Origin of the sequence: Conexibacter sp. CPCC 205762, assembly GCF_030646155.1 — a bacterium.
Classification (GTDB): domain Bacteria; phylum Actinomycetota; class Thermoleophilia; order Solirubrobacterales; family Solirubrobacteraceae; genus Conexibacter.
On record NZ_JAUTDN010000034.1, the window covers coordinates 1 to 54,074 of the forward strand.

A 54,074-nucleotide genomic window follows, 5' to 3' on the forward strand; every position below is an offset into this window, starting at 1 on the left:
CCGCGCGGCGCCTTCGCCGCCGCCAGCATGGCCGCGGCCTGGGGGAGCGGGCGCGCGCGCCGCGCCGCCGCCCGCCCGCGCCGCCGCCTGCTCGCCGGCCTCGCACTGCTCGTCGCCGGCAGCGCCCTCGCGCTCGTCGCCGCCGCTGGCGCCGCGCCACGCGCGGACGCGCTGCTCGCCGCCGCGCGCAACGCCGTGCACACTGGTTCGATTCCGGTCGCCGCACTGGTGCTCCCGGCCGGCGCCGGCTACGGCCTCCTGTCCGTCGCCCTGCTGGAGCTGCTCGACGACGCGGCGCCGCCCCACCGGCAGGTCGAGGCGTTCACGTGGCTGACGAGCGCGCAGGCGCTGGGCCTGGCGCTCGGCAGCCTCAGTGCTGGTGCGCTGGCATGAGCGGGCTGCGATCGGCCAGGTACGGGGCGAGGTGGCGGGCGGCGATCTTGTGCGGCGGCCACCAGGGGCAGTCGCGCGAGGCGCTGGAGGCGCCGCCGGAGGCGAGCGTCGCCGTCAGGTAGAGCGGGTCGGCGCCGGTCATCAGCATCGCGCGCAGCGTCGGCGGCGCCGCGTCGACCGGGCGGAAGCTGCCCGGCCCGCGCGCGATCGCGGCCGCGACCGCGTCGGCCTGCTGGGTCGCGAGGCCGCCCTGCTTGATCGGCGAGGTGGTCGCGTCGCCGACCGCCCAGACGCCCGGCAGCCCCGGCACGCGGCTGTGCTCGTCGATGCGGATGAAGCCGTCGGCGTCGCAGGGGACGCCGGCCAGCGCCGGCCCGCGCAGCCGCGGCAGCGCGACGACGCGGTCGGCCTGCAGCCGCCGGTCCCCAGGCGTCAGCACGACCTCCTCGCCGTCGTAGTCGCGGCCGTAGCTGCCGCTGATCAGCTCGATCCCGGCGCCCGCGAGCAGCCTCCCGACGGCGCGGCTGCCGGTGCCGCGGAAGACCGCCAGCGGCCCCTCCTCCGGCGTCACCAGCGTCAGCCGCACGTCGCTGGCGCCGACCGCCCACGCGCGCCGCGACATCTGCAGCGCCAGCTCGTAGAGCGGCAGCGGCCAGCCGGCGCCGGGCGGGACGACGAAGGCGATCGTCCGCAGCAGCCCCTCCTCCAGCTCGCGCACGATCCACTGGACGCCGTCGGATTCGGCGTCGCCGAAGGTGGCGGCGTGCGGCAGCGCGACCTCGCTGCGCGCGCCGGTCGCCAGCACGAGCGCGTCGTAGGGCAGGCTCGCGCCGTCGCCGCCGAGCGCGCGGCGGTCGGCGGCGACACCGGTCAGCGCCTCGGGCACGAGCGTCGCGCCGAGGTCGGCGCAGATCGCACGCAGGTCGTAGCGGCGCGTCAGCGGCCGGCCGAACGGCTCGGCGACGGCGAGCGGCCGGTAGACCAGCTCGGATCCGGGCGCGATCACGGCGATCTCGAGGAGATGGCCGCCGGGTGCCGCGCGCAGCGCCAGCAGCGTCTCGACCGCCGCGACGCCGCCGCCTGCGATCACGACCCGGCGCGGTTGGGTGCTCGTCAGCTGCAACATGGCTCGACGGTACGCCCGCGCCGCCGCGACTCCATCGGTGCGGGCTGCGAGGCCGTCAGCGGGGAACTACGGACCGCGGCGCGCGGTCGCGGCGGATGCGGCCGACCGCGCACGCGCGGGAGGATCCCTCCCATGCCTTACCGCCATGCCGACACCCCGCCGCCCTCCTGCCGCCGCACGCGCACCTCCGCGCTCGTCGCCGGCGTCGCGGCGCTCGCCACGCTGCTGCTGCTCGCCCGCCGTCGCATGCGCAGGTGGGGCGCGACGGCCGACGAGGTGCTGGCGAGGCTGCCCGGCGACGAGCTGATCCCCGACCCGGTCGGCCAGACGACCTTCGCGACGACGCTGCCGGCGCCGCCCGAGCGGGTCTGGCCGTGGCTGATCCAGATGGGCGCCGACCGCGGCGGCTTCTACAGCTGGGACAGGCTCGACAACGCCGGCCATGCGAGCGCGACGGCGATCGAGCCGAGCTGGCAGGACCTGCGCGAGGGCGACCGGATCCTCTCCCGCCCGGACGGCTCCTCCTGGTTCGAGGTGGCGCTGCTGGAGCAGGCCACAACGCTCGTGCTGCGGGCGCGGCTGGACGCGAAGGGCCGCCCGACGACCGCGCCGGAGGGCGACCTGCGCTTCGTCGGCGACTCGATCTGGAGCTTCCACCTGCAGCCGGTGCCGGAGGGCACGCGGCTGCTGGTGCGCGGGCGCGGCGGCGGCAAGCCGCGCCACCTGCACGCGCTCGGCAACGCGGTCTTCTGGGACCCCGCCCACTGGATCATGCAGACGAAGCAGTTCCGCGAGCTGCGGCGGCGGGTGGCGAGCGCCTGACGCGCCGGCGCTAGAAGCGCTCCTCCGGCTCCAGCACCGACTCGTGCGCGACGCCGGAGTCGATCGCCGCCTGCTTGACGGCCTGCGCGACGGCGTCGTGGACGGCCGGGTCGAGCACGTCGGGGACCAGCTCCGACTCGACCGTCAGGCCGGCCAGCGCCCACGCCGCGGCGCGCTTCATCTCCAGGTTGATCGCGCTCGCGCCTGCCAGCAGCGCGCCGTGGAAGATGCCCGGGTAGCCGAGCACGTTGTTGACGGAGGTGCCGTCGGCGGCGAAGGCGGCGCCGGCCGCCAGCGCGGCCTCGGGCGATATCTCCGGCACCGGGTTGGTCAGCGCCAGCACGACCTGGCCGGGACGCACCAGCTCGGGCGTGATCAGGTCGGGCCGGCCGCTGGTGGCGATCACGACGTCGGCCTCGCGCATGACGGTCTGCAGCTCGTGGATCTCGATCCCTCTCGCGGCCGCCTGCGCCTGCGCGGCCGGGTTGGGGTCGGCGGCGAGCACGCGGTGGACGCCGGCGTCGTGGATCAGCGTCGCGATGCCGTAGCCGGCGGCGCCGAGGCCGATCTGGCCGACGACCGCCTGGTCCAGCCGCTTGCCGACGCGGCGGCAGGCGGCGATCGCGGCGGCGAAGGCGATCACGGCGGTGCCGTGGACGTCGTCGTGCATAACCGGCTGCGGCAGTGCCTCGATCAGCCGCCGCTCGATCTCGAAGCAGCCCGGCGCCGCGATGTCCTCCAGGTGGATGCCGCCGAAGCCGGGCGCGATGCGGACGACCGTCTCGACGAACTCGTCGACGTCCTTCGTGTCGACCAGGATCGGCACCGCGCTGATGCCGACGAGCTGGCTGTAGAAGAGCGCCTTGCCCTCCATCACCGGCATCGCCGCCACGGGTCCGATGTCGCCGAGGCCGAGCACGCGCGTGCCGTTGGTGACGATCGCGACGCTGCGCCCGATCATCGTGAACTTTCTCGCCAGCTCCGGGTGCTCGTGGATCGCGGTCGAGACACGCGCGACGCCGGGCGTGTAGACGTCGCGGACGTCCTGGTTGGACTCGATCTGGCGCAGCCCGCGGACCTCGAGCTTGCCGTTCTCGTGCGCGAGGAAGGCGCGGTCGTGGTACCAGCTGACGTGCACGTCCGGCAGCGCGTCGAGGCCCGCCGCCAGCTCGTCCGCGTGCGCCTTGTCGCGTACCTCGATCGTGATCTCGCGCAGCGCCTCGTGGCGCGCGACCGAGATCGTCGAGATGTCGCCGATCACGCCGCCGTGCTCGGCGATGCGCGAGGTCACCGTCGCCAACTGGCCGACGCGGTGCGGGATGCGGAGTCGGTACGTGCAGTCGAGGGCCATGGCGGGGATCGTACGACGATGTGACGAGGCCCGCCGTGCGCCCCGCGCGCGTCGCTGATACAACCGCGGCCGTGCGCCTCGTCACCGACTCCGAGCGCCGCGCGCGGCTGGCGCTGCGCCAGCGGCTCGCGCCCGGCGCGAAGGCGCCCGACGCGCTGACCGCCGCCGACGCCGTCGTCTGCCTGCACGCGACCGACCCGGCGACGATCGCGCTGTCGGCGTGGGCGCGCGTCGACGGCTTCCGCACCGAGGATCTCGACGACGCGCTCTACCAGCGGCGCAGCCTCGTCAAGCACCTGTCGATGCGGCGGACGCTGTTCGTCTTCCCGCGCGCGACGCTGCCGGCCGCGCAGGCGGCCGCCTCCGAGCGCGTCGCCGCGACCGAGCGCAAGCGGCTGATCGGCGACGTCGAGAGAGCCGGCCTGCACGCCGACGGCGCCGCCTGGCTCGAGCGGGCCTGCGACGCGGTCCGCGCCGAGCTCGCCGGCGGCCGCACCGCGATGATGGCCGAGCTGCGCAGAGACCTGCCGCTGCTGGAGGGCGGGATAGCGTACGGCGAGGGCAGGTCGTGGGGCGCGACGGTGCCGGTCGGCCCGCGCGTGCTGACGGTCCTCTCCGCGGGCGGCGAGATCGTGCGCGCGACCAACGCCGGCGGCTGGTCGGTCTCGCGGCCGCGCTGGGCGGCGATGCAGCAGTGGCTCGGCGAGCCGATCGAGCGGCTGTCGCTCGCGGACGGGACGGCCGCGCTGGTGCGGCGCTGGCTGCACGCCTTCGGCCCCGGGACCGAGAGAGACGTGAAGTGGTGGCTCGGCTCGACGCTGAGAGCGGTCCGCACCGCCTTGAGCGACCTGGAGGCGGTCGCCGTGGAGCTGGAGGGCGGCGGCCGCGGCTGGCTGCTGCCCGACGACCTCGACCCGATCGAGCCGCCCGCGCCGTGGGCCGCGCTGCTGCCGCCGCTGGACCCGACGACGATGGGCTGGCAGGAGCGCGCCTTCTACCTCGGCGACTACAGACCGCAGCTGTTCGACACGGCCGGCAACGGCGGCGCGACCGCCTGGTGGGACGGCCGCATCGTCGGCGGCTGGCGCCAGCGCGACGACGGCTCGGTCGAGCTGCAGTACCTGGAGGACCCGGGCGCCGCCGGCCGCGCCGCGCTCGCCGCCGAGGCCGAGCGCCTGAGCGACTGGTTCGGCGGCGTGCGCGTGCTCGGCCGCTTCCCCTCGCCGCTGTCGAGACAGCTCGCGAACGCCGGCTGAGCCGCGCGACGCGCCGCATACCGGCGCGCCCGACGCACCCGAACGGCGATGATCGACTCGTGGCGAGCAGAAGAGCTTCCAGCGGCGGACAGGAGCGAATGAACGTGCTCATCGCCGGCGCTGTCGCGATCGTCGTGGCGCTGATCGGCGGCGGATTCGCGCTGCTCTCCGGCGGCGGAGGTCCCTCCTTCACCGCGACCGGGGGCCAGGTCACAAGCGGCGACGGCTGCATCGGCAGCGGCAACGTGCTCCAGGGATCGACCGTCGACTGCTCACGCACGACGCCGCCGGCGAGACCGACTGTGACGACGCCCGCTCCCACGACCGCCGACGCCGGCTGCGGCACCATCGAAGGGAACCCGGCGAGAACGGCCTTCCGCATGCGCGTCGTGATGTGGTGCGCGCCGATCGCCGTCCGCGGCCAGTACCAGTACAAGCTCAAGGTCTCCGTCCGCAACACCGGCAGAGCGAAACTGGACATCAGGCGCGAACGATTCGTGCTGCTGTGGCGCGTGCTCGATCCGAGCCGCTGGTCCCCGCCGAGCGGCGGCGAGCCCGCACCACCGGCGCGCGTGCGCTATGCGGAGCGGGAGTACTGGGCGATCTCGGCCAACCTCGACGGTGTCGGCGAAGATGTCCCCGATCGCCCCGGCGCGACCTTCGCGACCCACTGGGGCTATAGCTGGCTCGACCCGGGCGAGCTGTCGCTGCGCCCGCGGCGGCCGGCGGCGAAGGTGTCCTACCTCGACCGCGATGGGCAGCTCAGAACGATCCGTTTCAACTTCCACGAGGACGACCTCGTCTTCTACGTGCCGGCCGGCGCCGTCGACCGCGATCGCAACTTCCTCGGCCTCGGCTATTACGACGGCCGCCGGATCGTCGCGGTCTGCCCGCAGGGTGCTTGGGGCCCGAGAGTCCCCGCGAACGCGTTCTGAGCGGCGCCCGCTCAGGCCGCCAGCGGCAGCGCGACCGCCGGCACCGCGCCGCGCAGCGCGTGCAGCACCCGCGCGCGCAGGTGCGGGGCGACCGTGCTCAGCATTGCGACGCCGATCTCGCGCACGACGCGCGCGCCGGCCAGCGGGCGCACGACGACGTCGTCGCGCAGCGGATTGAGCGCCAGCCTCGGCAGCAGCGAGATGCCGAGGCCCGCGGCGACGAGGCCCTGCGTCATCTGGAAGCTGTCGATGCGGCTGGCGAAGACCGGCTGGAAGCCCTCGTTGCGACAGGCGTCGAGCAGCGTCACGTAGGAGGGGTCGTCGTCCTCGGGGGCGGCGATCCAGCGCTCGCCGCGCAGGTCGGAGAGCGCGACGCGCGGGTTGGCGGCGGCGCGGTGGCCGGCCGGCAGCAGCACGAGGTGGTCGTCGTCGACGAGCCGCTCCTGGATCACCCCGTCGAGGACCGGCCACGGGTCGGCCGGGTTGCGGAAGATGACGGCGGCGTGGACGGTGCGGGCGGCGAGCGCCTCCAGCTGCTGCGGCACCTCGGCCTCGTTCAGCACGACGTGCAGGCCGGAGGCGGTCAGCTCGGCGACGGCGCGCGCGACGAGGTCGGCGCCGGCGCTCGGGAAGGTGCCGAGCCGCAGCGTCGAGACGCCGTATTCGACGTGGCGGGCGACGTCGGCCTCTGCCCGCTCCAGCCGCGCGAGCACGTCGCGGGCGTGCTCGCGGACGAGCAGGCCGAGCTCGGTGAGCTGCGCGCCGCGCGGGCCGCGGTCGACGAGCCGGGCGCCCATTCGCAGCTCCAGCGCGGCGAGATGCTCGGAGGCGGTGGGCTGACTGACATGGAGCATGCGCGCGGCGGCGGCGAGCGAGCCGCCAGAGGCGATCGCGTCGATCAGCCGCAGGTCGCGCGCGTCAAGCGGACGAGACATCGGCACATCCTATAACCGGGCGTCAAATTCACCGACCGTCACTGGTGTCGCCGATCTTTATCGTGCCGCCTCATGCATGTCGCCGCGCATCTCACGGCCGCCCCTGCGCGCGAGGCCTCGACCTCCGCCTCAGCGTCGCCGGCCCAGCACCGCGCCCCCTACCTGGAGGCGCTCGCCGCGCACGGCCAGCGCAAACCGGGTCGCATGCACGTCCCCGGCCACGGCGGCGGCAGCGGCGCCGACCCGGCGCTGCTGGCGCTGCTCGGCGACGCCCCCTTCCGCGTCGACCTGCCGCGCGACCTCTCCGGCGTCGACGCCGGCCCCTCACCGACGCCGTACGACCAGGCCGAGGAGCTGGCGGCGGCCGCCCACGGCGCCGGCCGCACCTGGTTCCTCACCAACGGCGCGACGCAGGGCAACCACGCGATCTGCCTCGCGCTCGCCGGCGACGGCGCGCGCGTGCTGGTGCAGCGCAACTGCCACGGCAGCGTCGTCGACGGGCTCGTGCTGAGCGGTGCCGAGCCGGCCTACGCGCTGCCGGAGTACGACGCGCGGCTCGGGATCGCCGGCCCGGTCACGCCCGCGACGCTGCGCGCCGCGCTCGCGGAGGACCGCCGCATCGCCGTCGTCGTGCTCGTCTCGCCGACCTACTACGGCGAGGTCGCCGACGTCGCCGCCTGCGCGCAGGTCGCCCACGAGGCCGGCGCGGTGCTCGTCGTCGACGGCGCCTGGGGCCCGCACTTCGGCTTCCACCCGGCGCTGCCGCAGTGCCCGCTGCGGCTCGGCGCCGACGTGCTGCTGACCTCGACCCACAAGCACGCCGGCTCGTTGACCCAGAGCGCGATGCTGCACGTCGCGCCCGGCCGCGAGGCGATCCAGGCGCGGCTGGAGCGGAGCGTGCGGATGCTGCGCTCGACCTCCCCCAGCTCGCTGCTGCTGGCCTCGCTCGACGCCTCCCGGCGCCAGCTCGCGCTGCGCGGCGGGCGCGTGCTCGGCGACGCGATCGCGGTCGCGGCGCGGCTGCGCGAGCGGCTCGCGGCGCTGCCCGGCTGCGCGGTCCGCGACGCGGCCGACCCGCTGCGCGTCGCAGTCGACATCCGCGGCACCGGCGCCGCCGCCGAGGCGCTGGCGGAGGCGCTGCGCGACGGCCACGACGTCCATCCGGAGCTGGTGACGCCGACCTGCCTGCTGTTCGTCGTCCCGCTCGGGCTGACGCCCGACGGCGCCGACGACGTCGCCGACGCGCTCGCGGCGGCGATAGCGGAGACGGCGTCGGTCACCGACCGCCTCTACCCCGTCGTCGGCGCGCCCGCGCTGCCGGCGGTCGCGATCTCGCCGCGCGCCGCCTTCCTCGGCGCGACCGAGGTCGTCCCGCGCACGGCGGCGGTCGGGCGGATCTGCGCCGAGGCGATCAGCGCCTACCCGCCGGGGATCCCGCTGCTGCTGCCGGGCGAGCGGATCGCCGCCGTCGACGTCGACGCGCTGCTGGCGATGCGCGCCGCCGGCGCGCGCCTGCACGGCGCCGCCGACCCGCAGCTGAGCACGCTGACGGTCGTGGCCGAGTAGCGCGGCGGCTCAGCCCAGCACCGCGAGCGCCCGCGCCTGCGCCGCGTCGGACTCCGGGTGGGTCCAGAAGGCGAGGTGGGTGCCGCGGTCGAGCGTCAGCAGCTCCGCGCCGGGGACCTTCGCCGCGGCGAAGGCGCTGTGCTCGGGCACGACGTCGCTGTCGGCCGAGCCCTGCACGAGCAGCGTCGGCACGCTCACCCGCTCCAGCTCCAGGTCCGCGATCGCCCCGAACTGGGCCCAGTCGTTGTCGAGCCCGGCCTGGCGGTCGCGGTGGATCACGGTCCCGCCGAGGTCGACGACGAACGCCCGCTTGACGGGGTCGGCGAAGACCTCCGCGGTGCGCGCGCTCAGCTCCTCCTTGGTGAGATCGCCCTCGGAGCCGAGCGTCGCCGAGATCAGCCGCTCGGGCGCGTGCTGCTGGAGCAGGCGCAGCAGCCACGCGCCGGGGCGCGTCGAGAACATCAGCTTGTCCGAGAGCGGCTCCTGCGGCTCCTCGATCGCGTGGCTGACGCCGGCGCAGACGACGAGGCCGCTGACGCGCTGCGGGTGCCGGACCGCGAGCCGGTAGCTCGACGGCCCGCCGCCCGACCAGGCGAGCACGCCGGCGCGCTCGATCGCGAGCGCGTCGAGCAGCGCGGCGAGCAGGTCGGCCTGCTGGTCGATCGTCGTGCGATCGCCCAGCTCGCTGCCGAGGTAGCCGGGGCGCGAGAGCAGGATCGCCTTGCGGCCGGCGGCGACGAGGAAGCGGGCCATGATCTCGGCCGCGTCGATGCCGCCGGGGCTGCCGTGCACGACGAGCACCGGCGGCCCGTCACCGAGGACCGCGTGCTCGACCGGCCCGAGCGCGGTCTCGATCAGCGTGCTGTTCAGCGCTTCCGTATCGCTCATGCGCGCCACCCTAGCGCGGCGTCACGCGCCGCCGACCAGCTCCTGCGGCGCTCTGCCGGCGGCCGCGCGGGCCAGCTCCTGCGGCAGCCGCTCGACGACGTACTGGAGGCTGAGCGGGGTCATGAAGTACATCGCGCCGGCGAGCGTCCCGTCGCTGTAGACGGCGTGGTCGCCCTGCACCGCTCTCAGCGCTCTGAAGGTCGGCACCTTCAGCAGCGCGGCGACGTCTCTCGCTCTCTCGGTCGCGAACAGGGCGATGTCGGAGTCGAGCACGTCGAGCCGCTCGGCGGAGATCGGGACCTGCTCGCCGCGTCTGCCGGCGAGCGCCGTCACTCTCGGCTCGATCCGCAGGCCGAGGTAGGTGAGGAACTCGGTGTTGAGGCCGTCGGGATAGGAGTAGATGAGGCCGTCGTAGAAGCCGTTCTGGCTGAAGCTGATCGTCTTGCCCTTCAGCTCCGGGTGCGCGGCGGCGGCGTCGGCGAACTGCCGTCTGACGTCGGCGACCAGTCTGCTGCCGCCGGCCGGCTCGCCGAGCGCCTGCGCGATCAGCTCGACCTGCTCGTCCCACGGCGAGAAGTAGTCGGTGCTGCCCGCGCCGGCGGCGATCGTCGGCGCGAGCGCGGACAGCTTGTCGTAGTCGGCCTGTCTCATGCCGGAGTTGGTGCCGACGATCAGGTCGGGCTTGAGCGCGGCGATCCGCTCGAACTCGAAGCCGTCGGCGTTGTGCAGGATCTCGGGTCTCGCGTCGCCCATCGCCGCGCGCGCCCACGGCCAGACGCCGTCCGGCTGGTCGCCGTACCACTCGGTGATCGCGATCGGTCTGGCGCCGAGCGCGAGCAGCGTGTCGTGCTCGGTCAGCCCGACGCTGACGATCCGCTGCGGCGCGGCGGGGACGGTCGTGGTGCCGAACTTGTGTCTGACGGTGGCGGGGAAGGCGCCGGCGGTCGTGCCCGTGGCGGTGGTGACGGCGGCCTCCTTCTCGGAATCGCCACACGCGGCGAGCAGGCCGGTCGTGAGGATGAGCAGGATCAGCGCGAGCGCGCGCGAGACGGAAACGAACATAAGGGCACCCTAACAACGCATGTCGGGCTTAGACGTCACTCTCAAGATCTCGCCCCTCCGACCGTTCACTGCGTGCAGATGACCAACCGTTCTCTGAAGCCCCTCGCGCGCGGCGCCGGCGCCGCGCTGCTGAGCCTCGCGCTCGCGCCCGCCGCCGCCGGTGCGGCCAGCGGCGGCCCTTCCGCACCGTCGATCATCGGCGGCCACGACGCCGCCGCCGGCACGTGGCCGGCGCTGGTCGCGCTGGTGAGCCACGACAACCCGTCCGCCTATGCCGGCCAGTTCTGCGGCGGCACGCTGATCGCGCCCCAGTGGGTGCTGACGGCCTCGCACTGCACCGCTGACAACGAGGCGGCGGACATCGACGTGCTCGCCGGTACGCACACGCTCAGCAGCGGCGGCACGCGCGTGCCGGTCGCCGAGATCCACCAGCACCCGTCCTACACGCCCGGTCCGGAGCTGAACGACGTCGCGCTGCTGAAGCTGTCGAGCCCGCTGACGCAGCCGACGATGGCGATCGCCGGGCCGGGCCTGGAGCCGTTCTGGACACCCGGCACGCCGGCGCACGCGGCCGGCTGGGGCAACCAGTCGACCTCGCCGAGACCGGAGCAGGCGATCTGGCCCGACCGGCTGAGCGAGGTCGACATCCCGCTCGTCTCCGACGCGGCCTGCGGTCAGGCGTGGGCGCCCGACTTCGACGGGTCGCTGATGGTCTGCGCCGCGGGCGCCGGCGTCGACACCTGCCAGGGCGACAGCGGCGGACCGCTGACGGTCAGCGACGTCGCCGGCCGGCCGGTGCTGATCGGCGACACCAGCTTCGGCGCCGCCTGCGCCGACCCCGACGCGCCCGGCGTCTACGCCGAGACGTTCGCCTTCCGCTCCTGGATCGACGCGACGATCGGCTGGTCGCGCGCGCTGACGGCGGACAGATCGCCGGTCGCGCTGCCGCGACCCGCTGCCGGCTCGGTGTCCGCGCCCGCCTTCGTCACGCTGACGGCGTCGGGCTCGGCGCCGTTGGCGATCTCCGGCGTGAGACTGGGCGGCGCGAGCGCCGGCCAGTTCGCGCTCGGGGCGCAGGACTGCAGCGGCGGCGGGCTGGCGATCGGCGCCTCCTGCACGGTCGAGCTGCGCGCGACCCCGTCGGCCGACGCCGACGCCGCCGCGTGGCTGGTCGTCGCCAGCGACGTGCCCGGCGGCACGACCGCGATCCCCGTCACCTCCGGCATCGCCCCGCCCGACCCGGGCCCGGTCGAGCCGCCCGCGCCCGCGCCGATCCCCGACCCGCTGCCGGCGCCGCCGGCCCCGGTCCAGCCGGCGCCGCAGACGCCGCCGACGATCGTCGTCAAGCAGGCGCCGAAGGCGACGCTCGCGAGCGCCCGCCGCAAGGGCGCGACGCGGCGCCTGTCGGTCAGGCTGGCCGGCGCCGGGAGCGTGACGATCACGGTCAAGAGCCGTGGCCGCCGCCCGCTGACGGTCGCGACCGCGTCCGCGCGGTTCGCGAAGGCCGGCACGAAGGTCGTCGCGCTGCGCCTGACGCCGAAGGGCCGCGCGCTGCTGCGCGCTGACGGCCGCATCGCCGCCACCGCCACCGCGCGCGTCGCGGTCGCCGGCGCGACCACGACGACGGCGAGCCTGAAGCTGACGCTGCGCTGAGCGACGACCGGCTGGGCGCGCGCCGCTCTCGGGCGGCGCCGCGCGGCTCGGCGTCCAACGAGCGGCCAGAAAAAGTAGGCGCGTCTACGGTATGTGGCGAAAGCGGCCGATCCTGCCCGGGATGTCGCATTCGATCCTTGTCGCCTACGCCAGCAGAAACGGGTCGACCCGCGAGGTCGCCGAGACCGTCAAGCGCGTCCTCGACGCCGGCGGCGAGCCCGCTGCGATGCGGCCGGTGCTGGAGGCGAAGGACCTATCGGGCTTCAGAGGCGTCGTGCTCGGCGGCTCGATCTACCGCGCGGCGCTGCAGCAGGAGGCGATGCTGTTCCTCAAACGGCATCACGAGACGCTGACGCAGCTGCCGCTGGCGATCTTCGCGCTCGGGCCGATCAAGAACGACCCGGACGAGTGGGCCCGCTCGCGCAGACAGCTCGACGCCTCGCTCGCCGAGCTGCCCGGCCTGCGCGTGCGCTCGATCGCGGTCTTCGGCGGCGTGATCGTCCCGCACCGGCTGCCCCATCCGATGAACCAGCTGCCGCCGTCCGACAACCGCGACTGGTCGGCGATCAAGGCATGGGCGCGCGAGGCCCGCGTCGCGTTGATGCAGCCGTGAGCGCGAGGGCGTGCGGCCCGCCGCAGGGGCGGAAGCCGCCGCGCCGCTAGGCTCGGTCGCATGTCCGTCTCGGCGCGCCCGCTGTTCAGCTTCGACGACTCCTTCGTGCGCGAGCTCGAAGGGCTCTATCTCCCGTGGCAGGCCGCCCCGGCCTCCGCGCCCCGGCTGCTGGCGCTGAACGCCTCGCTCGCGCGCGAGCTGGGCGCCGACCCGGTCGCGCTCGCGACGGACGCCGGCATCGGCCTGCTGACCGGCACCGCGGTCCCCGCCGAGACGACGCCGGTCGCGCAGGCCTACGCCGGCCACCAGTTCGGCGGCTACTCGCCGCGACTCGGCGACGGCCGCGCGCTGCTGATCGGCGAGCTGGTCGACGCCGACGGCAGACGGCGCGACCTGCACCTGAAGGGATCGGGCCGGACGCCGTTCGCCCGCGGCGGCGACGGCAGGGCGGCCGTGGGGCCGATGCTGCGCGAGTACCTCGTCAGCGAGGCGATGCACGCGCTCGGGATCCCGACCACGCGCGCGCTCGCCGTCGTCGCGACCGGCGACACCGTCGTGCGCGAGACGCCGCTGCCCGGCGCCGTGCTCGCGCGCGTCGCGGCCAGCCACCTGCGCGTCGGCACCTTCCAGTACGCGGCGGCGACCGGTGACGAGGCGCTGCTGCGCCGCCTCGCCGACTACGCGATCGCCCGCCACCACCCGCACGCGGCCGCGGCGGAGAACCCGTACCGCGCGCTGCTCGAGGCCGTCGTCGAGGTGCAGGCGGCGCTGATCGCGCGGTGGATGCTCGTCGGCTTCGTCCACGGCGTGATGAACACCGACAACATGACGATCTCCGGCGAGACGATCGACTACGGCCCCTGCGCCTTCCTCGACGGGCTCGATCGCGCGACCGTCTTCAGCTCGATCGACCACGGCGGTCGGTACGCCTACGGCAACCAGCCGCAGATCGCGCTGTGGAACCTGACGCGGCTGGCCGAGACGCTGCTGCGCCTGCTCGCCGACGAGCCGGAGCCGGCGCGCGAGGCCGCCACCGCGGTTCTGAGCGGCTTCGGGGCCCGCTACCACGCGCACTTCGAGCGCGGCCTGCGCGCGAAGGTCGGCCTGCCCGCGGAGGGCGCGCTCGACGACGAGGCGCTCGGCGAGGACCTGATCGTCCTGATGGAGCAGCAGCGGGTCGACTTCAGCGCGTTCTTCCGCGCGCTGTCCGCAGCGGCGCGCGGCGACGCGGAGCCCGCGCGAGCGCAGTTCCCCGACGCCGCCCCGCTCGACGCCTGGCTCGTCCGCTGGCAGGCGCAGCTCGGCTGGTCGGGCCGCGATCCGCACGCGGCCGCCGCCGCGATGGACCGCGTCAACCCCGTCTGCATCCCGCGCAACCACCTCGTCGAGGAGGCGCTGGACGCGGCGACCGCCGGCGAGCTGGAGCCGTTCGAGCGGCTGCTCGGCGCCGTCACGCGGCCGTTCGACGCACAGCCCGGACTCGAGCGCTACGCCGCGCCGGCGCCGCCCGGCTTCAGCGACTCCTTCCAGACCTTCTGCGGCACGTAGGCGCGCATCCGCTCGGCGCCGAGCGGGTACGACGCGGCGCATGCGCGTCGCCGTGACCCTCCCCCTCGCCCTCCTCGCCCTCGCCGCCGCGGCCGCCCCGCCGGCCGCGACCGCGGCGCAGCCGAAGCCCGGCCTCTGGATGGGCCAGAAGGGGGCGGTCAAGATCTCCTTCGTCGTGCGCGCGCAGGGCAGCCGGCGGACGATCGGCAACGTCGTCGTCTTCTGCGGCAGACGCGGCACCGAGCCGTTCTACAAGAGCCCGTTCGCGATCGAGCCGGACGGCAGCTTCACGAGATGGAGCCGCACGCCGCGCCGCTCGCGCCTCGGCGCCACCAGCGGCGTCGTCGACTCGCCGCTCAGCATCAGCAGCACCGACGCCGCCGGCAGAAAGGTCAGCTGCGACCAGCGCGCGTTCACGGGGATCGCGGTCAAGCAGGGGCCGCTGCGGCCGATCCAGGACGGGACCTATGCCGGCAGACAGCTGCCGGGGTACAGCTTCAGCTTCAAGGTCCGCGGCGGAGGGGTGCTGCTGACCGACTGGAGCGGAATCGTCTCCGTCCCCGGCCTCGGCTCGCTGACCGGCTACTGCGGCTCCGGCGGCGACCTCGGCGACGGCACGCGGATCGCCGCCGACGGCAGCTTCGCCTTCGAGGACCTGTCGCCCGGGCAGCGGATCGCGTTCGACGGCAGCGTCGGCGCCACGTCGGCGGGCGGCAGCTACAGCGTCAGCTTCGACAGAGGCTGCGACAACCGGCCGCTCTCCGGCAGCGCGGCCTGGAGCGCGACGCTGACGGAGAAGGATCCCGCCGGCCCGCCGGTCGGCGGCGGGGACGGCGGCGACCCCGACGCCCCGCGGCCGCTGCCGCCCGGCCCCGAGGGCGCGCCCGACGCACCCGATCCGAAGCCCGCGCGCGGCAACGGCTACGGCGGGCCGCCGGCGCGGTCGAGAGCTGCCGGCTGCTCGGCGACCGTCAGCGCCGGCCCGGTCAGCGCGATCTCCGCCTGCTTCCGAACGCGCGGCACGCGCGCCGAGTCGACCAGCCGCGTCCGGCTCAACGGCCTCGACCTGACGCCCGCGCGCAAGGGCGTCACGGTCGCGATCGACCGCCGCTCGCACGCGGTCACCGCCGACGGGCCGGTCGAGCTGCGCGTCGGCTCGCTGTCGCTGACGCGCTCGGAGCTGAACTGGCGCCGGCCGGAGGCGGTCTTCGAGATCTCCGGCAGATCCGGCAGGCGCGACCCCGGCGCCCGCTTCACGACCGGCGGCCAGGCGCTCTTCGGGATGCCGGTGAAGGGCTCGGCGAAGCTGCGGCTCGCCGGCGGCCGCACCGCGCTCACCGTCTCGCTGACGATCCCGAAGGACGACGGTGCGGTCAGCCTGCTGTCCGGCTACTCGGGCGAGCTGACCGCGGCCGCCGACAACGCGCGCGGCCTCGTGCTCGACGGCGCCTCGATCGCCTTCCCCGGGATGCGCGCCGGCTTCGTCGAGATCCAGTCGGCGAAGCTCGCCGTCTCGCAGCCCGGCGGCAGCTACCGCTTCGACGGCCGCGCGACCGTCTTCCCCTTCCGCATGAGCGGGATCGGGATCGCCGGCCAGCTCGGCTTCGGCTTGGGCGACGGCTACTTCAAGCTCGGCGCCGCCGCCGAGAACCTCAACCGCGCGCTCGTCTACGGCTTCTTCCTGCAGCGGATCGGCTTCAGCGTGCAGGTCAACCCGTTCGGGCTCGGCGGCGAGGCGGCGGTCACCTTCGGGCCGCAGTTCCGCCTCGACGGCGGCCTCGTCTCGGCGGCGCGGCTGGACGGCTCGCTCTCCTACCTCGCCGGCCGCGGCGGCGACCCGGCGGCGCTGACGATCGCCGGTGCGCTCGAGCTGGCCGAGGCGAAGGCGGCCGACGGACGCGTGACCGTCGCCGGCGACGGCGGCGTGACGGCGAAGGGCAGCTTCGGTCTGACCGTCGGCGGCTACGGCCTGAAGGGCGGCCTCGACGGCTGGTTCGACGGCGTGCGCGCCTTCAACGTGGAGGGGCGGGCGCAGCTGTCGCTGCCGGGGCCCGACGCGAGCGGCGAGGCGATCCTCTCCAGCGTCGGCGCCGGCGCCTGCCGCACCGGCCCCGGTCCCGACGTCGGCTTCGGCTACCGCTGGGGCAAGGGCGTCGACGGGCTCACCTTCGCCGCCGGCTCGTGCAGCCTGGGCGAGTGGCGGGCGCAGCGCGGGGCGCGGGCGGCGGCGGCGGCCGGCGGGCACGCGGTCACCGTCGCGCGCGGGCAGAAGCGGCTGGCGCTGCAGATCCGCGGCGCGGGCGGAGCGCCGACGGTCGCGATCGTCGCGCCGGGCAACCGCCGGATCGACCCCTCCGCCGCGCCCGACGGCGAGGTCTCCGACGCGCGCACGCTGTTCGTCCGCGACCCCGACACGCGCGCCACCTACCTGATCGTCGACCGCCCGGCGGCCGGCCGCTGGCGCGTCGAGACGCTGCCCGGGAGCGTCGGCGTCGCCGGCCTCTCGACGGCCCGCGCGCTGCCCCGGGTCGCCGTCCGCGCACGCGTGAGCGGTCGCGCGCGACGCCTGCTGAGCTTCCGCTTCCGCGGCCTCGCGGGGCGCAGAGTCCAGCTCGTCGAGCGGGCGCGCGGGGCCGCCCAGGTGCTGCCGGCGCGCGGCCGCGCGAGCGGAAGTGTGCGCTTCACCCCGCTGCCGGCCGGCGGCCGTCACACCGTCACCGCCGTCATGCTCTCGCGTGCGGGAGTGCCGACCGGAGAGCGGCTGCGCGTCGCGACCTTCCGCAGCGGCAGCGCGCGGCCGCCGGCGCCGCGTCGCGTGCGCGTGCTGAAGCGCGGCTCGACACGGCGCGTCACCTGGCGCGGCCCGGCGCGGCTGCGCTACGAGGTCGCGGTGCGGATCTCCGACGGCCGCCGGATGCTGCTGCTGCCGCGTGGCAGAGCCCGCGTAGTGACCGTCCCGACGGTCGCGCGCAGAACGGTCGTGCGCGTGACGGTCCGCGCCCGCGATGCGGCCGGCCGCGCGAGCCGGCCGGTGCGCGCGAAGGGATGACATGTCAGCTCGGCCCCACGCGCCCACCCGCCTGCCGCGCGACCACCTCGCGCGGGCGTTCGGCTGCCCGTCCGCTACCGCAGCGCGGCGCCGGTGGAGGGGTCGAAGAAGTGCACGTCGCCGGGGTCGATCGCGAGCGTGAGGCGGTCACCGGCCCGCGGCGGCCGGCCGGCGCCGAGGCGGGCGACGCACTCGACCGACGGCTCGACCGCGGCATCCGCGCCGGGGCCGCTCAGCTCGTCGACCGCCCGCACGAGACCCGGCAGCGCCGGCCGCAGGCCCGGAACGGCGAAGAAGACGTGCACGTCGGTGCCCATGTCCTCCACGAGGTCGACGTCGGCCGCGAGCGCCGCGTCGTCCGCGGGCGCCGCGTGGCGGAACGCCGACGGGCGCAGGCCGACGACGACGCGCGGCTCCGCCAACCGCGCCCGCACCTGCGGGGGGACCGCGATCGCGGCGGCGCCGAGCCGCGCCCGCTCGCCCTCGACGGGCGCCTCGACCAGGTTCATCGGCGGCAGGCCGATGAACGCCGCGACGAACGCGTTCGCGGGGCGCTCGAACAGGTCGCGCGGGCTGCCGCACTGCTCGATGCGGCCGTCGCGCATCAGCGCCACCCGGTCGCCGAGCGTCATCGCCTCGACCTGGTCGTGGGTCACGTAGACCGTCGTCGTCGAGACCGCCCGGTGCAGCTTGATCAGCTCCGCGCGCATCGTCACGCGCAGCTTCGCGTCGAGGTTGGAGAGCGGCTCGTCCATCAGGAACGCCTGCGGCTCGCGCACGATCGCCCGCCCCATCGCGACCCGCTGCCGCTGACCGCCTGAGAGCGCGCGCGGCCGGCGGTCGAGCAGGTCGGAGATCTCCAGCATGCCGGCGACGGCGGCGACCCGCCGCTCGACCTCCTCCGCGCGCTGTCTGCGGATCGCGAACGCCATGTTCCTGCGCACCGTCATGTGCGGGTACAGCGCGTAGTCCTGGAAGACCATCGCGACGTCGCGGCGCGCCGGGGGCTCGCGCGTCATGTCGCGTCCGCCGATCGTGACGCGCCCGCCGGAGGCGCCCTCCAGGCCCGCGATCACCCGCAGCAGCGTCGACTTGCCGCAGCCCGACGGGCCGACGAGCACCAGCAGCTCGCCGTCGGCGACCGACAGGCTGACGTCGTCGAGCACGCGCGCGCCCTCGTCGAAGACCTTCGCCACGCGGTCGAGCACGATCTCTGCCATGTGATCACTAACCCTTGATGGCCCCGCCGAGCATGCCTCTGATGAAGCGCCGGTGCAGGAACAGATAGAGGACGAAGACGGGCAGCGCCACCATCAGCGACGCCGCCGCCGCGCCGGGCACGTCGGCCCCGAAGCGGCTCTGGAAGTTGGCCAGCCCCAGCGGCGCGGTGCGATGCGCCTCGGAGGCGTCGACCATCACGAGCGCGAGCAGGAACTCGTTCCAGGAGAACATGAACAGCAGCACCATCAGCGTGCTGAGCGCGGGCCATCCGAGCGGCACGAGGATCCGCCACAGGACCGTCCAGCTCGACGCGCCGTCGACGCGCGCCGCTTCGATCAGCTGCCGCGGCACCGCTCTGAAGAAGGCGCGCATCCAGAAGGTCCCGAACGACAGCGACAGCCCGGCCTGAGGCAGGATCAGCGCCCAGTAGGTCTCGGTCAGCCCCTGCTCGCGCAGGTCGTAGTAGAGCGGGATCACCATCGCCTCGAACGGCACCATCAGGCCGATCAGGAAGACGTAGGAGAGCAGCTCCGCGCCGCGGAACCGCATCGTCGCCAGCGCGTAGCCGGCGAGCGTCGAGAGCAGCGTCGCGATCGCGACGACCGCGACCGTGACGATCACGCTCGAGCGCATGTACGTCGAGAAGTGACCGGTCACCCACGCCTGGCGGAACGTCTCCAGGCTGAAGGAGCTGGGCAGGCTGAAGCCGCTCGTGAGCGCCCCGGGCGGGTGCAGCGCCGTGACGACGATCACCAGCATCGGCACGATCACGAGCGCCGAGAAGACGATCAGCACGGCATGGGTCGTGAGGCGCTCCGCGCGCGAGGTGCTCATCGCTCGCGCTCCTCGACGAGACGGCGCACGATCACGGTCACGAGCAGGATCAGGACGGTCAGCACGACCGCGGTCGCGCACGCGAGGCCGACCTGGTTCTGCCGGAACGCGTCCTGGAAGATCGCCAGCGACGGCACGAGCGTGCTGTCCCCCGGGCCGCCCGACGTCGTCACGTAGACGAGGTCGAACGTCCGCAGCCCGAGGATGATCGTGATCACGAGCACGACCGACAGCTCGCCGCGCAGGCCCGGCAGCGTCACGGTGAAGAACTCCTTCACCGGCCCGCAGCCGTCGACCCGCGCGGCGTCGTAGAGCGTCTGCGGGATCCGCTGCATGCCGGCGAGGAACAGCACCATGCAGAGGCCGGTCGTGATCCACGTGCCGATCACGCCGACGGCCGGCAGGGCGAACGTCATGCTGCCCAGCCACGGCTGCTGCAGGGCGCCGAGCCCGACGATCCCGAGCAGCCCGTTGAGCGGGCCCTCCGGCGCGTAGATCCACTGCCACCCGACGGCGATCGCGACCGTCGCGATCACCTGCGGCATGAAGATGATCGCGCGGTAGGCGGTCGCCGCGCGGCCGGTCAGCCGCGCCACGAGCGCGGCCAGCACCATCCCCAGCACGACCGGCAGCAGCGAGTAGAACGCGAGCAGCTCGAGCGCGTGCAGGAACGCCGACCGCAGCTGCTCGGAGGCGAAGATCTCACGGTAGTTGTCGAGCCCGACGAACGTTCCGGCCGTGACGCCGTCCCAGTCGAACAGCGACAACCAGCCGTTGTGCGCCAGCGGCGCCAGCACGAAGACGGTGTAGAGCAGCAGCGCCGGCGCGACGTAGAGGTAGCCGACGCGGCGGGGCTCGCCGGGGGCGTCCGCCGGCTTCGGCGCCGTCGTCGCCGTCGCGGAGGCGGGCGGCGGCGCGCCGGTCGGTCTGGCCGTTGCCGTCATCGCCGCTCACTTCCCCGAGCCGTGGGCTCTGGTCCAGTCGTCCTGGATGCTCTCGGCGAACGCCTCGGGCGACATGCTGCCGGCCATCAGCTGCTGCACCCCGCCGGTCAGCGTGTCGTACATCGTCGTCGTCGCCGAGTCGAGGTAGGGCACGAGCCGGCCGCCGGTGGACTGCTCGCCCCACGTCTTCACGATCGACTCCAGCGACGAGCCCGGCTCGACTCTGGGGTCTCTGACCGGGTACGCCGGGACGTCACCGTGCGCGAGGATCGTTTCGGCCCCCTCCTCGCTGGCGAGCAGGTTCAGCCACGCGGCGGCGACGTCCGGGTGCTCGCTGCGCGAGCTGACGTGCATCCCCGGCGACAGCGACCCGGTCGCGTAGACCTCGGCGCCCGCTCGCGCGGACGGCATCGCGACGAAGCCGAGGTCGTCGTCGAGCCCGTCCGCCAGCCCGCCGTTGAGGATCGAGACGCCGATCATGAAGACCGCCTGGCCGCTGGCGAAGCGCGCCTGCGCCTCCGCGTCCTTGACGCCGAGGAAGCCGTTCTGGAAGTAGCCGGCCTCGGCCCAGTCGCGCAGCTTGCCGGCGGCGGCGACCATGCCGGCGTCGTCGACCGTCGCGCCCGCTCTGCCGAAGACCCAGTCGCGCAGGCTCGCCGGATCGGCGTAGGCGTTGGCGAGCGCCATCAGCGCGTGGCCGCCGGGGTAGCGATCCTGCTCGCCGATCATCAGCGGGGTCTCGCCGGCTCTCTTGGCCGCGGCGAGGATCGTGTCGAGCTCGGCGACCGTTCTGGGCGGGTCGAAGCCGAGCTCGGCGAGCTTGGCCTTGTTGTAGAAGAGGCCGACCAGCTCGCCGCGCGGCGAGATGCCCCACAGCGTGCCCGAGCCGAACACGACGCCGTCGTCGCCGTACATGTTCGTCGCCTGCGTGGCGGCGGGCCAGATCGCGTCCCAGCCGTAGGCGCTCGGCGCGGCCCAGCCGGTCAGCGGGCGGATCAGGCCGCCTCTCACGAGCGCGCCGTCGACCTGCGGCCCGGGGTTGCCCTCCGAGACGTCCGGCGCCTCGTCGGAGGAGAGCCGCAGCTTGATGCTGGAGAGGAGGCTGGAGAACGGCTGGACGGTGCGTCTGACCGTCACGTTCGGGTGCTGGCGCTCGAACTGCTCGATCAGCGCCTTGTACTCCGCATCGGGGCCGGGGTCGACGCCGGTGTCGAGGATCGTCAGCGCCACGTCGTCTCTCGTGATCGTCGTGCTCACGGCCTCGGTGGTGGAGGCGGCGGGCGGCTTGCTCTCGCCCGGGGTGCCGCCGCAGGCGGCGAGCGTCGTCGCGGCGGCCGCGAGCGCCAGGCCGGTCGCGAGGCCGCGACGGGTCGTCTCGAGCGCGCTCATGACGCGCTCGCCCCGGTCGCGTCGCGCGGAGCGCTGAGACTCGGATACGGCGGGTCGTGGTCCTCCATCCACGGCAGGCCGCGCTCGGCGTCACGCCAGACGACCGCGCGCAGGACCTCGACCGAGCGCGCGAGCGCCTCCTCGACGGGGGCCAGCTCGTCCTCGTGCTCGACGCACAGCGCACCGTCGAAGCCGAGTGTGCGCAGCTCGTTGACGAACGCGCGCCAGAAGCCGAGGTCGTGCCCGTGGCCCAGCGTCGTGAACTGCCACGGCTTGCGGGCCGACGGCGGCAGCCCCGCCGCCAGCACGCCGGTGCGGGCGATCTCCGGCCGGTCGAGGTAGGTGTCCTTGGCGTGGGTGTTGAAGAGCGCGCCCGCCTCGCCGACCGCGCGCACCGCGACCAGCGGGTCCATCCCCTGCCACCACAGGTGGCTGGGATCGAAGTTCGCGCCGATCTGCTCGCCGCAGGCCTCCCGCAGGCGCAGCAGCGTCTCCACGTTGAAGACCACGTTGCCGGGGTGCATCTCCAGCGCGATTCTCACGCCGCGGGTCGCGGCGTAGTCGTTCGCCTCGCTCCAATAGGGGATCACGCGCTCGCGCCACTGCCAGTCGAGCAGGTCGCCGAAGTAATCCGGCCAGGTCGTGCAGACCCAGTTCGGCATGCTGCCGGCGTCGGGCCCGCCGGGGCAGCCGGAGAACGCGTTGACCGCGCCGACGCCCAGCTCGGCGGCGACGTCGACGGTCTGCCGGAAGACGCGATCGGCGCGCTCGGCGTAGGCGGGGTCGGGGTGCAGCGGATTGCCGTGGCAGCTGAGCGCAGCGAGCGTGACGCCGGCGGCGTCGAGATCGGCGCGCAGCTCCTCGACGGCCTTCGGCTCGGCCGCGAGCCGCGGCAGGTCGGCGTGGTAATCCGTCGTGAACTCGCCCGTGCCCAGCTCGACGGCGTCGAAGCCGAGCCGCTTGGCGTCGAGGAACGCCGTGCGGCGATCGCGATCGCCGAGCGGTCCCGTGAGCAAACCGATCTGCATCCATCCTCCTTGGGGCTGTGCCGGGAGCTCCGTGTCTCCTGACGGCGGCAACGGTACGCCTCTCAATTGCGCATGCCCAACGAACTTTTGTCTTCTTTTGACTGATGTCGGCACATAAATAGCCAATGGTGATTGGAGTCAGCCATATGTACGATGCGAATCGCATGGCGTCTCAAGCACTCGTCCTCTCGCCCCAGCACCGCAAGATCGTCGGCGCGGTCGCCGGCGCCGGCGCGCTCTCGCGCGCCGACGTCGCGCGCGCCCTCGGCCTCAGCCGCTCGCGGCTCTCCCCCGAGATCGCGAGCCTGCTGGAGTCGGGCGTGCTCACGACCGAGACGTTCGGCCCCTCGACCGGCGGGCGCCCAGGTGCCCTGCTCAGCGTCGGCGGGCCCGAGGTAGCGGTCCTCGCCGGCGTCGACGTCGACGCCGACCGCGTCTCGGTCGCGCTCACGACGCTGGCCAACCGGCCGGTCGCCGACCACCAGCTCGAGATGCCGGCCGCGACCGACCCCAAGGGCACGCTCGACGCCGCCGCCGAGCTGCTGGAGCGGTCGCTGGCTCCGGGCCACGGGCCGCTGGTCGGGATCGGGGTCTCGATCGCAGCCGACATCGACCCGGCGACGACGCGGCCGATGACGCCGCAGACGATGCCCGCCTGGTCGGGCCTGCCGGTCGCCGAGTTCTTCGCCGACCGCTTCGACGCCCGCACGTTCATCGACAACGACGTCAACGTGCTCGCGCTCGCGGAGGCCGCCGCCCCGGGCGCCGACGCGCGTCTGGGCCGCTCCTTCCTGATGCTCAAGCTCAGCAGCGGCCTCGGCTGCGGGATCGTCGTCGAGGGGGCCGTCTTCCGCGGCAGCGACGGCTTCGCCGGCGACATCGGCCACATCTGCGTCGACCCCGACGACGACACCCGCTGCGCCTGCGGCAACCGCGGCTGCCTCGACGCGATCGCCGGCGAGCCGGCGATCGTGCGCGACGCGCAGGCGATCGTCGACGCCGGCGACAGCCCGCTGCTGGCCGAGCTGCTGGCGAGCGAAGGGCGGCTGAGCCTGGAGCTGATCGGCCGCGCCTCGGAGCTGGGCGACCCCGCGATCGGCTCACTGCTGCGCGAGACCGGCAACCGCATCGGCTACGTCCTCGCGGGCGTCGTCTCGTTCTTCAACCCGTCGAGCGTCGTCGTCAGCAGCGCGCTGCGCGGTGGCGAGGACATCCTCCTCAGCGCGATCCGCGAGCTGGTCTATCAGCGCGCCGTGCCGACCTCGACGCGCCATCTGCAGGTCGTCGGCTCCGGCGCGGGGCCGCACGCCGGAGCCGAGGGCGCCGCCGTGCTCGCCGGCAGAGGGTTCCTCGGGACCGCGGGGACGGTCGCGCAGGCGCGCCCGAGCGCGCGCCATGCGGTCGCCGCGGTCACGAGCCGTCGCTGACCGCCAGCCAGAGGATCCCGGCGACGATCAGCCCCAGCGCCGCGAAGCGGCTCGCGTGGGCCGGCTCCGACAGCGCCGCGATCCCCACGCCCGCCGTGCCGACCGCGCCGATCCCCGCCCATACCGCGTAGGCGGTCCCGGCAGGGAGGCTGCGCATCGCGATCGCCAGCAGCACGGTGCTGCTGGCGGCGCCGGCGAGGAAGACGAGCGACGGGAGGAGGCGGGTGAAGCCATGCGACTGCTTCATCCCGATCGCCCAGACGACCTCGCAGAGGCCGGCGAGGACGAGCACGACCCACGTCATCTGCGCCGGCGCTGCTGGTCAGCTCGGCAGCAGCGCCGCGTCCGCCAGCGGCGGCACCAGCCCCGAGAGGTAGTTGTAGCCCAGCACGAGGCCGTTCTGCTCTCTGCCGAACATCTCGACGATGTCGGCCTCGCCGCCGATCGAGGCGAGCGCCGCCGCGGCGAAGACCTCGTCCTCGTGCTCGATGTCGAGGTTGCCGTCGTAGCCCGCCTCCAGCAGCGCGGTCACGAACGCGGGCCAGTCGATCACACCCCAGCCGGGCGCGCGGAAGCGCCACCAGCCGTTGCCGAAGCCTCTGTGCTCGCCCAGCGCCTGGCCGAACATCCCCAGGCGCGCGCGCTTGCGCGCGTCGATGTCGACGTCCTTGGCGTGCACATGGAAGACCTTGGCGCCGTAGTCCTGCGTCGCGGCGACGTAGTCGATGCCCATGTAGCAGAGGTGGGAGGGGTCGAGCTGGATCCCCAGCAGCGGCGAGTCGATCGCGCTGAACATCGCGTCCCAGATCTCGGGGCTGTACGCGATGTTCTCGCCGTGGCCGGTGCGGTGGTCTCTCATCGGGCAGTTCTCGATCCCGATCCGCACGCCGCGCTCCTCCGCGTGGGCGACGATCGGCTCGTACGCCGCGACCCACTCCGGCAGGCACTCGGCGACCGTGCGGCCCTGCGTCTGGCCGGCGAAGGTGCAGACGGTGGCGACGTCCATGCGCGCGGCCAGCTCGATCACCTTGCGCAGGTAGCGTCGAGCCTCGGCGGCGACCTCGGCGTCGCGGTCGAGCGGGTTGGGGTAGTAGCCCAGCGCCGAGATCTCGAGCCCGCGCTCGGCGAGGTCGCCCTTGATCTCGGCGATCCGGTCGTCGGAGATCGTGTCGGCGTTGAGCGCCGACTGCGGCCAGGCCGACAGCTGGAGCGAGCCGAAGCCGACCCCCTGGGCGAACTCCGCGATCGCGGGCGAGTAGTCGGTGTAGAAGCCGATCTTCATGCTGGGTCCTTGATGGTCGTGTTCGAAGGTCGCGGCGCCGCCTCCGCGGGCGCGTCGCGCCGCACCGCCGTCCAGCGGCCGCTGGAGGCGCTGGCGGCGATCGCCTCGGCGACGAGCAGCTGCTCATGGCCGTCGGCGAAGGTGGGATAGTCGGGCTCCTCCGGCGGGCCGCCGTCGGCGACGGCGCGATAGACCGCGCGGTAGAGCGCCTTGAACGCGTCGGGGAAGCCTTGAGCGTGGCCGCCGGGATAGTCGCTCGCGGCGGCGCCGGCCGGGGTCATCAGCGCCGGGTCCCGCAGCAGCAGGCGATTGGGCTCGTCGCGGGCGCCCTGCCACAGCTCCTCGGGCCGTTCGGAGTTCCAGGCGAGCGATCCCGCGCCGCCGTCGAGCTCGAACGCGAGCTGGTTCTTGCGGCCCGGCGAGACCTGCGAGATCGTCGCGACCCCGCGCATGCCGCCCTCAAAGCGCAGCAGGACGCCGGCTGCGTCCTCGGTCTCGACAGCGCGCGGCTCGCCGTCGCCGCCGGCGGCGGCGAACGTGCCGCCGCGTCCGCCCGGCCGCAGCCGCACCGGGTGGACGGTGCGGAGGTCGGCCATCGTCTCGCTGACGCGGCGCCCGCTGACGAAGGTGACGAGGTCGAGCCAGTGCGAGCCGATGTCGCCGACCGCGCGCAGCGCGCCGCCCTGCTCGCGATCGACGCGCCAGTTCCAGTCCGTCGGGTACAGCAGCCAGTCCTGCAGGTAGGAGCCGCTGACCAGGTGCACGTCGCCGAGACCGCCGCCGAGCACGCGGGCGCGCGCCTCCTGGCACTGCGCGTAGAAGCGCGCCATGAAGTTGACGGCGTGGACGCGGCCACTGGCGCGGGCCGCAGCCAACAGCTCGGCCGACTGCGCCGAGGTCGTCGCCAGCGGCTTCTCGCAGACGACGTGCTTGCCGGCGCGCAGCGCCGCCAGCGCGTGCTCGTGGTGGAGGTGGTTGGGCGAGGTCACGTGCACGACGTCGACGCGCTCGTCGGCGAGCAGCTCCGCGACCGAGGCGTATGCGACCGGCAGGTTCTCGGCGAGCGCGTGCGCGGCGGCGCGCTCCGGCGAGGAGCCGGCGGCGCCGAGCACGTCCACGCCGAGCCGCCGCAGCGCCTCGCCGTGAACGGCAGCCATGAAGCCCGTGCCGATCATCGCGGCGCGGATCGAGGTGATGCGTGTGGTGGTCATCTCTGAAGGAGGCGCTCGACGTCTCGCCGAGCGCCGATTCAGGATTCACCAGCGCAGCCCCGAAGACCAGGGGGACTTTTGTGTTTGTCTCGCCAGATGTCGCGGCCCGCGGGAACACGGGGTGCGCGTGCTGGCTCAGTAGCCGCTGACGGCGACCGAGTCGATCGAGACGTAGTTGCCGGCCGAGAGCGGGTTGTGGGCGCCCTGGACGCGGATGCCGAGCACGTGCCAGCCGCTCGCCAGCGTGCCGGTGTCCCAGAGGCTGGAGTCGATCCCGTAGCCGGGCGTGTAGAGGTCGACGGTCCCTCTGAAGACGCCGTCGAGCCAGACGTCGGCGTAGCCCATGTTCGGCCCCTTCAGGCCTCTCCAGATCGCTCTCGTGCCGAAGAACGTGACGTTCGCGGTCGCGTTGGCGGTCTGCTCGGAGGAGTGGGTGCCGAAGAAGTCGGACGGGTCCGGGAAGCGGAGCCAGTTGCCCGCGTAGGCGATCCGCGGGTCGCTGTCGTCGATCCTCGGCCCGTGCAGCTCGACGTCGTCGATCCGCGCCCAGCCGCTGCCGGTCAGGCCGCTGGAGTCGATCCCGATCTCGTAGTTGGAGCAGGCCGACGTGGTGGTGAAGGTGAGGTCGTAGATTCTCCAGCTCGTCGAGGAGGCGTGGGTGACGCCGACCGTCTCGTTCGTGCACTGGTTGTGCGCGTAGAGCCGCACGTTGGCGCCGCTCGTCTGCACTCTCGCGCGATAGCGGTAGGTCGTTCTCGCCTGCAGTCCGACCCCTTGGCCGAGCGCGGTGTAGCCGCTGCCGAAGTCCTGGATGTAGCCGTAGAATCTGCCGCTCTGGCCGACCGAGAGGCCGTCGGTCGCGCCGACCTGACTCGCCGTGCCGGTCGTCGTCCAGCTCGAGGTCCCGGTCGTCTCGAAGCCGGGGTTCTGCACGTACGGGTTGCCCGGATGGAAGGAGACGCCGCGGACGCCGGCGATTCTCGCTCTGATGAATTGACTGGTCCCGCCGCCGAAGCTGTTGCCGGAGAAGCGGATGTTGGTCATCTGCGCCTGGTCGCTCTCGTAGGCGCTGTAGCTCGCGCCGCCCGGTCCGTTCCAGGGGTTGTCGCACCAGCACTTGACCGAGTCCCACGCGGACGGCGCGTTGAGGACGTTGTTCTCGATCCGGATATCGCGCATCTCGCCGTCGCGCTTGTCGGCCGTCTGCGACGCCCACGGGATGAACGCGAGCGCGCTGCAGCACTCCGCCTCGACGACGTTGTTGCGCACGATCACGTCGGAGAGCGGCTCCGAGACGTCGCTTCTCCACCAACCGGTCGATCGCGGATCGTTGTGTATCGTGCCGAGCGCGATGCCGTCGTCCGTGGCGCCGGGGCTGCCGTCCGGGTTGCGCATCACGTTGTTCTCGACGATCACGTGCTGCGAGCTGATCAGCTCCAGCCCGCTGACCGGGTCCTTGTACGGCTCGTTGAGCGTCATGTCGCGCATCGCGCCGTTGTCGCTGAAGTAGATGCCGACGTACGGGACGCCGCCGCCGATCACGTGCAGGCCGGACAGCTCGAAGCCGGAGACCTGGAAGAGGCCGATCGCGTCGTTGAGGACCGTGTCGGCGACGTCAGGCAGGTGCGTCATCTGGATCGTGCCGCCGCCGGTCACCTTCACGTTGCTCGCGTACGCCGCGTAGACGAGCGGGTTGTTGCGGTAGAAGGTGAAGTTCCACGGGATCGTGGTGTCGATGATCATCCCCTTCAGCGGCGTGTAGTCATAGTGCGCGACCGTCTGGCTCTGCTTCAGCGTCGCGCCTCTGGCGATCGTCAGCTCGACGTTGCTCTTCAGCCGCAGGTTGCCGGTCAGGAACGTTCTCGACGCCGGCAGCGTCACCTTTCCACCGCCCGCCGCGTTGACCGCGTCGATCGCTCTCTGAATCGCGCCGCGGTCGTTCGTCACTCCGTCGCCGACCGCGCTGTACGGCGCGGCGGTCACATCGACGTCGAGCGCGCTCGACGTCGCCGGCAGCGCGCACGCGACGGCCGCCCCCACTGCGAGGCCCAACAGGATCCGACGCATCCCTTCCCCTCTTGTTAGCTAGATACTAAATGCTATAGCTAACAGATGGCGCGTCCACGTCAGATGAGACTCATGCCATGACTCCGGAGGCTCATATGGGCGGCGGCGCCCGACCACACCCCAGACCCGCCGCGGCCCCGTCATTTGGCTCCGCTGCCATCTCCCTGTTGTTGCGCCAGACGCTGGCGACGCGCTACTGTCACGTATATGTACGGGAATCCCGTCGATATCAATGACAGTTCTGTATTGGATCGGCTGTACGAGATCGCCGAGCCCCAAGGCGGCTTCATCGCGGCCCATCAGGCCGTTGCTGCCGGGATCCCGCGCTCGACCCTCTCGTACCACTCCACCGAGGGCGAGGCGCTGGAGCGCGTGGCGCGCGGCGTCTACCGTTTGCGACGCTTCCCGACGCCGCCGCAGGCGCACGTGATCGCAAGCTGGCTGGCACTCGCCCGAGCTGATGCCGTGGTCTCCCACGAGAGTGCGGCGGAGCTGCTCGATATCACCGACTTGATTCCTGACGTCGTCCACGTCACCGTGCCGCGCTCGAAGCGCGGCCTCCGCGTGCCTGCCGGCGTGCGCGTCCACTTCAGCGATCGACCGATCCAGCGCCGCCGAGAGGTGCTCGGCATCCCCGTGACCGGCGCCGAGCGCACGATTGCCGACATGCTGCGCACCGATGGCTGGACCGAGCAAAGCGACCTCGCTGTCCGCGAGTCGATCGTTCACGGCCTCACAACCCCGCGCCGCCTGCGCGCCGAACTGCCGGCGAAGTGGCAGCTGCGGCTGGAAGCCGCGCTGACAGCAGCAAGCGCGTGACGTACTCATCAGACCGCGCGTTTCGAGAGGCGCTTGAAGCTCGCCTAAAGGCGACCGCCGATGACCGGTCGGGAATCTCACGCCTGCGTAAGCGTGTTGTCTTCGAGCGTCTGCTCGCCCGCCTGCAGGTCTCCGCTCCTGGAACGTGGGTCCTCAAAGGCGGCTTCGCGCTCGAACTGCGCCTCGGAAACGCGGCGCGCACAACGAGAGACATTGACATCGACTCGTCCCTCAACGAAGAGCAAGGCGTCGACCTGCTGCTTGACGCCGCCGAGCTGGTGCTCGAAGACCGCTTCCGCTTCAGCGTCCGCCCGTCCGGGAGACAGGATGACTTCGAAGGTCGCGGTCAGCGATGGGCTGTCACTGCGAGCCTCGCCGGGCGCGAGTTCGAGCGCGTGGCGATCGACATCGGCTTCACGACCGAGCCAGTGCTGGCCCCGGACACGGTCACTTCGTCTCAGCTGCTCGACTTCGCCGGCGTCGAGCCCCTCCTCATCCCGACCGTGGCGATCGAGCAACACATCGCAGAGAAGCTCCACGCCTACACGCGCACCTACGCCGGCAACCAACCCAGCTCCCGCGTCAAAGACCTCGTCGACCTCGCCGTCATCGCGCACACCACCACCGTCGACGCCGAACGGCTCACAACGGCGATCAAAGAGATCTTCGCTCGTCGCGCCGACCCATTCGATTCCGACCGCCGTACCTGCCCCACCGAACGACTGGGGCGCCGAATGGCGTCAGCGGGCTGCGGGCGTGCCGGCCGAGGGCGATCCGCTTGCCGGGCAAGAGACAGTTGCCGCAATGCTCGACCCGGTGCTGTCGACAGGACGGGACCAGCCGGGAAGCTGGATCCCCGTCCGTTAGCCTGGCGCAGCCCACGCGAGCCGCGAGTCGAGCGGGTGCGGAGCGATCAATCGGGTACCGAGCGGTCATAGGACCCGCCGGTTCCACGGCCCTGGGGTGTTAGCGCACTGCCGGGGCCACCTGTTTGCGGGAGCGGCACCGTAGCGCGACCGTCGAACTGGATCGACCGAATCCGCCGTGATCGACGGCCATCTGACCGGCAAAAGGCACTAGTGCCTTTATTCCGGCTCCGATGCCCTCCGATTCGGCCGCTCCTGAAACACAGAAACCCCCGCGTTAGCAGGGGTTTCATGAGGGGTGAGCGACAGGACTTGAACCCGTGACCGCCTGGACCACAATAGCCCGCTCGATGTGGCTTACGTCGGCCTTAGAAGTGGCAATTTGCAGGGCTTTTGCCGGCCGGTTGGTGGGGCTCGGCACGCCGCCGACGGTGGCCGATCATCGGCGATTGGCGGCGATCCACGGCGATTCTGCAACTCGACGGCGTGAAGTTGCAGAAACGGCGGCTGGCGGCGGTCCAGGCGATACCGCAGCCGCTACCGGCCCGACAGCGCGAAAATCAGGCCCGGTCAGGCTGGCCGGGCGCGACCGCAAGCCCTTCCTGGCCCGCTGCGTCTGCAAGCGCCCGGTCCCACGTAGCCAACACGACGTCGGGGTCGTTGATCGACAGGGCGGACGCGAGGTGCACGGCGTCGTAGCCGCGCAGCGCGCGGCGCTCGGCCAGCTCGCCGGCGGCCTTAGCGAGCGGAGCGTCGACGCGGACCTTGGTCAGCTCCTTGTAGATCTCATCGATCGTGCGAACGGCGGCTCTCAGCTGGCCGGCGTCGAGCCGCCCGTTGCGATGCGCCGCTGCGGCCGCAGCGCGCGCCTCGGGATAGACGAGCTGCCCCGAGACGACCGAGGACGCACGATCCCACAGCTCGCCGACCAGATTCGAGCCCGGCTCGTCAAAGACGAGCTTGACCAGCGCCGAGGTGTCGAAGTAGACGATCAGCGCCGCTGCTCGGCGACGAGATCCGACACCGACCCGCCGGCTTTGATCCGGCGACTGTCTGCACGTCGCCGCTTCGGCCGCGAGGGCTCCTCTATAAGCCCACGCGCGCGCAGCTCGGCGAGCGGATCGACCTCGTCGATCGCAGACAGCCGAGCGACCCGCCGTCCGCGCATCGTCACCACCACCTCGCCACCTTCGGCGGCGTGCCTGACGTAACGGCTGAGCTGGTCGTGCAGCTCCCGCACTCCCACCTCCTGCTTGAGCGCTGCGTCATGTGGCGTCATGTCCACCATCTTAGACGCTACATCGGCCCCCGGCCAGCGGCGAGAGATGCGATGCCCGGAGACTGCGACGGGCGGCTCTGCGTCCCCGCGACCACCTCCTCCCGCACCGCAAAATAAGGTTCCTGCTCATGGACAGGCCGAGGCAACAAGGTACGGCGCTTCCTGCCGTTCGGAGACACATCCGTATGTGGATGGAAACTGTGGCTCCGACAGACGGCACGGACGTCGATCCGAAGGTCCGGTCGAGTGTCATCGTCGCCGGCGCCACGCCACTCGAACGGTTGCGTCTCGCTGCTCTTGGCGGTCTGGCTCGCGCGGTGGCTGGAAAGCACTTGGGCCCTGTGCCGTTCCCCGTAGCCGCGTGGATGGAGACCGCGGAGTTGCCCCCTGCCGATGTCCAAAGCGCTGTCATCGAGGCACTCAGAAGAGGCGAGGATCCTCTCGCGGAGGCGTACAACGCGTGCATCTCGGCCGCAAACCGCCGGCAGCTCGGGACGGTGTTCACGCCGTCCGAGGTTGTCGATCACATGCTGGATCTTGTCGTCGACAACCTTTACGGGCGGCAGCCCGCGTGCGTGATCGACCCTGGCGCAGGCGTTGGCGCGTTCACGGTGGCAGCGGCTCGCCGTTGGCATAACGCACGGGTCATCGCAGTCGATATCAACCCCGTCACGCTGGGTCTGCTGGCTGCGCGCATCGCATACGAGCGGTCGCAGGACGCCAGATGGGCGAGGCGTCGTATCGACTTGCAACTCGCCGACTATGCGAGTGCCTTGCCCGGCCTCTTCGCCGCTGACGCTCCAGCGCCGATCCTGGCGTTGGGAAACCCGCCTTATACCCGCACACAGTCGCTGACGAGTGGGTACAAGCGAGACGCGGAGAGACTGCGCAAGGTCGTCGAGATGACCGGGCACGCCAATCTGGCGACAGTCTTTCAAGCACTCACTCTGGAGTATCTCCGAGCTGATGACTTGTCGTGCATGGTACTGCCCGGCTCGATCGTCTACACCGACGCTGCGAGAGGTTTGCGCCGAGCGATGTGGAGCAGCTCCCGACCGGTCGAAATCCATCGTTGGCGAGCCGACACCAAGCCCTTCGTCGGGCGCAATGTCCAGGCTGCGGTCCTGATGATCGGACCAGAGCGCTCCGTCGCACGCCCAATCAGACTCGCCCGCGCCGAGTCGATGAACGGGAACGTCGAGCTGATCCAAAGATGGACTATGGCGCGGGACAAACCACCACCGGACAACTGGTTCTGGGCGGAAGACTCGTTCGACCAGCCAGATGCGGTGCTGCCGCTGACCACCTTCGTGACGATTCGTCGCGGCACTGCCACTGGCGCAAACTTCTTCTTCTTCCTGACCGACAGCGAGCGGGCGGCGTTTCCCGACGATGTGATCACCCCGGCAGTCGCTTCACTGCGCCGCTTCGAAGGCACCGTGATGACACAGGCTGCTCACAGAACTTGGGGAGGCGCAGACGAACCTCGGTGGTTGCTTACGCTCGATCCGTACAAACCTGTCCCGGCGCCCCTCGTCTCCTACCTCGCGGAGCACGAAGACACCGTCTCAAGGCGCCACCTTTCCACTCAGCGCAGGGAATGGTGGGCAATCACGGAGCTGCCTCGTCCTGACATTCTCGTCTCGCCCCTCACACAGAAGACATTCAAAATCGTTGTCAACAAAGCGAAAGCCGTTGCTTCCAACAACCTCCTGGGTCTCACCCTCAGAGAGGGCAATCCCGCACCTCTCGCAAAATGGTTGCGCTCGATAGAGGGGCAACGTGAACTCAGACGTGTGAGTCGTCGCTACTCAGGAGGCAGCTTCAAGGTCGAGCCTGGAGGGCTGAAGCGACTGCAGGTTCCGAGAAGCGTCGTCGCAGCCGTCATCGGGCGATCTCCCGAGTCGCTCCTGACCCCTGAACTTCCTCTCTAGGTCCCGACTCGGGCGGGACTGCGACGCGTCCGGCGCACTTGAGCTCGGGCGATTTGACATACATCTCAGGAGTTCGCTAGCGTTTTGAGCGAACCGAAATCCACCCTGTGCCATACGAGATGCGTGCAGGACGGAAAGGGAAAATATGTCGAAGAAGTTCGACGAAGTGCTTGACCAGTTCGAGCACGCCGTAGAGGCAGCGATCATCTCCGCCTACGCTGCGGAGGGCTATGTCGATGAGGATGGAGAGCGGTCCGATTCGACAATGAGAGAAGCTGTCTACAGAATCGTCATCGAGAGAGCCCTGGTCGACTCAAAGGGCGAGCGGTCGCGGAACGCGATCACGAGAGGCGAGCTTTACGCTGCCGCGTTTCCCAATGGCCCCGGCGCGAACGGTGGCGTCGACGATCTCGACCGGGTTCAGCGGGAAGCGTACAGCCGAATCAACACCGCCGTTTGGGGGCTTACGCAGACCTCGCGAGGCGGGTGGATTCAGCGTCGACTCCTGCTTGACGGGACCCTCGTGCTTTGTCGGTTCAGAGTGCACCGCCAGAACGATCCGGCTGCGGCGATCTTCGTGACGGACAACGAGACGCTCATCATGGAAGACGGCGTCGATAAGGAGATCCAGGGAATGGTGCGTCGCGCACGCAACCTCCGAAAGGATCTCGAAATGATTATGCAGCGCCACCCGAGACTCCGCAGACGAGTTGCAAAGCAGCTCGGAACGGAGCTGCGTCAGATCGATGCTGAGCTTATGGCTGGCATGGACGCGACCGCCGACGCTCAGCCCACCCCTCTGCTCTCAAGAACAAACTGATCCGCGAGCATGGCGGAAAGCCCTGTAAGCGCCCGTAACCAGGTTCTTGCTGCTCTGCAGCAGGAACCTGGCCTCACGGACGGGGACATCGAGAGCGTTACCGGCTTGTCTCATAGCAAAGCGTCTCACGCTCGCGTAGGCCTGTGGCGTGATGGGCTGATCGCACGAGCAGGCCAGGACGAGCGTCGTCGCTGGCTGTGGGAGTGCGTCACGGACGAGCGCCGCGACTACGCCCGAACGCAGCATCGGGACGCAATGGAGCGGCGCCTGCGGGACTCCCTCGACAAGAAGCCTGTCGAGCAGCGTGCAGCCATCGCTTTCCACCTTTTGCTGAACGACGACGTCGATAGCAGCATGCGAGACCTGTTTTCACGTCAGAGGCATTGGCGTCGGGCACAGGCTGCGGCGAACAACGTTCGGCGTGAGAAGGAAGCCGATCGACGGGCACGTCGGAAGGCGATGCGCGATGCAGCGGACGACGATGCCCTTCTGGCGTTCCTTACGATTCGGGACCGAATTCGGAATCTGATCGACGCACTTTTCGTCCTGCGCCAGCAGCTCGACGATGACCGCGCGCGGCTGGCCGAGGGCGAACCGACTCGGATCTCTATTGAACACTGGGGAGACGTCCATCGAAATGTTCATGAGGTCCTGCTTCTGACTCAGGTGATCTTCAAAGAACTCGTCGACACTCTTGATCTCACCATGGACAGCTGCCCTGTCTGCGGCGCTCGACTTGTGCATGACGTCGGGTCAATCGCAGAGGGCTACGTCGAAGGAGAGATCGTCGAGGAGGAAGGTCTTCTGCCGACGTGACGTGAGCGTGCTGCTCACGCCTGCGCGAGGGACCGGGCGTCCAAGCTGTGGCAGCACGGGCTGTCCCAGCGCGATAGCCCGGGGGTGGCGGGCGTTGCCCGCCACCCCTTCTCTCGTCGCGTTCAGCCACGGGTCGCGAGCCATCCCTCGACTGTTTTGTCCGTTAACCCCTCACGCTCAAGCTGCTTGAGCGTGCGTTCCGCCGATCCGCGGCCGATGCCTGTTGCGTCTGCGATCTCGCTGGTGGTTCTGGGGCCGTTGGCAATGACGGCGAGGATCTTGTCGCGGTTCTGCCCGCGGGGAGCGCGAGAGCCGTTGGTGGCGCCGGCGCCCTGCTGGCGTTCGATGGCTCTGATGACGGCGTTCAGTTCGGTCAGTGCGGTGATTCTGTCGGCGAGCTTGTGCTCGACGGCGGCGCGTTCGGCGGTGATCTCGGTCTCGATCGTGTCGCGCTGGGTCTTGAGGGTGATGAGGGTGTCGTCGATGACCCGCATGGTCTGCCTCCTGGGCGTTGGGTTGGGTTAGGCGGCGAGCGTGTTCGGCGGCTCGTCGGTGCGGGTGCTGGGCGGGGTGCTGTTGACCAGCTCGCGCAGGCGGACGCGTTGGGTCGGGTCGCTGGCCATGTCGTGGGTGTAGACCTCGAGCGTGAACTCGTAGCGGGTGTGGCCGATCTGTCTCTTGGACGTGTCGGGGTCGGTGCCGAGCGCGGCGAGGATCGACGCGAACGCGTGACGGAGCTTGTGCGGCGACAGCCCTTCGGGCAGTGGGCTACGGCCTTTGGAGATCAGCAGTTCGTCGGCGGCCTCCAGGACTGGCTCGACGACGCGGTTGCGGACGTTGTCCTTGTCGCGAATCCCGCCGGTTCCGGTTGGGAAGACGTAGTCGTCGGGGTCGGTGTAGTCGCAGCCGGCCTTGTAGTCGGTCAGCGCGGCGTGGAGGATCGGAACGATGTCGATGGTGCGGATGCCGGCCTTCGTCTTGGATCTCGTGATCCGCAGCTTGCGGTTGGCGAGGTCGACGTTGCGCCATCTGAGCAGGCACAGCTCGTGGGCGCGCAGGCCGGCGAAGATCAGCGTCGCGATCGACGGCAGCCGGCCCGCCATGCGGTAGCGGGGCTGGCGGTCGAGGCCGGCGGCGGCTTGCAGCAGCGCCTCGATCTCATCGACGCTCTCCAAGTGCGCGGCCTGCTTGGGCGGGACGGCGAGGCGGCGGCGTCTGCCCTCGGCCGGGTTCTCGGGGATCAGCTTGTACTCGACGGCCTGCGTGAGGATCGTCTGCAGGATCTCGATCGTCTTGTTGATCGTCGTCGCACCGAACGGCCGCAGCACGTACTCGCGTCTGCGGATTCTCGCGGTCAGCGGTCTGCCAGCCTCGATCGCCGCGCTGCGGGCGCGGGACTGGCCGACCTTGTGGCGGCGGTAGTCGTCAACGAGCTGCGTGTCGATCTCGTCCAACACGTAGTTGCCGAAGAACGGCCGCAAGTGCAGGTCGACCGCCCAGCGCTCGAACGCAACCGACCGCTCGGAGACCTCGCCGACGCGGCCTTCGAGGTAGCCGGCCGCGAACGTCTCGAACGTCGGGATCGCTCTCGCCTCCGCACGCTGTTGGGCGCGCTTGGCCTTCGTGCGGTCGGGCGGGAGCCAGATATCTGCGGCGCACGTCGGCCATCACGTTGGCGTACTCCTCGGTCGCTCTGCGGTCATCCCAGCCGTCCGTGCGGGCGCCGAGCGTCACGTAGTGGCGCTCGCCCTCGGACGTGAACCGCAGCACGTACACCGAGCCGCCGTCGAAGAACCGCTCGAACACTCCACGCGCAACTCGGCGCTCTCTCACACTCATTCTCGTCTCACCACCTATTCGATTGAACTCACGAGAACCGAGACTTCGATCGGGCGGCCGTGAAGGAGCAGCGGCCTGTCCGATCGGCTGGTTCATCGCATTGGCGGCCGGGCGTTTGCCCCGTCCCGACCGTGGTTTTCAGCGTGCAACGAGCTTAGCTCGACGCGGCACCGAAGCCAAGCGCTATTTCAGTGAACCCACGATAATCAGACAGCATCGCCGGGCATCCGATTATTCGTTCCACGAACAGGGATGCCCGGGGATTGATGCGACGCGCTAGAACCTGGGCGGATAGGGTCGACGTGTGGCCTCGACCGTGCGGAGACTGTTCCAGGCGGCAGGAGCGCGCCGGCACGGCAGCGTCAAATGGGGCGAGCGCATCCCCGCCGCCGGCACGACCGGCGTCTACGTCGTCGCCCTTGCCGCTCCGACCGCGACCGCGCCGATCTCTCGGCCCGCCGTTGAGCGTCTGCTCGCTGCGCGCCCAGAGCTGGCGGTCGATGGACGGCACCCGGCCGTCGAGACGCTGGCGGAACGACTGGCGACGATGTGGTGCCCGGACGAGATCGTCCTCTACATCGGCCTTGCCGGCCCACGTAGTGGCAAGCGCGGCGACTTCGTCTCCAAGCGCGTGGCCGAGTACTACCGGACCCGGCTCGGCGACCGCAGCCCACATGCCGGCGGCTGGCCGCTGAAGACGCTCACCGTGACCGACGACCTCTACGTCCACTACGCGTACTGCGACCACTACGAGGACGCGGAGCGCGCGATGCTCGACGCCTTCGCCACCGCGACCTCGTCGGGCACCCGCGCGACCCTGCCGGGCGGGGTTGCGCTGCCGTTCGCGAACCTCGTCGGCGGCGACGGCCGCAGGCAGCCTCACGGCATCACCGGCGCGAAGGCCCCGAGGCGCACAAGAACCCCACGCAGCGGCCACGCGCCGCAGCCTGCGGACCAATCCACCACGCGCGTCGTCCGTCCCGTCAGAGGCGCCCAGGTCACCGCTGAGCAGTTCGCCGCCCGCCTCGGCATCAGCGGCAAGACGTTCCGTGCGTGGCTGCGCGCGCAGAGACTTGCCGGCAACCCGCTGGTCACCGGGCACCAACACCGCGGCTCCTGGCTGTTCGACGCCGAGGACGCCACCGCGCTCGAAGCGCAGTATCGACAGCGGAGCTGAGTACGCTGGATTTGTGCGCCGCACCGATCGCGACAGGCCGCCAACCGCACCCGGCGACTTCGTCCGCGACCCGCTCGCCAATCCGGCCGCGATCATCGCCGCCCGTGAGCGCTCCATGGCCGAGCGTCTTGAACTCGCCATCAGCTGGAACAAGGTCGCCTCGCAACTCCGAGAGGGCATGGTCTTGGTCCAAGCGACCCAGCAAGCCGCTCCCAGACGATGACCATCCCGGGCGCCGCAGATGCGTTGAGACGCTGGACGGGCAGCTCCCGGAGCAGTGCCAATCGGCAACAACAGAGGTACCGTCCTTAAAGAAATGTCGCCGAACAGCGACGCCCTGAGATCGCCCGTGGGGCAGTCGATCTCGGCACCTCGCTACGGCGCTGTGAGCGAACTGAAAGAGGGCGTGACGAGGCCGATAGCGAACTCAACGAGCGAACCGGTGAGCGAACTGGATTCACGGACCTCAACGAGGGTGTTTCGGTTCCCTACTCGTCGTCGTCCTCCTCCCGCGTCATCTCGCGTGCGAAGTCTTCGGCGGCTCGGTACATGGCGACGCATTCGTGGCAGAGGGCGCCTTGGCGGGGGACGTAGTTCTTCTGGCACTGGCATATCTGTCCCCACTTCTCGGGCGGCGGGGTGCGTTTGCCGTCGTTGTGGAAGTGGCCGAGGTAGATGCGCTGGGGGCCGTCGGGGAGGTCGAGTTCGAGGTAGTGCGGGCGGGCGGGTATGTGGTCGTCGCTGGTCATGAGGTGGGCTCCTGAAAGCTGGTGGTGAGGCCGAGGGCGTCTGCCTCGGCGGCGTGAAGCTGCTGGGCGCGCTCGGTGAAGTCGGACTCGGCTCGACGGGCTTCGGCGTGGCGGCGCAGCGCCTGGCGCAGGACGGCGGCGCGGGACTGGCCGCCCACGCGGGCGAGCAGGGCGAGGGTGGCGGCGTCGGCGTCGTCGAGGCGGAGCGTCATCGCCTTCATGAGGGCGGCTCCGGGGTCGGGGCGGTGGCGTCGATCTCGATGGTTCGCAGGAGGCGCAGCAGTTGGCGGGTGGTGTTGTTGGCGGTCGCGATGTCTTCGAGGCCGGCGGCGCCGCGCCAGTAGTCGTCGCACTCGGCGGCGAGGAGGGCGATCGTGGTGGTGAGGGCGTCGTGACGGCCGTCGCCAGGACGTCGCGCTCGCCGGCGATCTCGACGGGGCGGCGTGCCGGGGAGAAGTCGAGCTGGTCGAGCAGCTCGTCGACCTCCAGCAGCGCGTCGCGGTGGGCGCGGGTCGGCGCGAACTGACCGGCGCCGGGCTCGCTGACGATCGCCTTGGAGATCGTCTCGGCCTTGGCGGCGTAGTTCGTCATCAAGGCGTCGACGACGAGCGGGGTCAGGCGGGCGGGGATGGCGAGCAGCGCGAGCATCAGCGCTGCCCTCGCCGGATCCACTGCTCGACGTGGTCGAGCCGGACGCTGAAGCCGGCGAGCAGGTCGGTGACGTGCTCGCGCAGCAGGCTCTCGTCGGCTTCGATCCGGGCGAGGTGGACGAGCGTCGCGTCACGGACCAGGGCCGCCTTGGCGACCTCCAGGCGCTCGGCGTGGAGGGTGAGCTTCGTCCAGGCGTCTCTGTCGAAGCGGACCGTGGTGGAGATCATCTGCGGCCGCCTCTCGAAGACGACCGGCGCCGGCGCGGCCTCTCGCCGAAGCGTTGCTCGAACAGGGCGACCAGCTCGGAGAGCGGGACGTCGAGGCCGCTCGCGAGCTTACGCAGCACGCGCCAGGTTGGGTTGATCTCGCCGCGCTCGATCGCGCCGACGTAGTTGCGATGCATCTTCGCCGCGAAGCCGAGGCCCTCCTGCGAGAGCTGGCGGCGGGCGCGCGTCTCGCGAACCGCGGCGCCGAGCACGCCTAGCTCGGCGCTCTGCACGCGCGCGACGTGCCTCGACGGTCTGATGACCGGCATGACTGCCTCCTGATGGTCGGAGGCACCGGCACGTGGAACCACGAACAGGCCGAAGCGGCACGGACCGAGACGGCGTGCGCGACAATCAGCCGGTACCGGAGTTCCTGCTCCGGTGCCAGGCCCCGGGGCGTTACCGCGCCGCCGGGGCCACCTAGTAGAACCGGGCGACCGTAGCTCGACGCACGGCGCCAAGCAACCAGGAATCCGGCCGAATCCCCGGGCATCCCCGACGATCGGCCGGAAAAGTGCAACTAGTTGCAGACATGCCCGGCGATCAGCGGCGATTCATGCCGGCCCCAGAACGCAGAAAACCCCGCGAATGCGGGGCTTTCATGAGGGGTGAGCGACGGGACTTGAACCCGCGACCGCCTGGACCACAACCAGGAGCTCTACCAACTGAGCTACGCCCACCACGGGGACCGAGAAATCTACCAGTGCGCGACGGATCTCGCCTTCGCGGGGTCTGGATGGCGGCGCGACGGGGTCTTCGGGCGCGTTTGGGCGGTGTTTCGGTGTGACCGCGTCCGTGGTGTGCGTCAGCATCGGGACCGTGCTCTGCCCGCTGACCGGCACCGACCACCGGCTCTTCTGGATGCGCTCTGCCTGGTGGTGCCATGACTGCCGCCAGAAGATCGAGAGCTGCTGCGAGGGCGGCGGCTGCCCCTCGATCGCCGAGGTCGCGCTGCCGCAACCGGCGCCGGACGGCGCGGGCGCGGCGCGCTGATGGCCGACGCCGATCCGGAGGACGCGCTCTACGTCGCGTCGCCGGACGGCTTCGTCGCCGAGCGCGACGCGCTCGCCAAGCAGTTACGGGACGCCGGCGACAGAGCTGGCGCCAGACGTGTGAGAGCGCTGCGACGGCCGACGCGCGCGGCCTGGGCGATCAACGTCGCCGTGCGCGCGCGGGCTGACGCAGCGCAGGAGCTCGCTGCGGCCGCCGGCAATCTCGGCGAGGCGCAGCGTGAGCTGCTGGCGGGAGGCTCCCCCGCGCGGCTGCGCGAGGCGCAGGCTCGCGTCGACGCCGCCGGCGAGGCGCTGCTGACCGCGCTGCCGGTCGCCGACCCGCCGACGCTGGAGAAGGTCCGCCAGACCCTGCGCGCGGCCGCGGTCGACGCCGAGGCGCTCGCCGCGGTCGTCAGCGGCCGACTGCTGCGCGAGCGGGTCGCGAGCGGATTCGGCGACGTCGGCGGATTCGTCGCGCTGCCGGCTGCGGAGGCGGGCGACACCGCCGGCAGAGCGGCGTCCGCCGGACGCAGATCCAGTGCGCGAGGAGCCGGCGCGCGCTCTGCCGAGCAGCAGCGGCTCGGGCACGAGACGGCCGAGCGCGACGCCGAGCAGGAGCGGCTCGCTCATGAGGCTGCCGAGCAGCAGCAGCTCGCGCACGAGACCGCCGAGCACGCCGCCGAGCAGCAGCGGCTCGCGCACGAGGCAGCAGAGCGCGACGCCGCTGCGCGGGAAGCCGCGCGCGAGGCCATGGCGCGGGCAGCGGCTGAGCGGCTCGCGAGGGCGCATGAGCAGGAATCCGCTGCCACGGCCGCCGTCGCGGCAGCGCGAGAGGAGCTGCTGGAGGCCGAGACCGTCGTCGCGCGCCGCCGCGCCGAACTCGACGCCGCCGAGACCCGCCTCACCGACGCCGTGCGCGAGCGCGAGCAGGCTGAGGACGGCTCGATCAGTTCGTCGTGAGGCCGGCCGCGATCTGGAGTCGCCACACGCCGCGCCCTCTACCCCACCCAGCGAAACCCGCTCGCGTCGGGCCGCGGCGCCAGCGGGCTGGTCGGCAGCTCGCCGGCCGGATCGTCCTCGTTGTAGGCGCTCGGGGCGACGTCGTTGGGAGCGTCGGGATGGAAGAGCGCGGCGAGCAGCTCGATCTGGCCGCGGCCGACGCCCAGCTCGCCCATTCCGCCGCCGTACATCGGCCGCTGCTCGCGGGCGCAGCGGGCGTACAGCTCGAACAGCGCCTCCAGGCTGCCGATGCGGGACGGCTTGACGTTGACGATCCGCGCCGGCAGCGGCGTCGCGTCGAGCGCCGCGGCATCGGTGACCGGGGCGTCGTAGGAGACGCGGTCGGCGTGGGCGCGCAGCACCGGCGCAAGCTCGGGCAGGTCGTGAGGATCCTCCAGCAGCGCCTCCGGGAAGGCCGCCAGCACGCGCTCGTAGAGGGCCGCCAACGCGGCCGGGTCTCTCACCTCCATCCCGTAGTGGCCCTTGAAGTCGATCGTGTCGACCATCCCCGTCGCGGCGACGGTGTCGACCAGCTGCGGCGACCAGCTCGCCTCCGCGTCGAGCTTGAAGCGCACGCCCGGGGAGCGCTCGATCCGCCGCCGCACGGGCTCGATCGACGGCTCCTCCCCCAGCCCGAGCGAGTTGACGAAGCGGACCGGGCGCGGCTCCAGCCCCAGCAGCTCGTGCAGGGCGCGGCCGGCCTGGCGCAGCGCGAGGTCGAGCGCTGCCGACTCGAACGCCCAGCGGCGGTAGCTGCGCGCCGCCGGCCACTCCGGCGGCGCCGGGAAGAGCGCGAGCGGCGCGAGCCGGTCGCAGAAGCTCGCAAGCGTCCACTCCCCCGTGAGCGGCAGCTGGAGCTGCAGCTCGTGCAGCGAGGTGCCGTCCTCGACGTGGACCGAGACGTCCTCCCCGATCCCCTCCACGCCGGCGCCGGCCAGCCGCACCTGCGTCGTCACGCGCTCGAAGTCGTGCGCGAGCGTCGTGCTCAGCCGCTCGTACTCGCACGACTCGACCACGAGCGGCAACTCCGCCAGCCGGGGCCAGAGCGATTCCGTGGGCGTCATGCGGGGACCTCCTTGCTCGTCGGGTGCGTTCGTCAGCTCAGACCGGCCGGTCGCCGCGAACTCATCGGCGACCCTGCGCGGCGGCGCCGTACTGCTCGTCGGTGACGTGCTCGCCCCACGTGACGGTGCTGCCGGCGTCGTCGGCCTCGTGGATCGCGACGTGGGTCATGAAGCGGTCCGGCGCGGCGCCGTGCCAGTGGCTCTCGCCGGGCGCGAAGGTGACACGGTCGCCGGGGCCGATCCGCTCGACCGGGCCGCCCTCGCGCTGACAGAGGCCGACGCCCTCGGTCACCCAGATCGTCTGGCCGAGCGGATGGGTGTGCCAGGCGGTGCGGGCGCCGGGCGTGAAGTGGACGCTGGCGGCGGCGACCCGCGACGGCGCCGTCGGGGCGGCGACGATCGCGTCGATGAAGACGGTGCCGGTGAACCAGTCGGCCGGGCCGCGGTTGGTCTCGAGCGAGTTGCGGACGATCTGCATGGCGTTCTCCTTCGGGGCTTGTCCTCAACTCTGCCCGATCGGTCAACCGCGAGAGGTGTCCTCACAAGCCCCCTCAAAATGACCTCCCGGTGCGCTTGAGTGGACGGCACCCCGACAAGGAGCCGTTCGATGGAACATCGACCGTTGGGACGCACCGGCGTCTCGGTCAGCAAGCTGTGCCTCGGCACGATGATGTTCGGCGCGTGGGGAACCGCCGACCACGACGAGTCGATCCGGATCATCCACGCCGCGCTCGACGCCGGCATCAGCTTCCTCGACACCGCCGACGTCTACTCGGCCGGCGAGTCCGAGCTGATCGTCGGCAAGGCGCTGAAGGGACGTCGCGACGAGATCGTGCTGGCGACGAAGGCGTACATGCCGGTCGGCGACGACACCGACCCCAACCGCCGCGGCAGCTCGCGCCGCTGGCTGACGGAGGCGGTCGAGAACTCGCTGCGGCGGCTCGGAACCGACCGGATCGACCTCTACCAGGTCCACCGCCCGACGCCGGAGACCGACCTCGAGGAGACGCTCTCGACGCTGACCGACCTCCAGCGCGCCGGCAAGATCCGCGCCTTCGGCCACTCGACCTACCCGGCCTCGCTGATCGTGCAGGCGCAGTGGGTCTCCGACGACCGCCACCTCGGCCGCTTCCGCAGCGAGCAGCCGCCGTACTCGCTGCTGACGCGCGGGATCGAGTCCGAGGTGCTGCCCGCCGCCGCCACCTACGGCATGGGCGTGATCCCGTACAGCCCGCTCGCCGGCGGCTGGCTGTCGGGCCGCTGGCGCGCCGGCGCCGACGCCGTCTCGCCGACCTCGCCGGCGCGGCAGAGACTGGCCGACCGCTTCGACCTGTCGCTGCCCGAGAACCAGCGCAAGCTCGCCGCCACCGAGGCGTTCGCGCAGCTCGCCGACGAGGCCGGGATCACGCTGATCGAGCTGGCGATCGCGTTCGTCGCCAACCACCCGGCGGTGACGGCGCCGATCATCGGCCCGCGCACGATGGAGCAGCTCGAGTCGCAGCTCACCGCCGCCGAGGTGACGCTCTCGGCCGACGTGCTCGACCGCATCGACGCGATCAACCCGCCCGGCGTCAACATCAACCCGGCCGACGGCGGCTGGCCCAACCCGACGCTGCTGCCGGCGGCGCTGCGGCGCTGACGATGCGCGCGGCGCCGGGATGTGCGCATAGGATCCGGCGTGTGACGCTGACTCTGATGCACAACCCCAACTGCTCCACCTCGGTCAACGCGCTCGACCTGCTGACCGAGGCCGGCCGCGACGTGACGGTGCGCAAGTACCTGCTCGTCGCCGAGAGACTGAGCGAGCCGGAGCTGCGCTCGCTCGCCGAGCGCCTCCAGGGCGACCCGGTCGACGCGCTGATCCGCCGCGACAGAAAGTACGCCGACCTCGGCCTGCAGGCCGACGGGATGGGCATCGACGAGGTCGTCGCGATCCTCGCCCAGCACCGCTCGCTGCTGCAGCGCCCGATCCTCGACGACGGCACGAACGTCGTGATCGGCCGCCCGCGCGAGCGCCAGCGCGCCTGGGCCGAGACCGGCAGAGCGGTCGTCGAGGCCTGACCCGCAGGGCCGGCGGGCGCGCCCGCCGTCGTGATTCGACAATTCATATATATGCTTTGCTTCTTCGAATCGACGGACGGAGGAGCGCAGCATGCAGATCGAGGGAGCCGGTGCGATCGTCTTCGGCGGCGCGTCAGGGCTGGGCGCCGCGACCGTGCGGCGGCTGGCGGCGGCCGGCGCGATCGTCACGATCGCCGACCGTGACGAGCAGCGAGCGTCAGCGCTCGCCGCGGAGCTGGGCCCGCGCGCGCACGCCGTCGCGACCGACGTGACCGACGCCACCTCGGTCGAGGCGGCGGTGGGCGCGGTCGACGGGCTGCGGATCGCCGTCACCTGCGCGGGCGTCGGCACGCCGGCGAAGCTCGTCGGGCGCGACGGGCCGACGCCGCTGGAGACGTTCGCGCGCGTGCTCGAGGTCAACCTGCTCGGCACGATCAACTGCCTGCGGCTGACGGCCGCGGCGATGCAGGCGAACGAGCCCGACGCCGGCGGCGAGCGCGGGCTGTGCGTCAACACCGCCTCGATCGCCGCCTACGACGGGCAGATCGGCCAGATCGCCTACGCCGCCTCCAAGGGCGGCGTCGCGGCCGTGACGCTGCCGGCGGCGCGCGAGCTGGCGCCGTCCGGGGTGCGCGTCGTGACGATCGCGCCCGGCCTGTTCGAGACGCCGATGCTGGCCGGCCTGCCGGAGGCGGCGCGCGCCTCGCTCGCCGGCACCGTCCCCTTCCCGGCCCGCCTCGGCGACCCGGCCGAGTACGCCGAGCTGGTCGCCCACATCATCGCCAACCCGATGCTCAACGGCGAGGTGATCCGCCTCGACGGCGCGCTGCGGATGGCGCCGCGATGAACGCCCTCCCCCTCGCCGGCGTGCGGGTGGTCGAGCTGGCCGCGATCGGGCCGGCGCCGTTCGCGGGCATGATGCTGGCCGACGCGGGCGCGCACGTGACGGTCGTGCGGCGGCCCGGCGGCCATCCCGACGCGTGGGGCAGCAACCCGGTGCTCGACCGCGGCCGCACCGTCGTCGAGCACGACCTGAAGGCCGCAAGCGGCGTCGCCGCCGTGCTCGACCTGGCGGCCGAAGCCGACGTCCTGATCGAGGGCTTCCGGCCCGGCGTCACCGAGCGGCTCGGCGTCGGCCCCGCCGCCTGCCTCGCGCGCAACCCGCGGCTCGTCTACGGCCGCATGACCGGCTGGGGCCAGCACGGCCCGCGCGCGCAGACGGCCGGCCACGACATCACCTACCTGGCGACGACCGGCGCGCTCGACGCGATCGGCCGCGCCGGCGAGCGGCCGGTCCCGCCGCTCAACCTGCTCGGCGACTTCGGCGGCGGCGGGCTGCTGCTCGCCTTCGGCGTGCTCGCCGCGCTGCTCGACGCGCGCGCGAGCGGTCGCGGCCGGATCGTCGACGCGGCGATCGTCGACGGCGTCGGCGCGCTCGCCGCGATGGTCCACGGCATGCGCGCCCGCGGCGAGTGGCAGGACGCGCGCGGCAGCAACCTGCTCGACGGCGGCGCGCCGTTCTACGACGTCTACGCCTGCGCCGACGGCCGCCACGTCGCCGTCGGCGCCCTCGAGCCGCGCTTCTGGCGCGAGCTGCTCGCCGGCCTCGGCCTCGCCGACGACCCCGACTGCGCCGGCGACCACCTCGACCCGGCCCGCTGGCCGGCGCTGCGCGCGAGCCTCACCGCCGCCTTCGCCGCGCGCACCCGCGCCGAGTGGCAGACCGTCTTCGACGCCGCCGACGCCTGCGTCGCGCCGGTGCTCGACTGGCAGGAGGCCGCCCGCGACCCGCACGCCGTCGCGCGCGGCGCCTTCCTCACGCGCGACGGCGTGCCGCAGCCGGCGCCGGCGCCGCGGTTCATCGATCCCACCCCCGGAGACCTCGCATGAGAACCCGCTTCACGGAGCTGTTCGGCGTCGACCACCCGCTGATGCAGGGCGGGATGCAGTGGGTCGGCAGAGCCGAGCTGGTCGCTGCCGTCGCCAACGCCGGCGCGCTCGGCACGCTGACCGCGCTGACGCAGCCGACCCCGGAGGCGCTCAGCGCCGAGATCGCCCGCTGCCGCGAGCTGACCGACCGGCCGTTCGCGGTCAACCTGACGATCCTGCCGACGATCGCCCCGCCGCCGTACGCCGAGTACCGCCGCGCGATCGTCGAGGCGGGCGTGACGATCGTCGAGACGGCCGGATCGAACCCCGCCGAGCACCTCGCGGACTTCAAGCCGGCCGGCGTCAAAGTGATCCACAAGGCGACCTCGGTGCGGCATGCGCTGAAGGCGCAGGAGCTGGGCGTCGACGCCGTCTCGATCGACGGCTTCGAGTGCGCCGGCCACCCCGGCGAGGACGACGTCCCGGGGCTGATCCTGATCGCCGCCGCGACGCGGCGCCTGACGATCCCCGCGATCGCCTCCGGCGGCATCGCCGACGCCCGCGGCCTCGTCGCCGCGCTCGCGCTCGGCGCCGACGGCGCGAACATGGGCACGCGCTTCATGTGCACCGCCGAGTCGCCGATCCACGCGCGGATCAAGCAGCAGATCGTCGCCAACGACGAGCGCGCCACGAACCTGATCTTCCGCTCGCTCGGCAACACCGCCCGCGTCGCCCGCAACGGCATCTCCGACGAGGTCGTCGCGCGGCTCGCGGCCGGCGCCGCCTTCGAGGAGGTCCGTCCGCTCGTCGCCGGCAGACGCGGCGCCGAGGTCTACGCCAGCGGCGACCCCGAGCACGGGATCTGGTGGGCCGGCCAGGCGCAGGGCCTGATCGACGACGTGCCGCCGGTCGGCGAGCTGGTCGAGCGGATCGTGACCGAGGCCGAGGCGCTGATCAGCGTGCGGCTTGCGGCGATGGCGGGCTGACGGACGCGCGCGCCGCGAGGCGGAAGCGGCCGGGCGGCTGCGCGCGGGCACGGCTGAAGGCGCGGCTGAACGCGTAGACGGAGGTGTAGCCGACCGCCTGGGCGATCGCGTCGAGGCTGTCGTCGCTGTCGCGCAGCCGGCGGGCGGCGAGGTCCATCCGCCAGCGGGTCAGGTAGGCGCCCGGGGTCTCGCCGACGGCGGCCGCGAAGCGGCGTGACAGGGTCGCGCGCGAGACGGCGATCTCGTCGGCGAGCGCGGCGGTCGTCCAGGGGCGGGCGGGATCGTCGTGGAGCCTGGCGACCGCGGCGCCGACGAGCGGGTCGTCGAGCACGCCGAGCCACGAGGCGCGACCGTCGTCGGGACGGTTCGCCAGCCACACGCGCAGCAGCTGGACGAGCAGGATGTCGACCAGGCGGTCGAGCACGACCGCGCTCGCCAGCTGCGGGTTCGCCAGCTCGCGGCCGAGCAGCCGGACGGTGTCCTCCAGCCGGTCGCCGCCGTTCTGCGCGCGCACGTGGATCAGCTCCGGCAGCAGCGTGACGATCTGCGTCGAGACGGCCGGATCGTGCTCGTAGTGAGCGCAGAGGATGTGCGTCTGGACGGCGCCGGAGCCGATCCGCACCGCGCCCGTGCCGGCCCACTCCCAGCGGTCGAAGACCTGCTCGCTCGTGCGCGCGACGGCGGCGAGGTCGCTGCCGAGCACGTGCGCGGTCCCGCTCGGCAGCAGCACGACGTCGCCGGGCATCAGCCGCAGCGGCGCTCTGCCCGGCAGGACCAGCCAGGCGGTGCCGGAGGTGACCGCGTGGAAGGCGGCGCCGGGCGACTCGGCCGCCCACCAGCCCCAGTCCTCGCCGGCCTCGATCCGCGCCCCGAGCGTGCCGCGGACGCCGGAGAGGGCGAGCATGTCGGCGAGCAGATCCACCGGGTGAGTGTATCGGCCGTGATCTTGTGGTGAGACAAATGGACATCGATCTGCTCATGTTGATCATCGACAGAGTCATCCTGCGGGTCCTACCGTCGTTGACATGGACATCACCGGAAGCACCGCCCTCGTCACCGGCGCCAACCGCGGCATCGGCCGCCACTTCACCCAGCAGCTGCTCGAACGCGGCGCCGCGAAGGTCTACGCGACCGCCCGCGACCCGCAGCAGATCGATCTGCCCGGCGTCGTGCCGCTGCGACTCGACGTGACCGATCCGGCGTCGGTCGCCGCCGCGGCAGCGGCGGCCTCCGACGTCACGCTGCTGATCAACAACGCCGGCGTCTCGACCGGCCAGAACCTCCTCGACGGCGACCTCGACCTGATCCGGCTGGAGCTGGAGACGAACTTCTGGGGCACGCTGACGATGGTCCGCGCCTTCGCCCCCGTGCTCGCCGCGGGCGGCGGCGGCGGCGCGATCGTCAACGTGCTGTCGCGGCTGTCCTGGCGCGCGATCGTCGGCGCCAACGCCTACGCCGCCGCGAAGGCCGCCGCCTGGAGCGCGACCAACGGCATCCGCCTGGAGCTGGCGGGCCAGGGCACGCAGGTCACCGGCCTGCTGCTGAGCGCCACCGACACCGACATGATGGCCGGCTGGGAGATCGACAAGAACGACCCCGCCGACGTCGTCCGCGCCACGCTCGACGGCGTCGAGGCCGGCGCGCTCGAAGTGATCGCCGACGACGACACCGCCGCCTCCAAGGCCGCCCTCAGCGCCGACGTCCGCGTCGCCTATCCGGAGCTGGCGGGGGCGTAGGATCGGCGCCGCGGCACCAGTCGGATCTGCCAAGAAGAAACCCCGGCCGCTTGCCGCGAGGGCAGCTGCGCCGGGGACTATGCGGATGAGTATAACCTCGCCCGGCAATGGTCTCCAACCTGGAGAACTGGGTGGACATCACGCATGTGGTCCCGGAGCCGCGACTGCGCCCGTACCGGCAGGTCGCGGGCGCCGACGCCCAGCGGCTCGAAGGGTTCTATCTCTGGTGCCAGAGCCTCGCGTCGTCGTTGTTCAACGACATCGCGGCGCTCGAGGTCGCAATGCGCTCGGCAATGGCTCGCGAGCTGTGCAGCGCATTTGGAACGAGCTGGTACGAGTCGTACGAGCTGTTCGACGACGATGCGATGAGAAGTCTCGCGTCCGCGTGGAGACAGAACGGGCTGGAAAGACTCCGCGCACGGGGAGACGTCGAGCCAGCTGTCATCGAGGGCAAGCTCGTCGCCGGTCTGATGTTCGGCTTCTGGGTGCAGATTCTCGGAAGAGGGTCGCACGCCGGTCGTCATCCGTTCCGCCAGCGCCGCATCTACGACACGCTGCTGTGGAGACCGGCGTTGTCGAAGGCCTTCCCGTTCGCGTCCTCCCGCAGCGACACGCAGAGGGCGGCGCAGGTCGTGCGCGCCGCACGCAACCGGATCGCCCATCACGAGCACATCGCGTGGGGCATCCCGCTCGCTGGCCAGGGGCTCCGGCTCAGCGTCACCGAGGTGCACAAGACGATGCTGTCGCTCGCGGGTTCGATCAGCCCAGAGACACGACTTTGGATCGAGCGGCGCAGCTCTGTCGCAGATGTCCTTCTGCGCTGTCCGGAGAATCCGCGCCTTCTCCAGCTGCGTGACTGACGTCCGCGCGTGCGCTCGACAGCGGCGCGGCCGGGACGGGGCCGCGCCGCCGTCTGCTCAGACCGGGGCTGTGGGCGTGGGCGCGGGGACGCCGGGGGTGAAGCGGCCGTAGAGGGTCTCGAAGCCGGTCAGGTCGACGTGCTGGAGGAGCGCGTCGGTCGTCGCCTCGTAGTCGAGCGGGAGGCGCAGGGCCGGCTGGATGCCGCGGGTCAGGAACGGCAGGTCGTGCTCGTTGGCGAAGCCCATCGCCCCGTGCAGCTGGTGGGCGACCTGCAGCACGCGCTTGGCCGCCTCCTGCATCTGCAGGCGCAGGCCGAGGCCGTCGGCGAGCGCGTCGGCGGGGGCCTCGTGCAGCCGCCACAGCGTGAACCGCAGCAGCTGCAGCGCGCCGCGGCAGGCGAGCGAGGCCTCGACGACCTGGAACCGCAGCGCCTGGAACGAGCTCAGCGGGCGGCCGAACTGGCGCCGCTGGCTGGTGTGCTCGACCGTCAGCGCGACCGCGCTCTCCAGCGCGCCGATCACATACGCCGCCTGCAGGTCGAGCTGGAGCGCGACGTCGGTGAGCGGGATCGCGTCGGTGGCGCCGCCTCCCGCGACCGTCACTGCCGCCGTGAAGCGCGACAGCTTGCCGTCGAGCGGGTCGCGGCTGACGATCGGCGCGGTGCGGCCGTCGAGCGCGACGACGCTGGCAACGCGATCGGCGTGGTCGACGATCAGCGGCGCGTCGGCGAGCGAGCCGACGACCGCGAACAGCTCGCCGTCGCGGCGGCTCAGCTGCTGCGCGAGTGGGAACGGCAGCGCGACCGCGCCCGCGGCGCGGCTCAGCTCGGCCGCCGCGAGCGCCTCCTCGACCGTGCCGCGCGGGTCGATCCCGTCGGCGTCGATCGCCGCCAGCAGCTCGCCGGCCGCGGCGACGGGGTCGGCCACGCCGGCCGCAGGGGCGCCGGCCGCCGCGTCGCCGGTCGCGGAGGCCGCGTCGCCGGACGCGGGAGCCGCGGGCGCGCCGTGGCCGCCCTCGCCCGTCTGCGCCGCGCGCGCCAGGGCGAAGCCGCCGCGGCGGCGGAGCATCTCGCTCGCGGCGCGGCCGAACTCGGCCACCTCAGGCGGCAGTTGGGGTTCCATCGTCTCCTCCGAAGATCGCCCGTGCCATCAGGATCGACATGACCTCCGAGGTCCCCGACGCGATCGTCGAGGCGAAGGCGTAGCGGTAGTGGTCCTCGACGGCGCCGTACAGCGGTGCGGCGGGGTGGCCGGTCGGCGCCAGCGCGCCGGCGCCGGCGCCCTCCATCAGCACCTCCCCCACCTCCTGGTCCAGCCGCGTCGTCGCCAGCCGCGCGGCGGCCGTGTCGGCGTCGTCGACGAGCTCGCGCGACTGCTCCTCGATCACCTGGTAGGCCAGCAGCCGCGCCACGCGCGCATGCACCAGCGCCCGCACGTAACGGGCGCGCAGCGCCTGCGGCAGCTGCTCCCAGTCCGCACCGAGCGCCTCGCGATGGCGCACCAGCAGGCGGTCGCAGCGGGCGTAGCGGGCGATCCCGACGCGCTCGTGGGCGAGCATCTCGCGCACGATCCGCCAGCCCTGGTCGACCTCGCCGAGCACATCCCCTGGCTCGAGCACGACGTCGGTCAGGAAGACCTCGTTGACATGGTGGGCGCCGAGCAGCGAGTCGATCGGCCGCACCTCGATCCCGGGCCGGTCCATCGGCAGCAGGAACAGCGTCAGCCCCTGCTGGCGCGGGCCGTCGCGGCCGGTGCGGGCGAGCAGCACGCAGACCTCGGCCATCTGCGCGTAGGAGGTCCAGATCTTCTGGCCGTCGACGCGCCAGCCGTCGCCGTCGGGGCGCGCCTGGGTCTTGAGCGCGGCGAGGTCGGACCCCGCCTCCGGCTCGCTGAAGCCCTGGCACCAGACGACCTCGCCCTGCGCGATCCGCGGCAGGTAGCGCTCCTGCTGGGCCGGCGTGCCGAAGCGCATCAGCGCCGGGCCGACCCAGTTGAGGCCCATGTACTGCGGGCCGCGCGGCTCGTAGTGGGCCCACATCTCCTCGCGCACGACCGTCTGCTCCCAGACGCCGCCGCCCCCGCCGCCGTACTCGCGCGGCCAGGCGAGCGCGAGCAGGTGCTCCTCGCCGAGCACCCGGCAGAAGCGCTCGGTCAGCGCGAAGTCCTCCGGGTCGTCGGTGAAGGGCGAGAGGAAGTCGGCCGGGAGGTGCTCGGCGATCAGCTCGCGCAGCCGCGTGCGAAGGCCGTCAGCTCTGTCCCCGAATGAGAAATCCATTTGTAGCTATATAATCATATGTAGGATTAAGTCGCAACTGCCGAGGCCTCCCCGTGCGGGGCGCGGACGGCAGCGGCGCAGGTCAGCGCGGCAGGCCGAGGATCCGCTCGCCGATGATGTTGCGCTGGATCTCGGAGGTGCCGCCGTAGAGGGTCGCGCCGAGCGCCTCGATCTCCCCCACCAGCAGCTCGCGGCTGACGCGGTCGGGCGCGTCGAGGCCGGCGGCGCGGCGGGCGAGCAGGAAGGCGCGCTGGGCGGTCTCGGTCGCGAACAGCTTCAGCAGCGGCGTCTCGCGATCGGCCCGGCCCGACAGGCGGCTGGCGAGCCCGCGCACGCCGGTCAGCCAGATCGCCTCGGCGTCGCAGCGGACCGCCGCGTACTCCAGCTCCAGCTCCGGTCGCGGCCGCTCCAGCAGCGCCGCGCGCGTCAGCTCGTTCGCCTCCTCGATCTCGACCAGGTTCATGATCCAGATCATGTCCCGCTCGTGGTTGAGCGAGTCCATCGCGACCTTCCAGCCGGCGTTCTCGGGCCCGATCAGGGCGCTCGCCGGCACGCGCACGTCGTCGAAGAAGACCTCGCAGAACTCCTCGTCCTGCGCGCCGATCTTCGCGATCGGCGCGACCGTGATGCCGGCCGTCTCCATCGGCACGACGAACGCCGAGATCCCCTTGTGCGGCGGGCCGTCGGATGACGTGCGCGCGAACAGCAGGCAGTGCGACGAGTCGCGCGCGTGCGAGGTCCAGACCTTCTGGCCGTCGATTGTCCAATCGTCGCCGTCGCGGCGCGCGCGGGTGCGCATCGAGGCGAGGTCGGAGCCGGCCTGCGGCTCCGACATCCCCAGGCACCACCAGACGTCGCCGCGCGAGACGGCGCGCACGTGCGCGCGCTGCTCCTCGCTGCCGTAGGTGTTGAGCGCGTGGGCGACGACGCCCGGCCCCTGCACGTTCGGCAGCTTCGGCGCGCGCATGCGGGCGAAGTCGAGCTTGATCCACAGCTCGGCCTCGGCGCCGGCGGCGTGCCCGCCCTCCCCCAGCGGCCACGACGGCACGAGCCAGCCGGCGTCGTACGCGTCGCGCTGGTAGCGCGACCGCCAGGCGAGGTCGAGCCGCGGATCGGCCGTCGCGTTGGAGGCCAGCCAGCCCTCCAGCCACGCGACCGCCTCCGCGCGCAGCGCGGCGTCGGCGGCGCTCAGCTCCAGGTCCATCTCATCCCTCCCGCATCCGCAGCCAGGCGAGCGAGCGCAGCCGCGCCCCGCCGTCGACCACCAACGACACGCCGTTGACGTAGCTCGCCGCCGGCGACAACAGGTACAGCGCCGCGTTGGCCGGATCCTCGGCGCGGCCGAGCCGGCCCATCGGGTTCTGCGGCCAGGCGTCGTCGACGCCCTCGGCCGCATGCGGCGAGGTGCGCGGCGTG

General features: G+C 72.2%; 54 protein-coding genes, 1 tRNA gene and 2 pseudogenes (1 of these 57 running past the window's edge). 26 read left to right on the forward strand and 31 right to left on the reverse strand.

What is annotated here, in order from left to right; genetic code table 11:
- Positions 1–393, forward strand: a pseudogene (locus Q7L73_RS21270) (hypothetical protein); the annotation flags it as partial.
- Here Q7L73_RS21270 and Q7L73_RS21275 read toward each other — a convergent pair.
- Positions 371–1,519, reverse strand: coding sequence for an FAD-dependent oxidoreductase (locus Q7L73_RS21275; protein WP_304693997.1), 1,149 nt, complete (start codon positions 1,517–1,519; stop codon positions 371–373). The pseudogene Q7L73_RS21270 and the gene Q7L73_RS21275 overlap by 23 nt on opposite strands.
- A 132-nt stretch (positions 1,520–1,651) precedes the next feature.
- Here Q7L73_RS21275 and Q7L73_RS21280 point away from each other — a divergent pair, with 132 nt between their 5' ends.
- On the forward strand, positions 1,652–2,341 hold the full coding sequence (locus tag Q7L73_RS21280) for a hypothetical protein (RefSeq protein ID WP_304693995.1): 690 nt from the start codon (positions 1,652–1,654) through the stop codon (positions 2,339–2,341).
- 10 nt (positions 2,342–2,351) lie between these two features.
- On the opposite strand, the gene Q7L73_RS21285 is transcribed toward Q7L73_RS21280, so the two are convergent.
- Positions 2,352–3,692: an NAD-dependent malic enzyme gene (locus Q7L73_RS21285; RefSeq protein ID WP_304693993.1), complete on the reverse strand. Its 1,341-nt coding sequence runs from the start codon at positions 3,690–3,692 to the stop codon at positions 2,352–2,354.
- A gap of 71 nt (positions 3,693–3,763) precedes the next feature.
- Between Q7L73_RS21285 and Q7L73_RS21290 the strand changes: the two genes are divergently transcribed.
- Both Q7L73_RS21290 and Q7L73_RS21295 read left to right on the forward strand, forming a co-directional pair.
- Complete coding sequence (locus Q7L73_RS21290; protein ID WP_304693991.1) at positions 3,764–4,948, forward strand: winged helix DNA-binding domain-containing protein; 1,185 nt, start codon at positions 3,764–3,766, stop codon at positions 4,946–4,948.
- A gap of 98 nt (positions 4,949–5,046) precedes the next feature.
- Entirely contained in the window at positions 5,047–5,883 is an 837-nt protein-coding gene (locus Q7L73_RS21295) for a hypothetical protein (RefSeq protein WP_304693990.1), read from the forward strand.
- Positions 5,884–5,894: 11 nt separating this feature from the next.
- On the opposite strand, the gene Q7L73_RS21300 is transcribed toward Q7L73_RS21295, so the two are convergent.
- Positions 5,895–6,818 (reverse strand): LysR family transcriptional regulator, encoded by a 924-nt coding sequence (locus tag Q7L73_RS21300; RefSeq protein WP_304693988.1) that lies wholly within the window; start codon positions 6,816–6,818, stop codon positions 5,895–5,897.
- Between the two features lie 72 nt (positions 6,819–6,890).
- Here Q7L73_RS21300 and Q7L73_RS21305 point away from each other — a divergent pair, with 72 nt between their 5' ends.
- The gene (locus tag Q7L73_RS21305) at positions 6,891–8,384 is read left to right on the forward strand and encodes an aminotransferase class I/II-fold pyridoxal phosphate-dependent enzyme (RefSeq protein WP_304693986.1); all 1,494 of its coding nucleotides are present in this window, start codon (positions 6,891–6,893) and stop codon (positions 8,382–8,384) included.
- Between the two features lie 9 nt (positions 8,385–8,393).
- Here Q7L73_RS21305 and Q7L73_RS21310 read toward each other — a convergent pair whose 3' ends face one another.
- Together Q7L73_RS21310 and Q7L73_RS21315 are read right to left on the reverse strand one after the other, a co-directional pair.
- Entirely contained in the window at positions 8,394–9,272 is an 879-nt protein-coding gene (locus tag Q7L73_RS21310; RefSeq protein ID WP_304693984.1) for an alpha/beta fold hydrolase, read from the reverse strand.
- 21 nt (positions 9,273–9,293) lie between these two features.
- Positions 9,294–10,334 carry an ABC transporter substrate-binding protein gene (locus tag Q7L73_RS21315; RefSeq protein WP_304693982.1) on the reverse strand — a complete coding sequence of 347 codons (1,041 nt, stop codon included), beginning with the start codon at positions 10,332–10,334 and terminating at the stop codon, positions 9,294–9,296.
- Between the two features lie 78 nt (positions 10,335–10,412).
- Between Q7L73_RS21315 and Q7L73_RS21320 the strand changes: the two genes are divergently transcribed.
- From Q7L73_RS21320 to Q7L73_RS21335, 4 genes are all read left to right on the forward strand, one after another.
- A complete protein-coding gene (locus tag Q7L73_RS21320) occupies positions 10,413–11,987 on the forward strand; it encodes a serine protease (RefSeq protein WP_304693980.1) in 1,575 nt (524 codons plus the stop codon).
- Positions 11,988–12,108: 121 nt separating this feature from the next.
- A complete protein-coding gene (locus tag Q7L73_RS21325) occupies positions 12,109–12,600 on the forward strand; it encodes a flavodoxin domain-containing protein (RefSeq protein ID WP_304693978.1) in 492 nt (163 codons plus the stop codon).
- Positions 12,601–12,660: 60 nt separating this feature from the next.
- Positions 12,661–14,148, forward strand: coding sequence for a YdiU family protein (locus tag Q7L73_RS21330; RefSeq protein ID WP_304693976.1), 1,488 nt, complete (start codon positions 12,661–12,663; stop codon positions 14,146–14,148).
- Positions 14,149–14,188: 40 nt separating this feature from the next.
- Positions 14,189–17,197 (forward strand): hypothetical protein, encoded by a 3,009-nt coding sequence (locus tag Q7L73_RS21335; RefSeq protein ID WP_304693974.1) that lies wholly within the window; start codon positions 14,189–14,191, stop codon positions 17,195–17,197.
- 74 nt (positions 17,198–17,271) lie between these two features.
- Here Q7L73_RS21335 and Q7L73_RS21340 read toward each other — a convergent pair whose 3' ends face one another.
- The 5 genes from Q7L73_RS21340 to Q7L73_RS21360 are packed head-to-tail and all read right to left on the reverse strand — an operon-like array spanning position 17,272 to position 22,613.
- On the reverse strand, positions 17,272–18,417 hold the full coding sequence (locus Q7L73_RS21340; RefSeq protein ID WP_304693972.1) for an ABC transporter ATP-binding protein: 1,146 nt from the start codon (positions 18,415–18,417) through the stop codon (positions 17,272–17,274).
- Between the two features lie 7 nt (positions 18,418–18,424).
- Positions 18,425–19,252, reverse strand: coding sequence for a carbohydrate ABC transporter permease (locus Q7L73_RS21345; protein WP_304693970.1), 828 nt, complete (start codon positions 19,250–19,252; stop codon positions 18,425–18,427).
- Entirely contained in the window at positions 19,249–20,196 is a 948-nt protein-coding gene (locus tag Q7L73_RS21350; RefSeq protein WP_304693968.1) for a carbohydrate ABC transporter permease, read from the reverse strand. Before Q7L73_RS21350 ends, Q7L73_RS21345 begins: the two co-directional genes overlap by 4 nt.
- A gap of 6 nt (positions 20,197–20,202) precedes the next feature.
- On the reverse strand, positions 20,203–21,585 hold the full coding sequence (locus tag Q7L73_RS21355) for an extracellular solute-binding protein (protein WP_304693966.1): 1,383 nt from the start codon (positions 21,583–21,585) through the stop codon (positions 20,203–20,205).
- Complete coding sequence (locus Q7L73_RS21360) at positions 21,582–22,613, reverse strand: sugar phosphate isomerase/epimerase (RefSeq protein WP_304693964.1); 1,032 nt, start codon at positions 22,611–22,613, stop codon at positions 21,582–21,584. Before Q7L73_RS21360 ends, Q7L73_RS21355 begins: the two co-directional genes overlap by 4 nt.
- A gap of 164 nt (positions 22,614–22,777) precedes the next feature.
- Here Q7L73_RS21360 and Q7L73_RS21365 point away from each other — a divergent pair, with 164 nt between their 5' ends.
- Positions 22,778–24,040, forward strand: coding sequence for an ROK family protein (locus Q7L73_RS21365; RefSeq protein WP_304693962.1), 1,263 nt, complete (start codon positions 22,778–22,780; stop codon positions 24,038–24,040).
- On the opposite strand, the gene Q7L73_RS21370 is transcribed toward Q7L73_RS21365, so the two are convergent.
- From Q7L73_RS21370 to Q7L73_RS21385, 4 genes are all read right to left on the reverse strand, one after another.
- On the reverse strand, positions 24,024–24,344 hold the full coding sequence (locus Q7L73_RS21370; protein ID WP_304693960.1) for a multidrug efflux SMR transporter: 321 nt from the start codon (positions 24,342–24,344) through the stop codon (positions 24,024–24,026). The two genes, Q7L73_RS21365 and Q7L73_RS21370, sit on opposite strands and share 17 nt — an antisense overlap.
- Positions 24,345–24,362: 18 nt before the next feature.
- Positions 24,363–25,322 (reverse strand): sugar phosphate isomerase/epimerase, encoded by a 960-nt coding sequence (locus Q7L73_RS21375; RefSeq protein WP_304693958.1) that lies wholly within the window; start codon positions 25,320–25,322, stop codon positions 24,363–24,365.
- Positions 25,319–26,533, reverse strand: coding sequence for a Gfo/Idh/MocA family protein (locus Q7L73_RS21380; RefSeq protein WP_304693956.1), 1,215 nt, complete (start codon positions 26,531–26,533; stop codon positions 25,319–25,321). The genes Q7L73_RS21375 and Q7L73_RS21380 overlap by 4 nt, the downstream gene beginning before the upstream one ends.
- Positions 26,534–26,668: 135 nt before the next feature.
- A complete protein-coding gene (locus Q7L73_RS21385) occupies positions 26,669–28,600 on the reverse strand; it encodes a carbohydrate binding domain-containing protein (protein ID WP_304693954.1) in 1,932 nt (643 codons plus the stop codon).
- A gap of 207 nt (positions 28,601–28,807) precedes the next feature.
- Between Q7L73_RS21385 and Q7L73_RS21390 the strand changes: the two genes are divergently transcribed.
- Both Q7L73_RS21390 and Q7L73_RS21395 read left to right on the forward strand, forming a co-directional pair.
- On the forward strand, positions 28,808–29,419 hold the full coding sequence (locus Q7L73_RS21390; protein WP_304693952.1) for a type IV toxin-antitoxin system AbiEi family antitoxin domain-containing protein: 612 nt from the start codon (positions 28,808–28,810) through the stop codon (positions 29,417–29,419).
- A complete protein-coding gene (locus tag Q7L73_RS21395) occupies positions 29,416–30,357 on the forward strand; it encodes a nucleotidyl transferase AbiEii/AbiGii toxin family protein (protein ID WP_304693950.1) in 942 nt (313 codons plus the stop codon). The genes Q7L73_RS21390 and Q7L73_RS21395 overlap by 4 nt, the downstream gene beginning before the upstream one ends.
- A gap of 488 nt (positions 30,358–30,845) precedes the next feature.
- Here Q7L73_RS21395 and Q7L73_RS28800 read toward each other — a convergent pair whose 3' ends face one another.
- Positions 30,846–31,280: a type II toxin-antitoxin system VapC family toxin gene (locus Q7L73_RS28800; RefSeq protein WP_370552653.1), complete on the reverse strand. Its 435-nt coding sequence runs from the start codon at positions 31,278–31,280 to the stop codon at positions 30,846–30,848.
- Complete coding sequence (locus tag Q7L73_RS21400; protein ID WP_304693948.1) at positions 31,277–31,564, reverse strand: type II toxin-antitoxin system Phd/YefM family antitoxin; 288 nt, start codon at positions 31,562–31,564, stop codon at positions 31,277–31,279. The genes Q7L73_RS28800 and Q7L73_RS21400 overlap by 4 nt, the downstream gene beginning before the upstream one ends.
- 200 nt (positions 31,565–31,764) lie before the next feature.
- Here Q7L73_RS21400 and Q7L73_RS21405 point away from each other — a divergent pair, with 200 nt between their 5' ends.
- The 3 genes from Q7L73_RS21405 to Q7L73_RS21415 all read left to right on the forward strand — a co-directional run bounded on the left by Q7L73_RS21405 (position 31,765) and on the right by Q7L73_RS21415 (position 35,134).
- Positions 31,765–33,498: a hypothetical protein gene (locus Q7L73_RS21405; protein ID WP_304693946.1), complete on the forward strand. Its 1,734-nt coding sequence runs from the start codon at positions 31,765–31,767 to the stop codon at positions 33,496–33,498.
- Between the two features lie 145 nt (positions 33,499–33,643).
- Positions 33,644–34,318 carry a hypothetical protein gene (locus Q7L73_RS21410; RefSeq protein ID WP_304693944.1) on the forward strand — a complete coding sequence of 225 codons (675 nt, stop codon included), beginning with the start codon at positions 33,644–33,646 and terminating at the stop codon, positions 34,316–34,318.
- Between the two features lie 9 nt (positions 34,319–34,327).
- Complete coding sequence (locus Q7L73_RS21415; protein WP_304693942.1) at positions 34,328–35,134, forward strand: hypothetical protein; 807 nt, start codon at positions 34,328–34,330, stop codon at positions 35,132–35,134.
- 122 nt (positions 35,135–35,256) lie between these two features.
- Here the strand turns inward: Q7L73_RS21415 and Q7L73_RS21420 are convergent, their stop codons facing one another.
- The 3 genes and pseudogenes from Q7L73_RS21420 to Q7L73_RS28805 all read right to left on the reverse strand — a co-directional run.
- Positions 35,257–35,628 carry a helix-turn-helix domain-containing protein gene (locus Q7L73_RS21420; protein ID WP_304693940.1) on the reverse strand — a complete coding sequence of 124 codons (372 nt, stop codon included), beginning with the start codon at positions 35,626–35,628 and terminating at the stop codon, positions 35,257–35,259.
- 27 nt (positions 35,629–35,655) lie between these two features.
- Positions 35,656–36,588 carry a site-specific integrase gene (locus tag Q7L73_RS21425; RefSeq protein ID WP_304715642.1) on the reverse strand — a complete coding sequence of 311 codons (933 nt, stop codon included), beginning with the start codon at positions 36,586–36,588 and terminating at the stop codon, positions 35,656–35,658.
- A 21-nt stretch (positions 36,589–36,609) separates the two neighbouring features.
- Positions 36,610–36,780, reverse strand: a pseudogene (locus Q7L73_RS28805) (site-specific integrase); the annotation flags it as partial.
- Positions 36,781–37,277: 497 nt separating this feature from the next.
- Here Q7L73_RS28805 and Q7L73_RS21430 point away from each other — a divergent pair.
- Both Q7L73_RS21430 and Q7L73_RS21435 read left to right on the forward strand, forming a co-directional pair.
- Positions 37,278–38,150, forward strand: coding sequence for a hypothetical protein (locus Q7L73_RS21430; protein WP_304693938.1), 873 nt, complete (start codon positions 37,278–37,280; stop codon positions 38,148–38,150).
- Positions 38,151–38,163: 13 nt separating this feature from the next.
- Positions 38,164–38,373, forward strand: coding sequence for a hypothetical protein (locus tag Q7L73_RS21435; RefSeq protein ID WP_304693936.1), 210 nt, complete (start codon positions 38,164–38,166; stop codon positions 38,371–38,373).
- Positions 38,374–38,638: 265 nt separating this feature from the next.
- On the opposite strand, the gene Q7L73_RS21440 is transcribed toward Q7L73_RS21435, so the two are convergent.
- The 5 genes from Q7L73_RS21440 to Q7L73_RS21460 all read right to left on the reverse strand — a co-directional run bounded on the left by Q7L73_RS21440 (position 38,639) and on the right by Q7L73_RS21460 (position 40,496).
- Positions 38,639–38,899 (reverse strand): hypothetical protein, encoded by a 261-nt coding sequence (locus Q7L73_RS21440; RefSeq protein ID WP_304693934.1) that lies wholly within the window; start codon positions 38,897–38,899, stop codon positions 38,639–38,641.
- The gene (locus Q7L73_RS21445; RefSeq protein ID WP_304693932.1) at positions 38,896–39,120 is read right to left on the reverse strand and encodes a ribbon-helix-helix protein, CopG family; all 225 of its coding nucleotides are present in this window, start codon (positions 39,118–39,120) and stop codon (positions 38,896–38,898) included. The genes Q7L73_RS21440 and Q7L73_RS21445 overlap by 4 nt, the downstream gene beginning before the upstream one ends.
- Positions 39,121–39,546: 426 nt before the next feature.
- A complete protein-coding gene (locus Q7L73_RS21450; RefSeq protein WP_304695515.1) occupies positions 39,547–39,777 on the reverse strand; it encodes a hypothetical protein in 231 nt (76 codons plus the stop codon).
- A complete protein-coding gene (locus Q7L73_RS21455; protein WP_304695513.1) occupies positions 39,774–40,085 on the reverse strand; it encodes a helix-turn-helix domain-containing protein in 312 nt (103 codons plus the stop codon). The genes Q7L73_RS21450 and Q7L73_RS21455 overlap by 4 nt, the downstream gene beginning before the upstream one ends.
- A 338-nt stretch (positions 40,086–40,423) precedes the next feature.
- A tRNA-His gene (locus tag Q7L73_RS21460) sits at positions 40,424–40,496 on the reverse strand.
- Positions 40,497–40,599: 103 nt separating this feature from the next.
- On the opposite strand from Q7L73_RS21460, the gene Q7L73_RS21465 reads away from it, so the two are divergent.
- Together Q7L73_RS21465 and Q7L73_RS21470 are read left to right on the forward strand one after the other, a co-directional pair.
- A complete protein-coding gene (locus tag Q7L73_RS21465) occupies positions 40,600–40,809 on the forward strand; it encodes a hypothetical protein (protein WP_304695512.1) in 210 nt (69 codons plus the stop codon).
- Positions 40,809–41,768, forward strand: coding sequence for a hypothetical protein (locus tag Q7L73_RS21470; protein WP_304695511.1), 960 nt, complete (start codon positions 40,809–40,811; stop codon positions 41,766–41,768). The genes Q7L73_RS21465 and Q7L73_RS21470 overlap by 1 nt, the downstream gene beginning before the upstream one ends.
- Before the next feature lie 38 nt (positions 41,769–41,806).
- Here Q7L73_RS21470 and Q7L73_RS21475 read toward each other — a convergent pair whose 3' ends face one another.
- The gene (locus tag Q7L73_RS21475; protein ID WP_304695510.1) at positions 41,807–42,871 is read right to left on the reverse strand and encodes a hypothetical protein; all 1,065 of its coding nucleotides are present in this window, start codon (positions 42,869–42,871) and stop codon (positions 41,807–41,809) included.
- Positions 42,872–42,932: 61 nt separating this feature from the next.
- A complete protein-coding gene (locus tag Q7L73_RS21480) occupies positions 42,933–43,349 on the reverse strand; it encodes a cupin domain-containing protein (protein ID WP_304695508.1) in 417 nt (138 codons plus the stop codon).
- Between the two features lie 129 nt (positions 43,350–43,478).
- Between Q7L73_RS21480 and Q7L73_RS21485 the strand changes: the two genes are divergently transcribed.
- The 5 genes from Q7L73_RS21485 (at position 43,479) to Q7L73_RS21505 (ending at position 47,787) form a co-directional block, all read left to right on the forward strand.
- Complete coding sequence (locus tag Q7L73_RS21485; protein ID WP_304695506.1) at positions 43,479–44,510, forward strand: aldo/keto reductase; 1,032 nt, start codon at positions 43,479–43,481, stop codon at positions 44,508–44,510.
- Between the two features lie 41 nt (positions 44,511–44,551).
- Positions 44,552–44,932: an arsenate reductase family protein gene (locus tag Q7L73_RS21490; RefSeq protein ID WP_304695504.1), complete on the forward strand. Its 381-nt coding sequence runs from the start codon at positions 44,552–44,554 to the stop codon at positions 44,930–44,932.
- Between the two features lie 91 nt (positions 44,933–45,023).
- Entirely contained in the window at positions 45,024–45,779 is a 756-nt protein-coding gene (locus tag Q7L73_RS21495; protein ID WP_304695503.1) for an SDR family NAD(P)-dependent oxidoreductase, read from the forward strand.
- Entirely contained in the window at positions 45,776–46,822 is a 1,047-nt protein-coding gene (locus Q7L73_RS21500) for a CaiB/BaiF CoA-transferase family protein (RefSeq protein WP_304695501.1), read from the forward strand. Before Q7L73_RS21495 ends, Q7L73_RS21500 begins: the two co-directional genes overlap by 4 nt.
- The gene (locus Q7L73_RS21505) at positions 46,819–47,787 is read left to right on the forward strand and encodes a nitronate monooxygenase family protein (protein WP_304695500.1); all 969 of its coding nucleotides are present in this window, start codon (positions 46,819–46,821) and stop codon (positions 47,785–47,787) included. The genes Q7L73_RS21500 and Q7L73_RS21505 overlap by 4 nt, the downstream gene beginning before the upstream one ends.
- Here the strand turns inward: Q7L73_RS21505 and Q7L73_RS21510 are convergent.
- Positions 47,756–48,709 (reverse strand): AraC family transcriptional regulator, encoded by a 954-nt coding sequence (locus Q7L73_RS21510; RefSeq protein ID WP_304695498.1) that lies wholly within the window; start codon positions 48,707–48,709, stop codon positions 47,756–47,758. The two genes, Q7L73_RS21505 and Q7L73_RS21510, sit on opposite strands and share 32 nt — an antisense overlap.
- Before the next feature lie 103 nt (positions 48,710–48,812).
- Here Q7L73_RS21510 and Q7L73_RS21515 point away from each other — a divergent pair, with 103 nt between their 5' ends.
- Positions 48,813–49,523 (forward strand): SDR family oxidoreductase, encoded by a 711-nt coding sequence (locus tag Q7L73_RS21515; RefSeq protein WP_304695496.1) that lies wholly within the window; start codon positions 48,813–48,815, stop codon positions 49,521–49,523.
- A gap of 107 nt (positions 49,524–49,630) precedes the next feature.
- Complete coding sequence (locus tag Q7L73_RS21520) at positions 49,631–50,383, forward strand: hypothetical protein (protein ID WP_304695494.1); 753 nt, start codon at positions 49,631–49,633, stop codon at positions 50,381–50,383.
- Positions 50,384–50,440: 57 nt separating this feature from the next.
- Here Q7L73_RS21520 and Q7L73_RS21525 read toward each other — a convergent pair whose 3' ends face one another.
- From Q7L73_RS21525 to Q7L73_RS21540, 4 genes are all read right to left on the reverse strand, one after another.
- Complete coding sequence (locus tag Q7L73_RS21525) at positions 50,441–51,505, reverse strand: acyl-CoA dehydrogenase family protein (RefSeq protein WP_304695492.1); 1,065 nt, start codon at positions 51,503–51,505, stop codon at positions 50,441–50,443.
- Complete coding sequence (locus tag Q7L73_RS21530; RefSeq protein WP_304695490.1) at positions 51,483–52,658, reverse strand: acyl-CoA dehydrogenase family protein; 1,176 nt, start codon at positions 52,656–52,658, stop codon at positions 51,483–51,485. Before Q7L73_RS21530 ends, Q7L73_RS21525 begins: the two co-directional genes overlap by 23 nt.
- Positions 52,659–52,740: 82 nt before the next feature.
- A complete protein-coding gene (locus tag Q7L73_RS21535; RefSeq protein WP_304695488.1) occupies positions 52,741–53,862 on the reverse strand; it encodes an acyl-CoA dehydrogenase family protein in 1,122 nt (373 codons plus the stop codon).
- A 1-nt stretch (position 53,863) separates the two neighbouring features.
- On the reverse strand, positions 53,864–54,074 hold the end of the coding sequence (locus tag Q7L73_RS21540; protein ID WP_304695486.1) for an SDR family NAD(P)-dependent oxidoreductase. Its footprint extends 578 nt past the window's final position; the window shows 211 of its 789 coding nt (coding positions 579–789); the start codon falls outside the window, past its right edge — the gene reads right to left on this strand; its stop codon occupies positions 53,864–53,866.

What these genes read in the sequence shown, in the direction of transcription:
- Q7L73_RS21350 (WP_304693968.1), bottom strand. Translation starts at nt 20,196, where the DNA reads ATGACGGCAACGGCCAGACCGACCGGCGCGCCGCCGCCCGCCTCCGCG.
- Q7L73_RS21280 (WP_304693995.1), top strand. Translation starts at nt 1,652, where the DNA reads ATGCCTTACCGCCATGCCGACACCCCGCCGCCCTCCTGCCGCCGCACG.
- Q7L73_RS21450 (WP_304695515.1), bottom strand. Translation starts at nt 39,777, where the DNA reads ATGATCTCCACCACGGTCCGCTTCGACAGAGACGCCTGGACGAAGCTC.
- Q7L73_RS21345 (WP_304693970.1), bottom strand. Translation starts at nt 19,252, where the DNA reads ATGAGCACCTCGCGCGCGGAGCGCCTCACGACCCATGCCGTGCTGATC.
- Q7L73_RS21335 (WP_304693974.1), top strand. Translation starts at nt 14,189, where the DNA reads ATGCGCGTCGCCGTGACCCTCCCCCTCGCCCTCCTCGCCCTCGCCGCC.
- Q7L73_RS21300 (WP_304693988.1), bottom strand. Translation starts at nt 6,818, where the DNA reads ATGTCTCGTCCGCTTGACGCGCGCGACCTGCGGCTGATCGACGCGATC.
- Q7L73_RS21320 (WP_304693980.1), top strand. Translation starts at nt 10,413, where the DNA reads ATGACCAACCGTTCTCTGAAGCCCCTCGCGCGCGGCGCCGGCGCCGCG.
- Q7L73_RS21355 (WP_304693966.1), bottom strand. Translation starts at nt 21,585, where the DNA reads ATGAGCGCGCTCGAGACGACCCGTCGCGGCCTCGCGACCGGCCTGGCG.
- Q7L73_RS21390 (WP_304693952.1), top strand. Translation starts at nt 28,808, where the DNA reads ATGTACGGGAATCCCGTCGATATCAATGACAGTTCTGTATTGGATCGG.
- Q7L73_RS21275 (WP_304693997.1), bottom strand. Translation starts at nt 1,519, where the DNA reads ATGTTGCAGCTGACGAGCACCCAACCGCGCCGGGTCGTGATCGCAGGC.
- Q7L73_RS21520 (WP_304695494.1), top strand. Translation starts at nt 49,631, where the DNA reads ATGGTCTCCAACCTGGAGAACTGGGTGGACATCACGCATGTGGTCCCG.
- Q7L73_RS21370 (WP_304693960.1), bottom strand. Translation starts at nt 24,344, where the DNA reads ATGACGTGGGTCGTGCTCGTCCTCGCCGGCCTCTGCGAGGTCGTCTGG.
- Q7L73_RS21525 (WP_304695492.1), bottom strand. Translation starts at nt 51,505, where the DNA reads ATGGAACCCCAACTGCCGCCTGAGGTGGCCGAGTTCGGCCGCGCCGCG.
- Q7L73_RS21480 (WP_304695508.1), bottom strand. Translation starts at nt 43,349, where the DNA reads ATGCAGATCGTCCGCAACTCGCTCGAGACCAACCGCGGCCCGGCCGAC.
- Q7L73_RS21315 (WP_304693982.1), bottom strand. Translation starts at nt 10,334, where the DNA reads ATGTTCGTTTCCGTCTCGCGCGCGCTCGCGCTGATCCTGCTCATCCTC.
- Q7L73_RS21495 (WP_304695503.1), top strand. Translation starts at nt 45,024, where the DNA reads ATGCAGATCGAGGGAGCCGGTGCGATCGTCTTCGGCGGCGCGTCAGGG.
- Q7L73_RS21365 (WP_304693962.1), top strand. Translation starts at nt 22,778, where the DNA reads ATGGCGTCTCAAGCACTCGTCCTCTCGCCCCAGCACCGCAAGATCGTC.
- Q7L73_RS21440 (WP_304693934.1), bottom strand. Translation starts at nt 38,899, where the DNA reads ATGACCAGCGACGACCACATACCCGCCCGCCCGCACTACCTCGAACTC.
- Q7L73_RS21340 (WP_304693972.1), bottom strand. Translation starts at nt 18,417, where the DNA reads ATGGCAGAGATCGTGCTCGACCGCGTGGCGAAGGTCTTCGACGAGGGC.
- Q7L73_RS21515 (WP_304695496.1), top strand. Translation starts at nt 48,813, where the DNA reads ATGGACATCACCGGAAGCACCGCCCTCGTCACCGGCGCCAACCGCGGC.
- Q7L73_RS21420 (WP_304693940.1), bottom strand. Translation starts at nt 35,628, where the DNA reads ATGCGGGTCATCGACGACACCCTCATCACCCTCAAGACCCAGCGCGAC.
- Q7L73_RS21445 (WP_304693932.1), bottom strand. Translation starts at nt 39,120, where the DNA reads ATGAAGGCGATGACGCTCCGCCTCGACGACGCCGACGCCGCCACCCTC.
- Q7L73_RS21330 (WP_304693976.1), top strand. Translation starts at nt 12,661, where the DNA reads ATGTCCGTCTCGGCGCGCCCGCTGTTCAGCTTCGACGACTCCTTCGTG.
- Q7L73_RS21325 (WP_304693978.1), top strand. Translation starts at nt 12,109, where the DNA reads ATGTCGCATTCGATCCTTGTCGCCTACGCCAGCAGAAACGGGTCGACC.
- Q7L73_RS21485 (WP_304695506.1), top strand. Translation starts at nt 43,479, where the DNA reads ATGGAACATCGACCGTTGGGACGCACCGGCGTCTCGGTCAGCAAGCTG.
- Q7L73_RS21305 (WP_304693986.1), top strand. Translation starts at nt 6,891, where the DNA reads ATGCATGTCGCCGCGCATCTCACGGCCGCCCCTGCGCGCGAGGCCTCG.
- Q7L73_RS21310 (WP_304693984.1), bottom strand. Translation starts at nt 9,272, where the DNA reads ATGAGCGATACGGAAGCGCTGAACAGCACGCTGATCGAGACCGCGCTC.
- Q7L73_RS21530 (WP_304695490.1), bottom strand. Translation starts at nt 52,658, where the DNA reads ATGGATTTCTCATTCGGGGACAGAGCTGACGGCCTTCGCACGCGGCTG.
- Q7L73_RS21360 (WP_304693964.1), bottom strand. Translation starts at nt 22,613, where the DNA reads ATGCAGATCGGTTTGCTCACGGGACCGCTCGGCGATCGCGATCGCCGC.
- Q7L73_RS21380 (WP_304693956.1), bottom strand. Translation starts at nt 26,533, where the DNA reads ATGACCACCACACGCATCACCTCGATCCGCGCCGCGATGATCGGCACG.
- Q7L73_RS21455 (WP_304695513.1), bottom strand. Translation starts at nt 40,085, where the DNA reads ATGCCGGTCATCAGACCGTCGAGGCACGTCGCGCGCGTGCAGAGCGCC.
- Q7L73_RS21415 (WP_304693942.1), top strand. Translation starts at nt 34,328, where the DNA reads ATGGCGGAAAGCCCTGTAAGCGCCCGTAACCAGGTTCTTGCTGCTCTG.
- Q7L73_RS21410 (WP_304693944.1), top strand. Translation starts at nt 33,644, where the DNA reads ATGTCGAAGAAGTTCGACGAAGTGCTTGACCAGTTCGAGCACGCCGTA.
- Q7L73_RS21375 (WP_304693958.1), bottom strand. Translation starts at nt 25,322, where the DNA reads ATGAAGATCGGCTTCTACACCGACTACTCGCCCGCGATCGCGGAGTTC.
- Q7L73_RS21400 (WP_304693948.1), bottom strand. Translation starts at nt 31,564, where the DNA reads ATGACGCCACATGACGCAGCGCTCAAGCAGGAGGTGGGAGTGCGGGAG.
- Q7L73_RS21500 (WP_304695501.1), top strand. Translation starts at nt 45,776, where the DNA reads ATGAACGCCCTCCCCCTCGCCGGCGTGCGGGTGGTCGAGCTGGCCGCG.
- Q7L73_RS21285 (WP_304693993.1), bottom strand. Translation starts at nt 3,692, where the DNA reads ATGGCCCTCGACTGCACGTACCGACTCCGCATCCCGCACCGCGTCGGC.
- Q7L73_RS21470 (WP_304695511.1), top strand. Translation starts at nt 40,809, where the DNA reads ATGGCCGACGCCGATCCGGAGGACGCGCTCTACGTCGCGTCGCCGGAC.
- Q7L73_RS21535 (WP_304695488.1), bottom strand. Translation starts at nt 53,862, where the DNA reads ATGGACCTGGAGCTGAGCGCCGCCGACGCCGCGCTGCGCGCGGAGGCG.
- Q7L73_RS21475 (WP_304695510.1), bottom strand. Translation starts at nt 42,871, where the DNA reads ATGACGCCCACGGAATCGCTCTGGCCCCGGCTGGCGGAGTTGCCGCTC.
- Q7L73_RS21385 (WP_304693954.1), bottom strand. Translation starts at nt 28,600, where the DNA reads ATGCGTCGGATCCTGTTGGGCCTCGCAGTGGGGGCGGCCGTCGCGTGC.
- Q7L73_RS21505 (WP_304695500.1), top strand. Translation starts at nt 46,819, where the DNA reads ATGAGAACCCGCTTCACGGAGCTGTTCGGCGTCGACCACCCGCTGATG.
- Q7L73_RS21295 (WP_304693990.1), top strand. Translation starts at nt 5,047, where the DNA reads ATGAACGTGCTCATCGCCGGCGCTGTCGCGATCGTCGTGGCGCTGATC.